The organism is Candidatus Pantoea communis (assembly GCF_011752685.1).
Classification (GTDB): domain Bacteria; phylum Pseudomonadota; class Gammaproteobacteria; order Enterobacterales; family Enterobacteriaceae; genus Pantoea; species Pantoea communis.
The window spans coordinates 115343-172490 of record NZ_VWXC01000006.1; the positions used below are offsets into that span (position 1 = coordinate 115343).

At 55.8% G+C, this 57148-nt stretch carries 55 protein-coding genes and 1 tRNA gene (2 of these 56 cut by a window edge); 39 read left to right on the forward strand and 17 right to left on the reverse strand.

Annotated features, from left to right (window positions below):
* Both sodA and F3J37_RS10270 read right to left on the reverse strand, forming a co-directional pair.
* Nucleotides 1-581 carry the 5' portion of a superoxide dismutase [Mn] gene (gene sodA, locus F3J37_RS10265; protein WP_034827730.1) on the reverse strand. Its footprint begins 37 nt before the window's first position, so the window shows 581 of its 618 coding nt (coding positions 1-581); its start codon is at nt 579-581; its stop codon lies beyond the left edge, outside the window.
* Between the two features lie 187 nt (nt 582-768).
* The gene (locus tag F3J37_RS10270; protein ID WP_166933285.1) at nt 769-1794 is read right to left on the reverse strand and encodes a LacI family DNA-binding transcriptional regulator; all 1026 of its coding nucleotides are present in this window, start codon (nt 1792-1794) and stop codon (nt 769-771) included.
* A 294-nt stretch (nt 1795-2088) separates the two neighbouring features.
* Between F3J37_RS10270 and F3J37_RS10275 the strand changes: the two genes are divergently transcribed.
* The 4 genes from F3J37_RS10275 to alsE are packed head-to-tail and all read left to right on the forward strand — an operon-like array spanning nt 2089 to nt 4838.
* The gene (locus F3J37_RS10275; RefSeq protein WP_166933287.1) at nt 2089-2529 is read left to right on the forward strand and encodes a PTS sugar transporter subunit IIA; all 441 of its coding nucleotides are present in this window, start codon (nt 2089-2091) and stop codon (nt 2527-2529) included.
* 18 nt (nt 2530-2547) lie between these two features.
* Complete coding sequence (locus tag F3J37_RS10280) at nt 2548-2814, forward strand: PTS sugar transporter subunit IIB (protein ID WP_034827725.1); 267 nt, start codon at nt 2548-2550, stop codon at nt 2812-2814.
* A 29-nt stretch (nt 2815-2843) separates the two neighbouring features.
* Nucleotides 2844-4106 (forward strand): PTS ascorbate transporter subunit IIC, encoded by a 1263-nt coding sequence (gene ulaA, locus F3J37_RS10285; protein ID WP_166933289.1) that lies wholly within the window; start codon nt 2844-2846, stop codon nt 4104-4106.
* Nucleotides 4107-4157: 51 nt separating this feature from the next.
* Complete coding sequence (gene alsE / locus F3J37_RS10290; protein WP_166933290.1) at nt 4158-4838, forward strand: D-allulose 6-phosphate 3-epimerase; 681 nt, start codon at nt 4158-4160, stop codon at nt 4836-4838.
* Between the two features lie 119 nt (nt 4839-4957).
* Here alsE and F3J37_RS10295 read toward each other — a convergent pair whose 3' ends face one another.
* Nucleotides 4958-6298, reverse strand: a complete 1341-nt coding sequence (locus F3J37_RS10295) for an aspartate aminotransferase family protein (RefSeq protein WP_166933292.1) — start codon at nt 6296-6298, stop codon at nt 4958-4960.
* A 172-nt stretch (nt 6299-6470) separates the two neighbouring features.
* On the opposite strand from F3J37_RS10295, the gene F3J37_RS10300 reads away from it, so the two are divergent.
* Nucleotides 6471-7247: a DeoR/GlpR family DNA-binding transcription regulator gene (locus tag F3J37_RS10300; protein WP_166933294.1), complete on the forward strand. Its 777-nt coding sequence runs from the start codon at nt 6471-6473 to the stop codon at nt 7245-7247.
* Here the strand turns inward: F3J37_RS10300 and fdhD are convergent.
* A complete protein-coding gene (gene fdhD / locus F3J37_RS10305) occupies nt 7244-8026 on the reverse strand; it encodes a formate dehydrogenase accessory sulfurtransferase FdhD (RefSeq protein WP_369410665.1) in 783 nt (260 codons plus the stop codon). The genes F3J37_RS10300 and fdhD overlap by 4 nt on opposite strands.
* 305 nt (nt 8027-8331) lie before the next feature.
* On the opposite strand from fdhD, the gene fdnG reads away from it, so the two are divergent.
* The 9 genes from fdnG to F3J37_RS10350 all read left to right on the forward strand — a co-directional run bounded on the left by fdnG (nt 8332) and on the right by F3J37_RS10350 (nt 18487).
* Nucleotides 8332-11379, forward strand: coding sequence for a formate dehydrogenase-N subunit alpha (gene fdnG, locus F3J37_RS10310; protein WP_166933297.1), 3048 nt, complete (start codon nt 8332-8334; stop codon nt 11377-11379).
* 10 nt (nt 11380-11389) lie between these two features.
* The gene (gene fdxH, locus F3J37_RS10315) at nt 11390-12289 is read left to right on the forward strand and encodes a formate dehydrogenase subunit beta (RefSeq protein WP_058961125.1); all 900 of its coding nucleotides are present in this window, start codon (nt 11390-11392) and stop codon (nt 12287-12289) included.
* Nucleotides 12289-12930: a formate dehydrogenase cytochrome b556 subunit gene (gene fdoI, locus F3J37_RS10320; protein ID WP_034827952.1), complete on the forward strand. Its 642-nt coding sequence runs from the start codon at nt 12289-12291 to the stop codon at nt 12928-12930. Before fdxH ends, fdoI begins: the two co-directional genes overlap by 1 nt.
* Nucleotides 12930-13856: a formate dehydrogenase accessory protein FdhE gene (gene fdhE, locus F3J37_RS10325; RefSeq protein WP_034827709.1), complete on the forward strand. Its 927-nt coding sequence runs from the start codon at nt 12930-12932 to the stop codon at nt 13854-13856. Before fdoI ends, fdhE begins: the two co-directional genes overlap by 1 nt.
* A 129-nt stretch (nt 13857-13985) precedes the next feature.
* Entirely contained in the window at nt 13986-14597 is a 612-nt protein-coding gene (locus tag F3J37_RS10330) for a glutathione S-transferase (protein WP_034827706.1), read from the forward strand.
* Nucleotides 14598-14610: 13 nt separating this feature from the next.
* Entirely contained in the window at nt 14611-15990 is a 1380-nt protein-coding gene (gene selA / locus F3J37_RS10335) for an L-seryl-tRNA(Sec) selenium transferase (protein WP_166933298.1), read from the forward strand.
* Complete coding sequence (selB, locus tag F3J37_RS10340) at nt 15987-17837, forward strand: selenocysteine-specific translation elongation factor (RefSeq protein WP_166933300.1); 1851 nt, start codon at nt 15987-15989, stop codon at nt 17835-17837. The genes selA and selB overlap by 4 nt, the downstream gene beginning before the upstream one ends.
* Nucleotides 17838-17946: 109 nt before the next feature.
* Nucleotides 17947-18231, forward strand: coding sequence for a type II toxin-antitoxin system ParD family antitoxin (locus tag F3J37_RS10345; RefSeq protein ID WP_058961180.1), 285 nt, complete (start codon nt 17947-17949; stop codon nt 18229-18231).
* Nucleotides 18197-18487, forward strand: a complete 291-nt coding sequence (locus F3J37_RS10350; RefSeq protein ID WP_160833336.1) for a type II toxin-antitoxin system RelE/ParE family toxin — start codon at nt 18197-18199, stop codon at nt 18485-18487. The genes F3J37_RS10345 and F3J37_RS10350 overlap by 35 nt, the downstream gene beginning before the upstream one ends.
* Before the next feature lie 51 nt (nt 18488-18538).
* Here F3J37_RS10350 and glyS read toward each other — a convergent pair whose 3' ends face one another.
* Complete coding sequence (gene glyS / locus F3J37_RS10355; RefSeq protein ID WP_166933301.1) at nt 18539-20608, reverse strand: glycine--tRNA ligase subunit beta; 2070 nt, start codon at nt 20606-20608, stop codon at nt 18539-18541.
* Between the two features lie 9 nt (nt 20609-20617).
* A complete protein-coding gene (gene glyQ / locus F3J37_RS10360) occupies nt 20618-21529 on the reverse strand; it encodes a glycine--tRNA ligase subunit alpha (protein WP_034827699.1) in 912 nt (303 codons plus the stop codon).
* Nucleotides 21530-21871: 342 nt separating this feature from the next.
* Here glyQ and F3J37_RS10365 point away from each other — a divergent pair, with 342 nt between their 5' ends.
* The 10 genes from F3J37_RS10365 (at nt 21872) to F3J37_RS10410 (ending at nt 32386) form a co-directional block, all read left to right on the forward strand.
* Nucleotides 21872-22264: a RidA family protein gene (locus tag F3J37_RS10365; protein WP_038643895.1), complete on the forward strand. Its 393-nt coding sequence runs from the start codon at nt 21872-21874 to the stop codon at nt 22262-22264.
* Nucleotides 22264-23235, forward strand: a complete 972-nt coding sequence (locus tag F3J37_RS10370; RefSeq protein ID WP_166933303.1) for a D-2-hydroxyacid dehydrogenase — start codon at nt 22264-22266, stop codon at nt 23233-23235. Before F3J37_RS10365 ends, F3J37_RS10370 begins: the two co-directional genes overlap by 1 nt.
* Before the next feature lie 86 nt (nt 23236-23321).
* On the forward strand, nt 23322-24218 hold the full coding sequence (locus F3J37_RS10375) for a transporter substrate-binding domain-containing protein (protein WP_034827693.1): 897 nt from the start codon (nt 23322-23324) through the stop codon (nt 24216-24218).
* Between the two features lie 76 nt (nt 24219-24294).
* The gene (locus F3J37_RS10380; protein ID WP_058961135.1) at nt 24295-25821 is read left to right on the forward strand and encodes an amino acid ABC transporter permease/ATP-binding protein; all 1527 of its coding nucleotides are present in this window, start codon (nt 24295-24297) and stop codon (nt 25819-25821) included.
* Entirely contained in the window at nt 25808-26848 is a 1041-nt protein-coding gene (locus F3J37_RS10385; protein WP_166933305.1) for an alpha-hydroxy acid oxidase, read from the forward strand. Before F3J37_RS10380 ends, F3J37_RS10385 begins: the two co-directional genes overlap by 14 nt.
* Nucleotides 26845-27771, forward strand: coding sequence for an ABC transporter substrate-binding protein (locus tag F3J37_RS10390; RefSeq protein WP_369410662.1), 927 nt, complete (start codon nt 26845-26847; stop codon nt 27769-27771). The genes F3J37_RS10385 and F3J37_RS10390 overlap by 4 nt, the downstream gene beginning before the upstream one ends.
* On the forward strand, nt 27771-29147 hold the full coding sequence (locus F3J37_RS10395) for a dihydroorotase (RefSeq protein WP_166933307.1): 1377 nt from the start codon (nt 27771-27773) through the stop codon (nt 29145-29147). The genes F3J37_RS10390 and F3J37_RS10395 overlap by 1 nt, the downstream gene beginning before the upstream one ends.
* 14 nt (nt 29148-29161) lie before the next feature.
* Entirely contained in the window at nt 29162-29923 is a 762-nt protein-coding gene (locus F3J37_RS10400) for a GntR family transcriptional regulator (protein ID WP_160868651.1), read from the forward strand.
* A 36-nt stretch (nt 29924-29959) separates the two neighbouring features.
* On the forward strand, nt 29960-31075 hold the full coding sequence (locus F3J37_RS10405) for a mandelate racemase/muconate lactonizing enzyme family protein (RefSeq protein ID WP_058961141.1): 1116 nt from the start codon (nt 29960-29962) through the stop codon (nt 31073-31075).
* 315 nt (nt 31076-31390) lie between these two features.
* Nucleotides 31391-32386, forward strand: coding sequence for an acyltransferase (locus tag F3J37_RS10410; RefSeq protein WP_166933308.1), 996 nt, complete (start codon nt 31391-31393; stop codon nt 32384-32386).
* On the opposite strand, the gene F3J37_RS10415 is transcribed toward F3J37_RS10410, so the two are convergent.
* Together F3J37_RS10415 and xylB are read right to left on the reverse strand one after the other, a co-directional pair.
* On the reverse strand, nt 32371-33303 hold the full coding sequence (locus F3J37_RS10415) for a GlxA family transcriptional regulator (RefSeq protein WP_160868648.1): 933 nt from the start codon (nt 33301-33303) through the stop codon (nt 32371-32373). The genes F3J37_RS10410 and F3J37_RS10415 overlap by 16 nt on opposite strands.
* A 228-nt stretch (nt 33304-33531) precedes the next feature.
* Nucleotides 33532-34974 (reverse strand): xylulokinase, encoded by a 1443-nt coding sequence (gene xylB, locus F3J37_RS10420; RefSeq protein WP_166933310.1) that lies wholly within the window; start codon nt 34972-34974, stop codon nt 33532-33534.
* A gap of 167 nt (nt 34975-35141) precedes the next feature.
* Between xylB and F3J37_RS10425 the strand changes: the two genes are divergently transcribed.
* Both F3J37_RS10425 and F3J37_RS10430 read left to right on the forward strand, forming a co-directional pair.
* Nucleotides 35142-35236 (forward strand) — tRNA-Sec (locus F3J37_RS10425).
* 263 nt (nt 35237-35499) lie between these two features.
* Nucleotides 35500-36351 carry a helix-turn-helix domain-containing protein gene (locus F3J37_RS10430; protein ID WP_166933312.1) on the forward strand — a complete coding sequence of 284 codons (852 nt, stop codon included), beginning with the start codon at nt 35500-35502 and terminating at the stop codon, nt 36349-36351.
* On the opposite strand, the gene F3J37_RS10435 is transcribed toward F3J37_RS10430, so the two are convergent.
* A complete protein-coding gene (locus F3J37_RS10435; RefSeq protein WP_166933314.1) occupies nt 36305-36703 on the reverse strand; it encodes a helix-turn-helix domain-containing protein in 399 nt (132 codons plus the stop codon). The genes F3J37_RS10430 and F3J37_RS10435 overlap by 47 nt on opposite strands.
* Before the next feature lie 192 nt (nt 36704-36895).
* On the opposite strand from F3J37_RS10435, the gene F3J37_RS10440 reads away from it, so the two are divergent.
* The gene (locus tag F3J37_RS10440; RefSeq protein WP_182056740.1) at nt 36896-37273 is read left to right on the forward strand and encodes a DUF1360 domain-containing protein; all 378 of its coding nucleotides are present in this window, start codon (nt 36896-36898) and stop codon (nt 37271-37273) included.
* A 2-nt stretch (nt 37274-37275) separates the two neighbouring features.
* On the opposite strand, the gene F3J37_RS10445 is transcribed toward F3J37_RS10440, so the two are convergent.
* Both F3J37_RS10445 and F3J37_RS10450 read right to left on the reverse strand, forming a co-directional pair.
* On the reverse strand, nt 37276-37740 hold the full coding sequence (locus F3J37_RS10445) for an Rrf2 family transcriptional regulator (protein ID WP_166933316.1): 465 nt from the start codon (nt 37738-37740) through the stop codon (nt 37276-37278).
* A 71-nt stretch (nt 37741-37811) separates the two neighbouring features.
* The gene (locus F3J37_RS10450) at nt 37812-38729 is read right to left on the reverse strand and encodes an alpha/beta hydrolase (protein WP_166933318.1); all 918 of its coding nucleotides are present in this window, start codon (nt 38727-38729) and stop codon (nt 37812-37814) included.
* A 249-nt stretch (nt 38730-38978) separates the two neighbouring features.
* Between F3J37_RS10450 and F3J37_RS10455 the strand changes: the two genes are divergently transcribed.
* Both F3J37_RS10455 and F3J37_RS10460 read left to right on the forward strand, forming a co-directional pair.
* Nucleotides 38979-40112 (forward strand): EpsG family protein, encoded by a 1134-nt coding sequence (locus tag F3J37_RS10455; RefSeq protein ID WP_166933320.1) that lies wholly within the window; start codon nt 38979-38981, stop codon nt 40110-40112.
* 238 nt (nt 40113-40350) lie between these two features.
* Complete coding sequence (locus F3J37_RS10460; RefSeq protein ID WP_166933322.1) at nt 40351-41391, forward strand: acyltransferase family protein; 1041 nt, start codon at nt 40351-40353, stop codon at nt 41389-41391.
* A 69-nt stretch (nt 41392-41460) separates the two neighbouring features.
* Here F3J37_RS10460 and F3J37_RS10465 read toward each other — a convergent pair whose 3' ends face one another.
* Nucleotides 41461-42453: a LacI family DNA-binding transcriptional regulator gene (locus F3J37_RS10465; RefSeq protein ID WP_034829964.1), complete on the reverse strand. Its 993-nt coding sequence runs from the start codon at nt 42451-42453 to the stop codon at nt 41461-41463.
* 403 nt (nt 42454-42856) lie between these two features.
* Here F3J37_RS10465 and F3J37_RS10470 point away from each other — a divergent pair, with 403 nt between their 5' ends.
* A complete protein-coding gene (locus F3J37_RS10470) occupies nt 42857-44320 on the forward strand; it encodes a sugar porter family MFS transporter (protein ID WP_166933324.1) in 1464 nt (487 codons plus the stop codon).
* A 15-nt stretch (nt 44321-44335) separates the two neighbouring features.
* On the opposite strand, the gene F3J37_RS10475 is transcribed toward F3J37_RS10470, so the two are convergent.
* The 4 genes from F3J37_RS10475 to F3J37_RS10490 all read right to left on the reverse strand — a co-directional run bounded on the left by F3J37_RS10475 (nt 44336) and on the right by F3J37_RS10490 (nt 47547).
* Nucleotides 44336-45469 carry an ROK family protein gene (locus tag F3J37_RS10475; RefSeq protein ID WP_166933326.1) on the reverse strand — a complete coding sequence of 378 codons (1134 nt, stop codon included), beginning with the start codon at nt 45467-45469 and terminating at the stop codon, nt 44336-44338.
* A gap of 16 nt (nt 45470-45485) precedes the next feature.
* Nucleotides 45486-46226 (reverse strand): replicative helicase loader DnaC, encoded by a 741-nt coding sequence (gene dnaC / locus F3J37_RS10480; protein ID WP_034829969.1) that lies wholly within the window; start codon nt 46224-46226, stop codon nt 45486-45488.
* Nucleotides 46226-46762 (reverse strand): primosomal protein DnaT, encoded by a 537-nt coding sequence (gene dnaT, locus F3J37_RS10485; RefSeq protein ID WP_166933328.1) that lies wholly within the window; start codon nt 46760-46762, stop codon nt 46226-46228. Before dnaT ends, dnaC begins: the two co-directional genes overlap by 1 nt.
* Before the next feature lie 92 nt (nt 46763-46854).
* Complete coding sequence (locus tag F3J37_RS10490; RefSeq protein ID WP_166933330.1) at nt 46855-47547, reverse strand: autotransporter domain-containing protein; 693 nt, start codon at nt 47545-47547, stop codon at nt 46855-46857.
* 142 nt (nt 47548-47689) lie between these two features.
* On the opposite strand from F3J37_RS10490, the gene F3J37_RS10495 reads away from it, so the two are divergent.
* From F3J37_RS10495 to F3J37_RS10535, 9 genes are all read left to right on the forward strand, one after another.
* Entirely contained in the window at nt 47690-48250 is a 561-nt protein-coding gene (locus F3J37_RS10495; protein WP_166933332.1) for a DNA-3-methyladenine glycosylase I, read from the forward strand.
* Nucleotides 48251-48360: 110 nt separating this feature from the next.
* The gene (locus tag F3J37_RS10500; protein ID WP_166933334.1) at nt 48361-49023 is read left to right on the forward strand and encodes an OmpA family lipoprotein; all 663 of its coding nucleotides are present in this window, start codon (nt 48361-48363) and stop codon (nt 49021-49023) included.
* A 161-nt stretch (nt 49024-49184) separates the two neighbouring features.
* Entirely contained in the window at nt 49185-50189 is a 1005-nt protein-coding gene (locus tag F3J37_RS10505; RefSeq protein WP_160833319.1) for a LacI family DNA-binding transcriptional regulator, read from the forward strand.
* A gap of 58 nt (nt 50190-50247) precedes the next feature.
* Nucleotides 50248-51273 (forward strand): LacI family DNA-binding transcriptional regulator, encoded by a 1026-nt coding sequence (locus F3J37_RS10510; RefSeq protein WP_058961163.1) that lies wholly within the window; start codon nt 50248-50250, stop codon nt 51271-51273.
* A 155-nt stretch (nt 51274-51428) separates the two neighbouring features.
* Nucleotides 51429-52178 (forward strand): sugar phosphate isomerase/epimerase family protein, encoded by a 750-nt coding sequence (locus F3J37_RS10515; protein ID WP_034829977.1) that lies wholly within the window; start codon nt 51429-51431, stop codon nt 52176-52178.
* Nucleotides 52179-52185: 7 nt separating this feature from the next.
* Entirely contained in the window at nt 52186-53127 is a 942-nt protein-coding gene (locus F3J37_RS10520) for a sugar kinase (protein ID WP_166933336.1), read from the forward strand.
* Between the two features lie 141 nt (nt 53128-53268).
* On the forward strand, nt 53269-54549 hold the full coding sequence (locus F3J37_RS10525) for an MFS transporter (protein WP_160833316.1): 1281 nt from the start codon (nt 53269-53271) through the stop codon (nt 54547-54549).
* Between the two features lie 66 nt (nt 54550-54615).
* Nucleotides 54616-55590, forward strand: coding sequence for a glyoxylate/hydroxypyruvate reductase GhrB (gene ghrB, locus F3J37_RS10530; protein ID WP_166933338.1), 975 nt, complete (start codon nt 54616-54618; stop codon nt 55588-55590).
* An 82-nt stretch (nt 55591-55672) separates the two neighbouring features.
* Complete coding sequence (locus tag F3J37_RS10535) at nt 55673-56923, forward strand: valine--pyruvate transaminase (protein ID WP_166933340.1); 1251 nt, start codon at nt 55673-55675, stop codon at nt 56921-56923.
* On the opposite strand, the gene F3J37_RS10540 is transcribed toward F3J37_RS10535, so the two are convergent.
* Nucleotides 56920-57148: the final stretch of an aminotransferase-like domain-containing protein gene (locus F3J37_RS10540; RefSeq protein ID WP_166933342.1), read on the reverse strand. The gene runs 1220 nt beyond the window's last position; only the last 229 of its 1449 coding nucleotides appear in the window; its start codon lies off the right edge, out of view — the gene reads right to left on this strand; the stop codon is at nt 56920-56922. The genes F3J37_RS10535 and F3J37_RS10540 overlap by 4 nt on opposite strands.

Consider the following 57148-nt stretch of genomic DNA (forward strand, 5'->3'; position numbering starts at 1 on the left):
CAGTTCACCACGTTCCAGAACGCTTTGATGTAGTCAGGACGTTTGTTCTGATACTTCAGGTAGTAAGCGTGTTCCCACACATCCAGACCAATGATTGGCTCACCGGATGCGCCAGAGATGGCTTCACCCATCAGCGGGCTATCCTGGTTAGCGGTTGAAACCACAGCCAGTTTATCGCCCTTTTTCACCAGCCACGCCCAGCCTGAACCGAAACGGGTGGTAGCGGCTTTCTCGAACTCAGCCTGGAAAGCTTCAACGCTGCCGAAATCTTTTTCGATAGCGGCTTTCAGTTCGCCTTGCAGGCTGGTGCCCAGTTTCAGGCCTTTCCAGAAGAAGCTGTGGTTAGCGTGGCCGCCTGCGTTGTTACGCAGTGGACCTTTTTTATCTGCTGGCAGCTGATCCAGTTTAGCGATCAATTCTTCAACCGGCAGGTTAGCGAATTCGGTACCTTCCAGCGCTGCATTCGCGTTGTTAACGTAAGCCTGGTGGTGTTTAGAGTGATGGATTTCCATCGTCTGCTTGTCGAAGTGTGGTTCCAGTGCGTCGTACGCGTAAGGCAGGGATGGCAGTGAATAACTCATGTTCTTCCTCTCCATTTAGTGTTTTGCAGCATCACCTTAGCAGGGTGCCGCGTAAGCAGTCGGATCATTATAGTTAAAATCATGATCGGTAAAAGGGTTATCAATGCCTTAGTAATGATAAGGATTTGATGAATCTGGGAAAAGCACCGCACGCAGAGTCACATCTCATGCACGCGATGCCGCAGGATTACATCTTGTGGGTGCTGGCACGCAGTTTGAGCTGTGCCGGCAGTTCGTTGATGGCAGGAGGCTCATCGCCTTTCAATGCGGAAAGTAAGCGCTTGCCCGCCATGCGCCCCATCTCTTCATAAGGCAGGACAACGCTGGTGAGCGGCGGTGAGCAGACTGCTGCCAATGGGCCGCCACCGATGCTGGCAATCGCCAGCTGGCTGGGAATGGAGATGCCTGCGGCGTGGCAAGCCATGATGGCACCGCACGCCACTTCATCGCTGGTACAAATCAGCACATCCAGTTCCGGCCAGGTAAGCCGGATCTCCGCCAGCAGGCTATGTCCAGCGGCAAAGGTCGGCATTTTCGGCGAGGTCACCACGCGGTGCGGCGCCTGATTTGATGCCAGCATGCCGCTGTGCCAGCCATTCAGCAGTTGGCGGAAAATCGTGGTATTGGTTTGCGTACACAACAAGCCGAGATGACGATAACCGCGTTCCACCAAACTCTGCACCAGCTGGCGAATCGCTTTAGCGTAATCGACACCAATGCTAATACCCGCAGATTCCTGATGCACCCCGCCGATATCCATCACCGGCAGGCCGGAATTACTCAGCAAACGATGAGCTTCAGCGGCATTGTCGAAGTTGAAATGCACCATCGCCGCCGGATTATACGAGAGCAGCATCTCGATCAACTCGCTCTCTTCCGCCGCCGAGTGGTTGGCTTCCGCCAGCATCATGTTGTAACCCTGCGGACGCAGAATCTCTTGCAGCGCTTCCGACACAATCGCGCTGCCCGGCGTGGCGAACGAAGGCACCACCATGGTGACTAGCTTCGACGATGCCGACGCCAGATTACGCGCCTGGATATTTGGCACGTAAGCCAGTTCGGCGACGGCCGCATCAATTTTGGCGCGGATTTCAGGCGAGACCTTTTCCGGCATGCGTAACGCACGTGATGCCGTCATGGTGCTCACGCCGACCAAACGGGCAACATCGGCCAGTGTGCTTTTGCCGGTACCGCGCCGTTTTTTCTCTGCCATGCCTTCTCCTAGCTGACTTACCACCATTACCCGCACGCAGCTTAAAACCAAATGCGCCAACGTGCCACGTTAATCACCACAGATTCGGGCACGCCTCACCTGCTGAGCATTTTCAGAATCTCCGAGCATGTCAGGTGCTTGCAACGATGACAAACGGGCTGCACAAAAATGTTAGCGATAACACATTTTTTAACAACACCTGTGTTAGCGCTAACTTTTGCGACAATCATCACAGAAAAGCGCTGAGAAAATCACCTAAAGTGCACTCCATCGACGAATAACCAGGAATTACTGATGCTCACTCAATGGCTGACACCGCAACATATCCGCATCGTAGATCAGGTCAGCAACTGGCAGGAGGCGGTGCGTTTATCCGCTGAGCCGCTGCTGGCTGAAGGCGCGATTACCCCAGCCTATCTTGATGCCATCTTCACTTCGCATGCCGAACTGGGGCCTTATTACGTACTGGCACCCGGCCTGGCGATGCCGCATGCCCGTCCGGAACAGGGCGCGCGTAAGAATGGCTTGTCGTTGCTGCATGTGAAGAACGGTGTGAGCTTTGAAGCGGATGAAAACGATCCGGTTTACGTCGTCATCATGCTGTGCGCGCTCTCCGGCGACGATCATATCCAGATGATCACAGCGTTAGCCGAAGTATTCAGCGACGAATCCCGCCTGCAGCAGTTGCTGTCGGCTGCGACCTTGCCAGCGATTGAAGCTGTTATTACAAATTAACCACCAGAGAATCCTATTATGAAAAAAGTCCTGATTGTGTGCGGTAATGGTTTAGGCAGCAGCTTTATTGTGGAAATGAACGTGAAGAAAATTGTGGCGGAATTAGGGAAAGAGGCCGAAGTGGGCCATACCGATTTAACCACGGCGAAATCTGAACAGGCCGACCTCATTATCAGCGCCAAAGATATTGCCGATCAGTTATCCGGGCATAGTGCGCAGGTATTTGGCCTGACGAATTTATTAGATAACGCCAAAATTAAAGAAATCCTGGCGGAAAATCTGTAATAGCCCGATTTTACTCACATGGAGTAATTATGCTGCAATTTATCATCAAGGATGTTCTCGGAACACCCGCAATACTTGTCGGCCTTTTTTCCCTGATTGGTTTATTACTGCAAAAGAAACCGGTGTCGGATGTGATTTCCGGCACGCTGAAAACCATCATGGGCTTTGTGATTCTTATCGCCGGGGCCAACCTGATTGCGGCGACACTGACCATTTTCAGCCAGCTGTTTGAGCACTCGTTTAATATTCAGGGTGTGGTGCCAAATACTGATGCAATGGCCGCGCTGGCGCAGAAGAGTTACGGTACTGAAACCGCGATGATCATGGTGTTCGGTATGCTGGTGAACATCCTGCTGGCGCGTATCACCCCGCTGAAGTACATCTTCCTGACCGGTCATCACACGCTGTATATGTCGGCGATGCTGGCGGTGATTCTTTCCGTCGGCGGTGTACATGGCTTCTGGCTGGTGCTAATCGGTTCACTGATTCTCGGCACCATGATGGTGGTGTGCCCGGCGATTCTGCAGCCGTTCACACGTAAAATCACCAATTCGGACGATCTGGCGCTCGGCCACTTCGGCTCAACCGGTTATCTGCTGTCTGCGCTGGTCGGTAAAGCAGTGGGCAAAGGCAGTCCATCCACCGAAGAGTTGAAGGTGCCGAAAACCCTCAACTTCCTGCGTGATTCCTCGGTCGCGATTTCGCTGACCATGATGATTCTGTTTATCGCGCTGGTGTTGGTGGCGGGTAAAGAGTTCACCGAAAGCCAGGTGAGCGGCGGTCAGAACTTCATCGTGTTCGCGATTATTCAGTCCATCACCTTTGCGGCGGGCGTTTATATCATCCTCGCCGGTGTGCGTATGGTGATTGCCGAGATCGTGCCGGCCTTTAAAGGCATCGCAGATAAGTTAGTACCGAACGCCAAACCGGCGCTGGACTGCCCAACCGTGTTCCCGTTCGCGCCGAATGCCGTGATCATCGGCTTCCTGTGCAGTTTCTCCGCCGGTCTGATCAGCATGTTCCTGTGCCCATTGTTTGGTCTGAGCGTGATTGTTCCTGGTCTGGTGCCCCACTTCTTCTGCGGTGCCACCGCGGGTGTATACGGCAACATCACGGGTGGACGTCGTGGCGCGGTAGTCGGCTCCTTTGTACAAGGGCTGCTGATCTCCTTCCTGCCGGCGATTCTGCTGCCGCTGATGGGCGACCTGGGCTTTGCCTCGACCACCTTCGGCGACGCGGACTTCGGTATTGTCGGCATCGTACTCGGCCACATTATTTCGTTCATCCATTGATGTCATAACACAGCGCCTGCGGGCGCTGTTTATGTAATGAGGAAAAAAACAATGAACGCTCAATTTTCACCGTCATTAATGTGTATGGATCTCACCCGCTTTCGTGAACAGATCGAAGCGATGAATACTACTGCGGCTTTTTATCATGTCGATATTATGGATGGCAGCTACGTTAAAAATATTACGTTATCGCCGTTCTTTATTGAGAACCTGAGTAAAATTACCGATGTGCCAATTGATGTGCATTTAATGGTCAATCACCCGGAAGATATTATTCCGATGTGCATTGAAGCGGGGGCGGATATTATTAGCTTCCATCCCGAAACCGCGAATAACAAAATATTCCGCCTGCTGACTCAAATCAAAGAAGCGGGCCGTCGCTGCGGCGTGGTATTAAACCCGGCGACACCTGCCGAGAGCATTCGTGAGTATGCACATCTGCTGGATAAGGTTACGGTGATGTCGGTGGATCCTGGCTTTGCGGGGCAGAAATTTATTCCGGAGACGCTGAACAAGATTCGCCAGCTGATTGCCCTGCGCGAAGAGCACGGTTATCACTATCTGACCGAGATTGATGGTTCCTGCAATGCGCGCACCTTTAAGCAGATCGCGGCTTCTGGTGTGGATGTGTTTATCGTTGGCACGTCAGGTTTATTCAATCTGGATGACGATGTGGCGCAGGCGTGGCAGAAGATGGAAAGCATTTTTGCCGAGGAAACGGCAGCCGCGTAATCCTTTCCAGGTACGCATCCACGTGCATATTGAGTGAAACGTGCAGATTCTCAGCCGGGTCGCCAGGAATGGCGACCCGCTTCATCATCCTGATACTGCTTTGGGGCAACCTTAGCCTTTTACCGACCCAGCTCGGTCAGTGACTTATCCAGCGCACCCACCAGCCAATCAATATCCGATTCCTGGAACGCCAATGGTGGACGCAGCTTCAGTACGTTGCCATGCGGCCCGGCCACCGACGTCAGCACATGGTGATCGCGCAGCTTCTCGGTGAGATCCAGCGCCAGCGCTTTATCCGGCGTTTTGCTGGTGCGGTCCTGCACCAGTTCGAAGCCGATAAACAGCCCCGCTCCGCGCACATCGCCAATGCTTTCATGGCGATCCATTAACTTCTGCAACTCGGCAAGCAGTTTGGCACCCACCACCCGGCTGTGCTCTTGCAAGCCCTCTTCTTTAATCACCGTCAGGACCGCCTGTGCCGCCGCCATGGCAACCGGGTTACCGCCAAAGGTGTTGAAGTAAGGGATATCGTCACTAAACGCCGCCAGCACATCGCTCTTCGCCAGCAGGCCGGAAACCGGAATGCCGTTACCCATCGGCTTACCCGTGGTGACCACATCCGGCACCACGCCATGACGCGCAAAGCCCCAGAACGCATCGCCAGTACGACCAAAGCCAGGCTGCACTTCATCGGCAATGAAAATACCGCCGTTGGCGTGCACCACATCCACCGCCTTTTGCAGGAAACCGCGTGGATTCGGTAACACACCATCGGAAGAGAAGATCGAATCCGCGAGGAAGCCAGCAAATTTAATGCCGTGTGCTTTCATGTCATCGATCTGTTTCTGTATTTCGTTGGCAAACCATTCGCCGAGATCCGGTGCGTTGACGCGGTAAGCATCGGGTGGCGAAACCAAACGCGTGGTGGCCGCCAGTGGCTGACCGCTGCCCAGTGCCGGGGAGACGCCAGACGTGAGATCGCTGGTGCCGTGATAGGCCTCCTGCGACACGATAATGCCCGTGCCGCCGCTGAAAGCACGCGCCACGCGGATCGCCAAATCGTTAGCTTCCGACCCGGTGCACATATACATGGCACGGTCGATAGCATCGGGCGTGGTTGCCAGCAGCTCTTCGGTGTAATCGAGAATGCGTTCGTGCAGATAACGGGTGTGGGTATTCAGCATCTTCATCTGCTGGTTTACCGCTTCGATCACCGCCGGATGGCAGTGGCCAATACTGGCCACGTTGTTGTACACATCGAGATATTTGTTACCTGCAGCATCCCACAGATACTGCCCTTCACCGCGCACCAGATGCACCGGCTTGCGATAAAACAGGCGATACGACTCGCCCAACACTTTGCTGCGCTTGTCCGTCAGCTGGCGGGTTGCTGCATCCAGACCGTCGGCGTGCTCAGCACGAAAACTGTTGGTGTCCATGATGGTGGAACGTGTAGCCATGGTAACTCCCGTTGCGAAGGTGAAAGGGGTGCATGATGTGTGACCGTTGTCACCATCATGCCTGCTTTAACGAGAAATGCAACCAAATACACAAATACAACCAAATACACATGACGCCGTAATGACACTCAGGTAAGCTTAGGCCCAGATTATTACGCTACAGGGAAAAGTCATGCTGCAGGAAACCCGCTTACACCGCATTCGAGCCCTGCTGACCACGCAGCAGCAGGTCAGCACCGAGCGCATTATCAATGAGCTGGGTATTTCACGGGAAACGGCACGGCGAGATATTATTGAGCTGGAAGCGCAGGGTTTAGCACGACGGGTGCACGGCGGTTTAGTCGCGGTAGATAGCCAGCCGGAAGCACCGCTGCAAGTGCGCCGCAGTGCTCAGGCCAAAGAGAAACGTGCGATTGCCGTGGCGGCCGCACAGCACTTGCAGCCGGGCCAGACGCTGTTTCTGGATGCCGGCACCACCACCACCATGCTGGCGGAGCAGCTGCGCAGCATGGCCGGCTTAACCATTATCACTAACAGTTTGCAGGCTGCACTGGCGCTAAGCGCCGCCGAAGAACATGAAACGCTGAATAATCAGGTGATTTTGCTCGGTGGGATGATGATGGCAGGTGCACAGCAGACGCGCGGCGAAATCACGGTCAGCGAGATTTACCGCTATCGCGCCGACGTTGCCCTGCTGTCACCGGTTGGCATTGATGCTAAAAACGGCGCCAGCAGTTTCCATCCACACGAAGCGGCGATTGCCCGTGCCATGGTGCAGCAGGCTTCGCGCACCTTTTTACTGGCGGATCACAGCAAGCTGGGGGTGATCAGTCGCACGGTATATGCGCCGATTGGAGAGGTGGATTTGCTGATCTGCGACAGCGGCTCCGCCAAACCAGGCGCATTAGCCGCGCTCCAACAGGCGCTGCCACAGGTACAGGTGGTTTAAATCAGGCGCTGTGGATGGCTATACACCGTAGCGCGTCCCGGTTTACTAAACCCTATCAGCGTTAAATGACAACGCTCGGCGACCTCAACGGCAAGTTGAGTCGCCGCAGATACCGCAAATAATATCTCCACGCCGCACATCGCTGATTTCTGCACCATCTCATAACTGGCGCGGCTGGAGACTAACACTGCACCCTGTTGCCACGGCTGCTGGCTGCGATGCCCCAGCAGTTTATCCAGCGCCACATGGCGGCCCACGTCTTCGCAGCCACCGAGCAATTCCCCCTGCGGCGACATCCATGCCGCCGCGTGCGTGCATCCGGTGAGATTGCCGATGGGTTGGTAATTGCGCAGTTGCGCCAGCCCGCTATCGAGGTTTGCCAGATCGAAGGTTTGGGTAAACGGCAACGGTTGCAGCGGTTTACCAATCTGGTCGAGTTGTTCCACGCCGCACACGCCACAGCCGGTTCTGCCCGCCATGGCACGGCGCTGCTCTTTCAGCGCCATAAAGCGGCGGCTGGAGAGTTCGATCTGCACTTCAATGCCGTTGCAGCCGGGCACCACATCCATGCCGAAGATCTCATCCGGTTTATCGATGATGCCTTCCGAGAGCGAGAATCCGAGCGCAAACGCCTCGAGATCGTTGGGCGTGGCCATCATCACCACATGGGAAATGCCGTTATACACCAGCGCGATCGGCACCTCTTGTGCCAGCCAGTCGGTTTCCGCCGTGCGGATATCACGCCGCTGACGTACCGGCGCCTGCACTGCGCCTGAGATCTCAATCACACTCTGATGACTTTCCTGTGCTTTAACTTTCACTTTGCTCGCCTCGGACAACAACCCTATTAAAGCAGTGGTATTATTCTACTGCTATTCTCACACTGTTAGTTGGGTCATTGTGAATCTCGGCCCAACGCTTCACAAAAAAATTTTTGCCCGTCATGCGGATGGTGACAAGGCAGCAAGCCCCTTCAAACCGGGAGCTTACACCCGTAAGCGACAGAAACGAATGGGTGAAGGTCATGTAGCGACCATTTGAACGACGCAGGCAAATTGTAGCAATGTCGACTCAAGGATTATTCATGAACGTCAGCCGAAGAAAATTCTTCAAAATCTGTGCTGGCGGTATGGCAGGGACATCGGCAGCACTCCTCGGCTTTACGCCAGAGGTGGCGCTGGCGGAAACGCGACAGTACAAGCTGCTGCGTGCCCGCGAAACCCGCAACACCTGCACTTACTGCTCAGTGGGCTGTGGCTTGTTAATGTACAGCCTCGGTGACGGCGCGAAAAACGCCAAAGAGACCATTTTTCACATTGAAGGCGATCCGGATCATCCGGTGAGTCGTGGTGCATTGTGCCCCAAAGGCGCTGGCCTGCTGGATTTTGTCCACAGTGAAAGCCGCCTGCACTACCCCGAATACCGCGCGCCAGGCTCCGATAAATGGCAGCGCATCAGCTGGGACGATGCCTTTGACCGTATCGCGAAACTGCTGAAAGCCGACCGTGACGCCAACTTTATCGCGCAGAACGCCGCAGGTGTTACCGTCAACCGCTGGCTGTCATCAGGCATGCTGTGTGCTTCTGCCTCCAGCAATGAAACTGGCTACTTAACCCAGAAATTTACCCGATCGCTCGGCATGTTAGCGGTCGACAACCAGGCACGCGTTTGACACGGACCAACGGTAGCAAGTCTTGCTCCAACATTTGGTCGCGGTGCGATGACCAACCACTGGGTCGACATCCGTAATGCCAATCTGATCGTTGTGATGGGTGGCAACGCCGCTGAAGCGCATCCTGTGGGATTCCGCTGGGCGATGGAAGCCAAGATTCACAATAAAGCCAAATTGATTGTTATCGATCCGCGCTTCACGCGTACGGCATCGGTGGCAGACTTTTACACGCCGATTCGTTCCGGCACCGACATTGCTTTCCTGTCGGGCGTGCTGCTGTGGCTGCTGCAAAATGACAAAATCCAGCATGAATATGTGCAGGCGTACACCAACGCCAGCCTGATAGTGCGCGAAGACTATCATTTTGATGACGGTCTGTTCAGCGGCTACGACGAAGCCAATCGCAAGTATGACAAAACCAGCTGGAACTATGAGCTGGGCGATGACGGCTTTGCCAAACGTGATGACAGCCTGCAACATCCACGCTGTGTGTGGAATCTGCTGAAACAGCACGTCAGCCGCTACACGCCAGAAATGGTGTCACGCATCTGTGGCACGCCGAAAGAGGACTTCCTGCACGTCTGCGAGCTGATCGGTGAGACCAGCGCGCGCGATCGCACCACCTCATTCCTGTATGCGCTGGGCTGGACGCAACACTCGGTCGGTGCGCAAAATATCCGCACCATGGCGATGATCCAGCTGTTGCTCGGCAACATGGGCATGGCGGGCGGCGGGGTTAACGCCCTGCGCGGTCACTCCAACATTCAGGGGCTCACCGATCTCGGCCTGCTGTCGCAAAGTTTGCCAGGTTATATGACATTGCCGTCGGAGAAACAGACCGATCTGCAAACCTACCTCGCAGCCAACACGCCGAAACCGACGCTACCCGGCCAGGTGAACTACTGGGGTAACTACCCGAAATTCTTTGTCAGCATGATGAAGGCCTTCTTTGGCGACAAAGCGCAGGCCGAGAACAGCTGGGGATTCGACTGGTTACCGAAGTGGGACAAAGGCTACGACGTTTTGCAGTACTTCGAGATGATGTCGCAGGGCAAAGTGAATGGCTATCTTTGCCAGGGCTTTAACCCGGTGGCCTCATTCCCGAACAAACGCAAAGTGATCGATTCACTGTCGAAGCTGAAGTTCCTGGTGACCATCGACCCGCTCAACACCGAAACCTCGACCTTCTGGCAAAACCACGGTGAGTTTAACGATGTCGATCCGGCGAAGATTCAGACCGAAGTGTTCCGCCTGCCCTCCACCTGCTTCGCGGAAGAGAATGGCTCCATCGTTAACTCCGGTCGCTGGCTGCAGTGGCACTTCAAAGGTCAGGATGCGCCAGGCGAAGCACTGAACGATGGCGAAATTCTCTCCGGTATCTACAGCCGTCTGCGCAAAATGTACGCCAGTGAGGGCGGTGCCTTGCCCGAACAGGTGCTGAACATGACCTGGAACTATCAGACGCCTGATAACCCGGCTTCGGAAGAAGTGGCGATGGAGAGCAACGGCAAAGCGCTGGCGGATGTGTTCGATGACAAAGGCACGTTGCTGGTGAAAAAAGGCCAGCAGATCAGTAGCTTTGCGCAGTTGAAAGATGACGGCAGCACCAGCAGCGGCTGCTGGATTTTTGCGGGCAGCTGGACGCCAGATGGCAACCAGATGGCGCGGCGTGATAACACCGATCCGAGTGGATTGGGCAATACGCTGAACTGGAGTTGGGCATGGCCGCTCAATCGTCGCATCCTCTACAACCGTGCATCGGCCGATCCACAGGGCAATCCGTGGGATCCGAAACGGCAAATCCTCAAGTGGGATGGCAGTAAATGGGGCGGCATGGATATTCCGGACTACAGCGCCGCCGCACCGGGTAGCAATGTGGGGCCGTTTATCATGCAGCCAGAAGGCATGGGCCGCCTGTTCGCGCTCGACAAAATGGCTGAAGGTCCGTTCCCGGAACACTACGAGCCATTTGAAACGCCACTCGGCACGAATCCACTGCATCCGAACGTCATTTCGAACCCGGCAGCACGCGTGTTCAAAGACGATCTGGCGGCGATGGGTAAAGCCGAGCACTTCCCGTATGTCGGCACCACGTATCGTCTCACCGAGCATTTCCACTACTGGACCAAACACGCGTTACTCAATGCCATCGCGCAGCCGGAGCAGTTTGTGGAGATTGGTGAGAAGCTGGCCAACAAGCTGGGCATCGTGCAGGGCGATACGGTGAAAGTGAGCTCCAATCGCGGTTACATCAAAGCCAAAGCGGTGGTCACCAAACGCCTGCGCCCACTTGATGTGGATGGCAAAACCGTCGATACCGTCGGCATTCCGATTCACTGGGGCTATCAGGGCATTGCGAAGAAAGGCTTTATCGCCAATACCCTGACGCCGTTTGTCGGTGATGCCAACACGCAAACGCCCGAGTTTAAGGCGTTCCTGGTTAACGTTGAGAAGGTGTAGGAGAACGTAGATGGCTTATCAATCACAAGACATTATCCGCCGCTCCGCCACCAATGGTTTCACGCCTGCCCCGCAGGCGCGTAATCATCAGCAGGAGGTGGCGAAGCTGATCGACGTGACCACCTGCATCGGTTGCAAAGCCTGCCAGGTGGCGTGTTCAGAGTGGAACGACATCCGCGATGAGGTTGGGCATAACGTTGGGGTGTATGACAACCCAGCGGATCTGACCGCCAAATCCTGGACGGTGATGCGCTTCTCAGAAGTGGAGGAGAATGGCAAGTTAGAGTGGCTTATCCGCAAGGATGGGTGCATGCACTGTGCCGATCCTGGCTGCCTGAAAGCCTGTCCGTCCGAAGGTGCGATTATTCAGTACGCCAACGGCATCGTCGATTTTCAGTCCGAACAGTGCATTGGCTGCGGCTACTGTATTGCCGGCTGTCCGTTCGACGTGCCGCGCCTGAATAAAGACGACAACCGCGTGTATAAATGCACGCTGTGCGTCGATCGTGTCAATGTCGGTCAGGAACCCGCCTGTGTGAAAACCTGCCCGACCGGCGCGATTCATTTCGGCAGTAAAACCGATATGCAGGCGCTGGCGGCAGAACGCGTGGCGGAGCTGAATACGCGCGGCTATGAGAATGCGGGCTTGTACGATCCGGAAGGCGTCGGCGGCACGCATGTCATGTACGTGCTGCATCATGCTGATAAACCGCAGCTGTATCACGGTTTGCCAGAAAACCCGAGCATCAGTCCGGCGGTCACCTTCTGGAAAGGTATCTGGAAACCGCTGGCGGCCATCGGTTTCGCCGCCACCTTCGCTGCCTCGGTATTCCACTATGTCGGCGTCGGGCCGAACCGGGTGGAAGAGGATGAGGACGAGAACCTGCACGAAAAAGAGGAGCGCGAATGATGAAAAAGCGCGATCGTCTGGTGCGCTACAGCGCACCGGAACGCATCAATCATTGGATTGTGGCGTTCTGTTTTGTTCTGGCAGCCCTGAGCGGGCTGGGTTTCTTCTTTCCCTCCTTTAACTGGCTGATGCACGTTTTGGGCACGCCACAACTGGCGCGCATCCTGCATCCCTTTGTCGGCGTGGTAATGTTTGCTGCTTTTCTGATCATGTTTTTGCGCTACTGGAAACAGAATCTGATCAATCGCGAAGACCTGATCTGGGCGAAAAACATCAATAAAATCGTACGCAATGAAGAGGTGGGTGATACCGGCAAATACAACTTCGGGCAGAAGTGTGTGTTCTGGGCTGCTATCATCAGCTTAGTCTTGCTGCTGGCGAGCGGAGTGGTTATCTGGCGTCCTTACTTTGCAGGCGCCTTTGCGATTCCGCTGATTCGCGCCGCTTTGGTGGTGCATTCGGTCTCAGCTGTGGCATTGATCGTGGTGATTATGGTGCATATCTACGCGGCCCTGTGGGTCAAAGGTACCATTACTGCCATGGTTGAGGGCTGGGTGCCGGCCGCGTGGGCAAAGAAACATCATCCACGCTGGTATCGTGAGCAGCGCCAACGCCAAACACAACAGGAAAAACGTCCCTGATGAGTATTCGCATTATCCCGCAGGACCAGCTGGAGAAAGGCGAAAAAAACACGGCGGAACAGGTTCCGCCGCTGCTTTTCCCTCGGCTGAAAAATCTGTACAGCCGCCGTGCAGCGCGTTTACGTGAGCTGGCCGCGAAGAATCCGCTGGGCGATTATCTGCGCTTTGCTGCCGTGATCGCGCAGGCGCAAGACATCGTGCTGTACGATCATCCGCTGCAACTCGATTTGCGCCAGCGTTTGGCCGAAAGCGCCGAACAGGGCAAGCCGCCGCTCGATATTCACACCTATCCCCGCGATGCCCACTGGCAGCGTCTGCTGCATTCGCTGATTGCCGAGCTGAAGCCCGAGATGAGCGGCCAGGCATTGGCGGTGCTGGAGAACCTGGAAAAAGCCTCTTCTTCCGAGCTGGAAGGCCTGGCCAGTGCGCTACTGGAGGGTGATTTTGCGCAGGTCAGCAGCGATAAAGCCCCGTTTATTTGGGCAGCGCTTTCGATCTATTGGGCGCAAATGGCAGCGCTGATCCCTGGCAAAGCCCGCGCAGAATACGGCGAGCATCGCCAGTTCTGCCCGGTGTGCGCCAGCGTGCCGGTGACCAGCGTGGTGCATATGGATGTAGGCCAGCAGGGGCTGCGTTATCTACACTGTAATCTGTGTGAAAGTGAATGGTATGTGGTGCGCAGCAAGTGCTCCAACTGCGAGCAAACGCGCGACCTGCACTATTGGTCACTCGACAGCGAAAGAGCCGCAGTGAAAGCCGAAAGCTGTGGTGATTGCGGCACCTATCTGAAGATGTTGTATCAGGAGAAGGATCCGGCGGTGGAACCGGTGGCCGATGACTTGGCCTCGCTGGTACTGGATGCGCGTATGGAGCAGGAAGGCTTTGCGCGCAGCAGCCTGAATCCGTTTATGTTTCCTGGGGATTGAGCAAATTGCCGCTTTCCTACGAACTGTCGCGGCACGATTTATCGCGCTGTTTTTGAGCCAGACAACAACGTGCAATAAATCGCGCCGCTACAATTTGTGTACCTATCTCTGTCGCAAAGGAAACACCTGATGAAACTGATTGGCAGCTACACCAGCCCTTTTGTCCGCAAAATTTCAGTGATCCTGTTGGAAAAAGGCCTGGTGTTCGAATTTGTTAACCAGTCGCCTTGGGTGGAAGACAGCCACGTGCCGCACTATAACCCGCTGGGCAAAGTGCCTGCACTGGTAGACGATAACCATCTCACCTGGTTTGATTCTTCGATTATCGCCCAGGTCATTGAGCTACGCGGTGATGCCCCTGCTCTGTTGCCGGATGACGCCCTGCTCGCTCTGCAGGTACGTCAGCTGGAAAAGCTCGCCGATGGCATCAACGATGCCGCCGTGATGATTGTGCGCGAACAGATGCGCCCCGGCGATCAGCAATCCGAAGAAGTGCTAATGCGTAATCGCGAGAAAATTTTGCGTGGGTTGGATGCGCTGGAAACGGCGGCGGCCCAGGGTGAACTCTTGAACAGCGGTACGCTCAATCTGGCCGACATCGCCACTGGCTGCATGATTGGTTATCTCAACTTCCGCCGGGTGCTGCCTAACTGGTGCGTGAACCGCCCGGCATTGATCAAGCTGGCCGATACGTTGTTTGCGCGGGAGAGTTTTGCCCGCACCGTTCCGCCTTCCAGCTAAGCTAAGCCACCCGATGAAAACACTGTATTCACAACTGCCTGCTATCGACAGCCTGCTGCGCGATCCCGCGATGCAGCCGCTGCTGCTGCAGACGGGCACCGCGTTTACCACCCGTCAGCTGCGCGCCATGCAGCAAGAAGCACGCATGCACATTCAACAGCATCAAACTTTACCCGGCTGGCATCTTAACTGGCCAGAGGAAGCGCAGCGCCGCGCGCAACAGCAGCAACAAAGCGCGCTGCGTCCGGTGTTCAATCTCACCGGCACGGTGCTGCACACCAACCTAGGCCGTGCGCAGTTAAGCGATAGCGCAATTGAGGCGGTCACAGCCTGTTTGCGCCAGCCGGTCACGCTGGAATATGCGCTGGATGATGCGTCACGTGGCCATCGCGATCGTGCGGTAAGTGCGCTGCTGTGTGAACTGACGGGGGCTGAAGCGGCCTGTATCGTGAATAACAATGCCGCCGCCGTGTTGCTGATGCTGGCAGCACTGGCGCCAGGTCGCGAAGTGATTGTCTCACGCGGTGAGCTGGTCGAAATCGGCGGCGCATTCCGCATCCCCGATGTGATGCGCCAGGCGGGCTGCCAGCTGGTTGAAGTCGGCACCACTAATCGTACCCATCTGAAAGATTATCGTGCTGGCATCAGCGACAACACCGGTTTGTTGATGAAGGTGCATACCAGCAACTACCAGATTCAGGGCTTCACCCATGCGGTAGCGGAAGCCGAGCTGGTGGCGTTAGCGGCGCAACATCAGCTGCCGGTGATCACTGATTTAGGCAGCGGTTCGCTCATCGACATGACCGCTTTTAATTTGCCCGCCGAGCCGATGCCGCAACAGCTGATTGCCGCCGGTGTGGATCTGGTGAGTTTTTCCGGCGATAAACTGCTGGGCGGCCCGCAAGCAGGGATTATCGTCGGCAAACAGGCGCTTATCGATCGGCTGCAACAGCATCCGCTCAAGCGTGCTTTGCGCGTGGATAAAATGACGCTGGCCGCGCTGGAAGCCACTTTGCAGCTTTATCGCCAACCGGAAACGTTGCGCGAAGCGCTGCCCACCCTGCGCTTGTTGACGCGATCGTCACACGAGATTTTGCAGCAGGCCGAACGGCTGATGCCTGCGCTGGAACACGCCTATGGCGCTGATTTTTCCCTTAATATCGCCGCCTGTTCGTCGCAAATCGGCAGCGGTTCATTACCCGTTGAGCGCTTACCGAGTTTTGCCATCACGTTTAGCCCACGTGAATCTCACGGCAGCTCGCTGGATGCACTGGCGCAGCGCTGGCGTGCATTATCACAACCGGTGATTGGCCGCATCCAGGAAGGAAGACTGTGGCTGGATTTACGCTGCCTTGAAGATGAAGCGGCGCTGATACGGACCTTAACCACATGATTATCGCCACCGCTGGACACGTCGATCACGGTAAAACCGCACTGCTACAGGCGTTAACCGGTGTCGATGCCGATCGCCTGCCTGAGGAGAAACGGCGCGGCATGACCATCGATCTTGGCTATGCCTACTGGCCGCAACCGGATGGCCGCGTTGTGGGCTTTATCGATGTACCAGGACACGAGAAATTCCTCGCCAATATGCTGGCGGGCATCGGCGGTATTCATCATGCACTGCTGGTGGTAGCGTGCGACGACGGTGTGATGCCGCAAACGCGTGAGCATCTGCAACTACTAAGCCTGGTCGGGCAACCCCCGCTTAGCGTGGCGTTGACCAAAGCGGATCGCGTCGACGCCGTCCGTATCGCTGAAGTGCAGCATCAGGTGGCGGAGTTGACGCAGCAACTGGGCTGGCTGGCAGTACCGCAATTTGTCACCAGCAGTACCACCCAGCAAGGCATCGACGCGCTGCGCCAGCACTTGAGTGAACTACGCGCACCGGATGTCGATATGGGTCGCCGCTTCCGCCTCGCCATTGATCGCGCGTTTACCCTCAAAGGCAGCGGATTAGTGGTTACCGGCACCGCTCTTTCGGGTGAAGTCAGCGTGGGCGATACCTTGTGGCTCAGCCGCCTCAATCTACCCGTACGCGTGCGTTCGCTGCATGCGCAGAATCAGTCGGTGACGCGTGCGCAGGCTGGAGAACGTATCGCGCTGAATATCGTCGGCGATGTGGAGAAAGACCAGATTGCGCGCGGTGACTGGCTGCTGGCACAACCGCAACCCTCGGGCACCCAGCGACTGATCGTGGCGCTGCGTTTGCTACAGCCGTTAAGAAATCCCTCCCAGCCAGTACATCTTCACCATGCCGCCAGTCATGTGACTGGCCGACTTAACCTGATTGCGGGCGAACTGGCGGAGTTGGTGCTCAACGAGCCGCTGTGGCTGGCGGAAAACGATCGGCTGATTATCCGCGACAGCAATGCACAGCTCACGCTCGGTGGCGGACGGGTGCTGCTGCTGAACAGCAAGAAACGTGGCAAGCGCCATCCTGATTATCTTGACTGGCTGCTACAGCTGGCGGCGGCGGAAGCCGATGAGGAGAGTCTGCAGGCGCACCTGGCACAGCAACCCGTCGAGATGGCCGAGCTGAGTTGGGCACGCCAGCTGAGTGACGATGCACTCAACAACCTGCTGGACAAGGTGGCGCCCGTGCGACTCGGCAGCGCCATCATGGCTGTGGAACAGGCCAATGACTGGCAGCAGCGACTGCTGGAAGCGCTCACCGCGTTTCATCAGCAGCACCCTGAAGTGCCGGGCATTGGTCGCGATCGCTTGCGTCGCGTGGCTCTCCCCCACCAGCCGCCGGAACAGGTTATCGCATTGATCGATCGGCTGCTTTCACAAGGCCAGTTGCAGCACCGGCAAGGCTGGTTGCATTTGCCTGATTTCGAACCGCGCTTCAATCCCCAGGAAGAAGCGCTGTGGCAGCAGGTCGGCCCACTGTTCAGTGACCAGCCGCTATGGGTACGCGACATCGCACTGGCCACCCAGCAAGATGAAGAAACCATTCGCAGCCTGCTGCTCTCCGCCGCGCGCCTCGGTCATATCACGGCGATCGTGCGCGATCGCTATTACCGCAGCGACCAGATCCAGATCTTCGCCGATCTGATTCGCCAGCGTGACGCCAACGGTGGCAGCACCAGCGCCGCCGATTTCCGCAATCAGCTCGGTACCGGGCGTAAAATCGCGGTACAGATTCTGGAATTCTTCGACCGCAGCGGTTTCACCCGCCGTCGTGGCAACGATCACCTGTTGCGCGATGCCCGCCTGTTCGACACCAGCGCTTAATCCTTCGCGTTGCTTCGCAGTTGTCGCTGTAACTGCGCTGCAACGCCGATTCCGCATTGCTCAAAAATGTGCCAGGATGTAAGAATATTTCTTACATTGGGGCACAATGATGGCACGTACCATGACAATCGATTTAGGTGATGAACTGCGCGAGTTTGTTGAATCTCTGGTGGCGTCCGGTGACTACCGTACTCAAAGCGAGGTGGTGCGAGACTCGCTGCGTTTACTGCGTGAGAAGCAGGCGGCGTCGAAGCTGGAGGCGCTAAAAGAATTGGTAAGACAAGGATTCGAGAGCGGTCCTGGTAAAGAGTGGGACCATGAAGATTTTCTGAGACGAGCAAAAGCCAGGGTGGGCATTTATGAAAAGGAAGATCACGATAAAACCGGAAGCTGATGCCGATCTGATGAAAATCTGGATTTACGGATACTGGAATTTTGGGGAGCAACTCGCAGACGCTTACAACCTTAAATTTTCCCAGCTCTTCGATAAAATTGCCCTGTTCGACTTAGGGCGAAAACGGCCTGATTTAGGCTATCAAATCTATTCACTTTCCTTCGGTCAGCACATTGTGATTTACCGTGCTGAGGTTGATGAGATCTTTATTGGGCGCATCTTGCACCACTCCCAGGAAGTCAGCGCCGAATTTTAAAATACAAAAAGGGACGATTTCTCGTCCCTTCGGTTCACTTCAACACATCGCTTACTGCAGCAGTGAAATATCCGCTACCTGCAGGAACAGCGCGCGCAGTTGCGCCAGCAGCGTCAGGCGGTTAATACGCACTTCCGCTTCATCAGCGTTAACCATCACGTTGTCGAAGAAGTTATCGACCGCTTCGCGCAGCTGCGCCAGTTCCACCAGCGCATCCTGATAACGGCCTTCCGCGAAGTACGGCTGCAGCTTGTCGCCTAGTGCCGTCACGAAAGTCGCCAGCTGGATCTCAGCGTTCTCTTTCAACAGCGATGCCTGCACACTGTCGTTCAGGGTTTCGGTGGCTTTCGCCAGGATGTTGGACACACGCTTGTTGGCCGCAGCCAGCGACGATGCCGCTTCCAGCGTACGGAAGTGGGAAACCGCTTTCATGCGCGCATCGAAGTCCGCCGGGCGGGTTGGACGACGTGCCAGCACGGCCTGAATGGTGTCGACGCTGTGGCCCTCTTCCTGATACCAGGTACGGAAACGACCCAGCATGAAGTCGATCACTTCATCCACCACTTTGCCGTTGCTCAGCTTGCTGCCGTAGAGACGCACCGCTTCTTCGGTCAGCGTTTGCAGATCGAGTGGCAGGTTCTTCTCAACGATAATACGCAGCACGCCCAGCGCAGCACGGCGCAGTGCGAACGGGTCTTTATCGCCTTTTGGATGCTGACCAATGCCGAAGATGCCCGCAAGGGTATCCATTTTGTCGGCAATCGCGACAGCACAAGCCACGAGGTTCGATGGCAGTGCATCACCGGCAAAGCGCGGCTGATACTGCTCGTTCAGCGCCACCGCGACATCTTCGGCTTCGCCATCATGACGTGCATAGTGCATGCCCATCACGCCCTGCGTATCGGTGAACTCGAAGACCATGTTGGTCATCAGGTCACACTTCGACAGCAGGCCCGCGCGGGTGGCGTGGTTCACATCGGCACCAATCTGAGCGGCAATCCAGCCCGCCAGCGCCTGAATGCGGTCCGTTTTATCACGCAGCGTACCCAGCTCTTTCTGGAACAGTACGGTCTCGAGACGCGGCAGGTTATCTTCAAGACGCTTTTTACGGTCAGTGTTGAAGAAGAACTCGGCATCGGCCAGACGCGGGCGCACGACCTTTTCGTTACCGGAGATGATTTGCTGCGGGTCTTTGGATTCGATGTTGGTGACGAAGATAAAGTTTGGCAGCAATTTACCGTCAGCGGAGTACACCGGGAAGTACTTCTGGTCGCCCTTCATGGTGTAAACCAGCGCTTCAGCAGGCACCGCGAGGAACTTCTCTTCGAATTTCGCGGTGAGCACCACTGGCCACTCCACCAGCGAGGCCACTTCTTCCAGCAAGCTGTCGCTCAGATCGGCGATACCGCCCAACTGCTGCGCCGCCGCTTCCGCATCCGCTTTGATTTTTGCTTTACGGGTCGCGAAATCAGCCACCACTTTGCCGCGTTCCAGCAGCAGTTGTGGATACTGATCGGCGTTGTCGAGGGTGAACTCTGGCTCACCCATAAAGCGATGGCCGCGAATCACGCGATCGGACTGAATACCGAGAATCGTCGCCGGGATCAGCTCATCGCCCAACAGCAGCGTCACAGTATGTACCGGACGGACAAACTGCACGTCGCTTGCGCCCCAGCGCATCAGTTTTGGAATCGGCAGCTTGCTTAGTGCGGTTGCCACCATCGCGGGCAGCAGTGCCTGAGCACTCTCGCCTTTCACCGAGGCGCGATGCACCAGCCATTCGCCTTTATCCGTGCTCAGACGCTCAGCCTGATCCACGGTGATGCCGTTACCGCGCGCCCAACCTTCGGCTGCTTTGGTGGCATTGCCATCGGCATCAAACGCAGCAGCAATCGCTGGGCCACGTTTTTCCACTTCACGATCGGCCTGCGCTGTGGCCAATTGGGCGACTTTCAGCGCCAGACGGCGTGGAGAGGCAAACCAGTTCACTTCACCGTGCGCCAAACCGGCGCTGTCCAGTTCTGCGGTAAAGTGCGCAGCAAAGGCTTCTGCCAGGCTACGCAGGGCTTTCGGAGGCAACTCTTCGGTGCCAATTTCCACCAGGAAAGTTTTATCGGTCATGGCTGCCTCTTACTTGTTTTTATTGCACATGGGGAAACCGAGCGCCTCACGAGACGCGTAATAGGCTTCCGCCACGGCTTTCGTCAGGGTGCGGATACGCAGGATATAGCGCTGACGCTCGGTTACCGAGATCGCCTTGCGTGCATCCAGCAGGTTAAAGCTGTGTGCCGCTTTCAGGATGCGCTCATAAGCTGGCAACGGCAGGGGTTTTTCCAGCGCCAGCAGCTGCTGCGCTTCTTTCTCGTACTGCTCGAAGCAGGAGAACAGGAAGTCCACATCCGCGTATTCAAAGTTGTAGGTCGACTGTTCAACTTCGTTCTGATGGAACACTTCACCGTAGGTGGTTTGGCCAAATGGGCCGTCGCTCCACACCAGATCGTAAACACTGTCGACGCCCTGGATATACATTGCCAGGCGCTCAAGTCCGTAAGTGATCTCACCCGTCACTGGCTTACACTCCATGCCGCCCACCTGCTGGAAGTAAGTGAACTGCGTCACTTCCATGCCGTTGAGCCACACTTCCCAACCCAGTCCCCAGGCACCCAGCGTTGGGTTTTCCCAGTTATCTTCCACGAAGCGAATATCGTGTACGGTCGGATCCAGGCCCAGCTCTTGCAGTGAACCCAGGTACAGCTCCTGCAGATTGTCCGGGTTAGGTTTGATCATCACCTGGAACTGATAGTAGTGCTGTAAACGGTTCGGGTTTTCACCGTAGCGACCATCGGTAGGACGGCGTGAAGGCTGCACATAGGCGGTAGCCATCGGCTCTGGGCCAATGGCGCGCAGGCAGGTCATTGGGTGTGAAGTGCCAGCGCCCACTTCCATGTCCAGCGGCTGGACGATGGTGCAGCCCTGACGCGCCCAGTAATCCTGCAAGGTCAGGATCAGGCCCTGAAAGGTCTTGGTATCAAACTTTTGCATGTTGAGTACGCGATAAGGGTCGATTAAAAAAGAGTGCGACAGTATACCCTTTGACCGCGGATTGTGCAGCCGGAAATCCTGGCGCGCCGGGCAGTGGTTTTGCCACGGTTTAACCGGCTAAAACCTTGAGATAAGAAAATCGTATACGATTCTACCCAACACCTCCGCGAACGCGTCACACCCTAATTTAAAACTTAATTTTCATAATATTAACCACTATATAATCAAATCCTATTACGTGACACGCATCACCTTTTCGACCCAATGGTCAAAAATCGCACATTGACACTTGTATAATCGTATACGAAATTGCGGTGAAACAGTTTTGCTTGGAATTTCACCATGAAGACCGCAATTGCTTATCCAGGAATGAACGCCAGTGACCGTCCAATGGGACCGGCTCCGCTTTCCGCCGCCGTACTGCACGAACCGATGCTGTTTATCTCCGGCCAGGTGGCGATTGACCCCTACAGCGGTGAAATCAAGGGCAATGACATCGCCAGCCAGACGCGTCAGGTGTTGAAAAACGTCGGCGATCTATTGAGCGAAGCGCAGATGACCTTCGATAACGTGGTGCGCGTGACGATCTATCTCACCGACCTCAGCACCTTCAGTGAGATGAACGCGGCGTATAGCGAGTTCTTCCAGTTCCCCTTCCCGGCGCGCGCCACCGTCGGTATTCAACTCAACCATCCTGACCTGCTGGTCGAGATGGAAGTCACGGCGATGCGCTGATGCATATTCATATCGAAAACGACGCCAGCGCCCCGCAGGCATTACATCTGACCCCGCAGCACCTGCAACAGCTGTTGGATGCCCATCCGCAACTGCGCGGTCACTTTACCCTGAGCGAAAACAGCCAAGCCGCGCATACCGCAGATTTCCTCGCCACCAGCGACATTTTGTGGAGCGGACGCAAGCTGGCGCTCGATACCTTTAGCGCACCACGTCTCGGCTGGGTGCAGGTGATGTCCGCCGGCGTCGAGCAGTGGCTGGCACATCTGCCGGAGGGCGTGACGCTGACCAATGCGTCCGGCGTGCACGGCGATAAAGGCGCCGAGTTCATTCTGATGGCGGCGTTGATGTTCAACTTTGGCATTCCGGGTTTTCTGCAGGATCAGGCTCAGCGCCTGTGGCGCCCCACCTTCGGCGGCTGCGCGCGTGGCAAAACGGTCTTGCTGCTCGGCGTCGGCGGTATCGGTGCCGCGGCGGCGAAACTGCTGACCGCGCAGGGCTACCGCGTGATTGGTGTGACGCGCAGCGGCCAGTGTGATGCCGACGTAGCGCGTTGTATTCGCATTGATGCGATGGACGATGTTCTGCCGCAGGTGGATGTCCTGGTCTCAACGCTGCCGCTCACGCCCCAGACAGACAGGTTGTTTGACCGTCGCCGTCTCGATCTGCTGCCTGCCCGCGCCGGCATCGTGATTGTCGGCCGTGCCGCCGTGTTCGACTACACCGCGATGCGCGAAAAACTGTGCGCCGGTGAACTGGCCGGTGCGGTTCTGGATGTTTATCCGCAAGAGCCGCTGCCAGTAGACGATGCGCTGTGGAGCACGCCGGGCGTGGTGATGACACCGCACTGCAGTCTGGACGATCACAGTGCCTACCTTGAGGGCTGCCTTGAGGTGTTTATCGATAACCTGGTGCGTTTCCGCAGTGGCCATCCGCTGCGCAACCAGGTTGATGTTGCAAGAGGTTATTGAAGTCGCAGTACCGATAAAAGCCGTAAGACGTTCATAAAACACAAGGTCATCGCTTACACATTCACCAGCACCAGGGGAACCTTATTATGAAATTTGCACGCATCGCATTACTGATCTCTGGCATCACCGGCACGCTGTTAGCGGGCCTCTCCAGCGCCCATGCCGCCAGCACCGACCCGATTACGCCAACCGCCAGCGATTTTGCGGCGATGGCGCAGTGCAAGGCGCTGCAGACCAAATACCCGTCACTCAAAGGCAAAGATCTGGTGGTAGGCTTGGGTGGCTACACCAAAGGCTTCGAAGCCCCTTCCGAAAAAGACCCAAGCATTATTGAAGGTCTCGATCCTTCGCTGTTCGAACGTATCAGCAGCTGCCTTGGGGCAAAACACAGTTATCAGACCGGTTCGTTCAACGTGCTGCTGACCTCCATCTCCAGCGGTCGTGCCGATATCGGTCCGATGCTGTATGTCACCGATGAACGTCTGAAGCAGATCGCTTTTGTCGCCTCAATGCAGGTGCAGGATGGCTCGATTCTGGCGAAGGGCAATCCAAAGAAAATCACCACCGTTGATGACCTGTGCGGCAAAACCGTGGCCGCCGCTGCCGGTTCTTACGAAGCCAACAAGTTAGTGCCCGAGCAGAGCGCCAAATGCACCGCCGCTGGTAAGCCAGAAGTCAGCATGCTGATGGTGCAGAACACTGACAACAGTATTCAGGCGGTGAAAAGCGGTCGCGCAGATATCTATCTGACCGAAGCCGGTTCCGCCATCGCTATCGCTAAAGCCGACAAAACGCTGGAGAGCGGATTCACCGTTGACCTGCCGATCATGGTCGGCTTCCCCATCGCCAAAGACAACACCACACTACGCAGTGCGGTGATGGATGCAATGAAGGTGATTCAGGAGAGCGGTGCGCAGAAGAAATTGCTGGATTACTGGGGTCAGGGCAGCGCGGCTGAACGCCCGGTTGTTGCACGTGGTTAATGCATAAACTCAGTCGGATCAATTGGGTTGCTGCTTCACGGGCAACCCAAGCGATCGCATTGAGGGAGATAACGCCTTGGATGATTTTCTTAAGTACCTGACCTTCCCTTACCTGTGGGAAGGGGCCGTCATCGCTGTTCAGCTGCTGGTAGGCGCATTAGCGGGCGGCATCCTGATTGGCTTTTTCCTGGCGTTGGCCAGCACCTCAAAGCACTGGTTTATCCGTGTGCCGGTGAAAACGTACATCTATCTGCTGCGCGGCACGCCGGTGCTGCTGCAACTGATTCTGCTCTACAACGTACTGCCAGAGTTTGGCCTGCGTTTCAGCCCGTTCACCAGCGCCCTGTTGGCGTTGATGATCAACGAAACCGCCTTCTGCGCCGAGATTATTCGCGGCGGCATTATGGCCACCGATCGCGATCAGAGCATGGCAGCGCAGGCCTTTGGCTATTCGCGCACCAAAGAGATGATCCACGTGGTGATTCCGCAGGCACTGCGCGCCATTCTGCCGACCATGGGCAATGAAACCGTCGGCCTGCTGAAATCTACCTCGCTGGCATCGGTCGTAGGCGTGAATGAGCTAACAATGCGCGGCCAGGCCATCGTGTCGCAGAACTTCCTGTTCATTCCGGTGCTGGTGGCTTCGGGCGGTATTTACCTGATTCTCTCTACGCTGCTGGCGGGTGGCCAGTGGTGGCTGGAGAAGTTCTATAACCTTGATGAGCGTGCACGCCGTGCCCGTGCGCGTCTGGCAAAACTGCCGCCAGAAGCGGACGTGATGTCGATGCAGTTGCCGAAACGTCGCTGGGATACGCAAACCGCCGCGCCGGTGCTGGAAGTGGACAACCTGTGCGTCGAATACGCCGGTAAAGCGGTACTGAAATCCCTGTCGCTGACTGTACGCCGTGGCGAAGTGGTGGTGCTGCTCGGTCGTTCCGGCTCCGGTAAAAGTACCCTACTGAAATCGATTCTGGCGCTGACGCCACGCAGTAGCGGCACCATTCAGACCGAAGGCCACTTTATGGGCAGCGATGAAAACGGCCGCCCACTGGCTGCCCGCCATCTGCCGGCTAACCGCGCCAAATCCGGCATCGGTATCGTGTTCCAGCACTTCGCGCTGTTCGATCACCTCACCGCGCTGGAAAACGTGATGAGCATTCTGCTGCGCGTGCAGGGTGCTCAACCCGAAATCGCCCGCGCCAAAGCGATGCGCGCCCTGAAGATGGTCGGATTGCAGGACTTCGCCGCTTCACTGCCGCATGAGCTGTCCGGCGGCCAGAAACAGCGTGTCGGCATCGCCCGTGCGTTAGCCGCCGAACCGCAAATCCTGCTGTTCGATGAGCCGACCTCGGCGCTCGACCCTGAGCTGGTGCGTGAAGTGAACCAGACCATGCGCAGCCTGGCGCAAACCGGCATCACCATGATTATCAGTACCCATGACATTGCCTTCGCGGCGGGCGTGGCCGATCGCGTGGTGTTCCTGCAGAACGGGGCGCTGATTGAAGAAGGGCCACCGGCGATTTTGCAGAATCCCAAAACGCCGGCTTTTGCCACCTTCCTCGAACATGAAAATGCCACGGAGGCCCAGCATGCCAATGCATGATCTTGCGGCGCGTGAACGTCTTGGCGATGCGCTGTTCCGCTATATGCAGGGGCAGCCCGCCGATGCGCTCGCTGACGAACCGGATGCTAACCAGCAGGCGCTGCGCCGTTTTCGCTTGCTGCCGCGTGTACTGCAGGGCAATGAGGCGATCAGCACCCAGACCACCATCCTCAATCAAAGCTGGTCTGCTCCGCTCGGCGTCGGTGCCTTTGCGGGTGATCGCATCTTCCATGAAGAGGGATTGCTGCCGATTGCCCGCGCCTGTAAACGTCTGCAACTGCCGCTGGTGATCTCCGAAGAGACGGTCACGCCGCTGGAACAGATTGGCGCGGAGTACGACCGCTGCTGGCTTCAGCTACGCGCGGCAGGTGATGTTGGGCGTATCAAAGATTTGATCGATCAGGCTGCACAAGCCGGATTCAAAAATATCGTTCTCACCGTGCTGGCACCGGTGCATCCGGTGCCGGGATTACAGCCAGGCGGCTTCTCAATTGGTGAAGCGCTCAAACAGCGCGGCTGGCACACCGTCGGCGGCACGCAACCGGGCGTTGAAACCTTGCCGGCCTTTCCGGTGTGGCGCTGGCAGGAAATTGACGAGGTGGCCGCACACTGCGCTGCGCGTCAACTGCCGCTGTGGCTAAAAGGCATTTTGCATCATGACGATGCGGCACCGGCGGCACAGCACGGTGTGAGCGGCATCATCGCCTCGAATATTGGCCTGCGCCAAAGCGCGCGCTGGGCAACACCGGTCGATCAGCTCGCCGATTTACAGGCGGTCACTCGTCTGCCGCTGCTGCTGGATGGCGGCGTGCGCTGCGGCAGCGATGCTGTGGTGGCACGTTGCCTCGGCGCCTCGCTGTCACTCAGCGTGCGACCGATCATCAGCGCCCTGGTAGCAGGTGGCGAAAGCGCGGTGTTCGATCTGCTCTCCGGCTGGATCAATGAAATCACCGCCATTAGCCACTGGTGCGGCGTCAGCGACATGGCTGCGCTCAACGGCAGTTTTGTTGCGGAGGTGCGCGGATGATGCACAGGTTAATCTTCAATCAGGGCGACGCCAGCGAATCCCGCATCTATTACTGCGCCCACTATTTGGCCGACAGCCTCGGCTTGTTCGCCGCCGAGCAGTTGCAGGTCACCTTCACCACCAGCGCATCGGGCGGGCACACCGTGCAGGGCGGACAAGTGCCGGCTGTGTTGAGCCGCGAAGCGGATCTCACGCTGGGCGGGCCGATGGTGGTGATGAAGCATTACCAGCAGCACGGCGCTGAGTTGCAGTGCTTTTGCGCCTCGGTTGCCGCTAATCCGTGGTTTCTGGCGGCAGTGCAGGCTCAGCCCGATTTTCAGCTCAGTGATTTGCGCGGTAAACGCGTGCTGGATGTCGGTAATGTCGGCACCGCTACGCTGACCTTCCGCTGGCTGCTGTCCCAGCATGATTTGTTGGATCAGGTGGAGCTGATTGCCGGTAGTGGCGATCAGGCACGGGATTTCGCGGCCGTAGCAAGGGGTGAAGCGGACTATGCGCTGCACGCCATGCATATGCTGGCACCGGCGATTGCCGCCGGGCAATTAAGCAGCATCAGCAGCCTCGCCTCACTGTGTGGCAATGTGCCGTGGAGCGCCTATATTGCACGCGCCGATGTCCTCACGGAGAAAGCCGCTGCGTTTGCTGCCTTCTCACGCGCCATCGAACAGGCACTGGCGTGGCTCGCCACCCATGACGCCGAAACACTGGCCGCACAGGTGCAGCACTGTTATCCCGATTATCCGCTTGATGCGCTGATCACCGGTTTAGCCGCGTATCAGCAAGCGCACGTCTTCGCGCCCAGCGGCCTGATTCCAGCCAATGAATTTGACCACTTCAGTCAGTTGCTGAGCGCTATCGGCTGGCTGGATCCTTCTCAACCCGTGCCCTATGGCGCACTGGTGACGCAAGCAGGAGCAGAGTGATGAAACAATTAATTATCAACGGCCTGGTAGTGACAGAAACCCGCGCCGCGCCCGCCGATGTGCTGATTGAGAATGGCAAAATCAGCGGCCTGCTGATGCCGGGTGCCCTCGCTGACGGCGTCGATGAGATCATTGATGCGCAGGGGCTAATCATCGTACCCGGCGCGATTGATGTGCATACCCATTTCACCGGCTCGCACGATTTCCCTGAACAGGAGCTGCGCGAAGGCACGCGTGGTGCGGCTGCGCACGGCGTCACCACCATCGTTGAGATGCCGCACTCACTGCCGCCCGCCACCAGCCTCGCTAACTTCACCGCCAAGCAGCGCTGGCTGGCGGACAACTGCTCGGTGGATTACGCCATGTGGGCCGGACTGGATGGCCGCAACGTGCACGAGTTAGCGGCGCTGGATCAGGCGGGCGCACTGGCGTTCAAAGCTTTCCTGTGCAGCGGCGCGCCGAACGGTGAAGCCACTGACGAGAAAGGCTTACCGCGCCTCGACGATGATGGCTTGCTGCGCGCGATGCGTGAACTGGCCACCTTTGACGGTTTGATTGGCGTCCACGCCGAGAATCACGACATCCTGATCGGTGCCGGCAGCGAACTGCGCCGCGCCGGACGTAAAGATACCCGCGCGCATGCGCTGGCCGGGCCTGAAATTGCTGAAATCGAAGCCGTGGGTCGTGTATTGGCGGTGGCGGAAGAGACCGGCGCACGCTGCCACATCGTGCACGTCAGCTCCGCTCGCGCCGCCGAAGCCATCGTCGCTGCCAAAAGCAAAGTGCGCGCCAGCTTCGAAACCTGTCCGCACTATCTGATTCTTGATGTAGACGACCTGGTGCGCATCGGACCGAATGCGCGCTGTGGCCCACCGATCCGCCCACGCCCGGTGGTCGATGCGCTGTGGCAGGTGCTGCTGCGCGGCGATGTCGACATGATCGCCTCTGACCACTGTCCGTACACCCCGGCGCAGAAACAAGCCGGTGAAGCCAGTATTTGGGACGCAGGCATGGGATTAACCGGCGTCGAAACCTTGAGCCCGATGTTCTTCAGCGCGGCACATATCGATCGCGGCCTGGCCCTCACCGAGTTTGCGCGCATGACCGCCAGCGGTCCGGCCAAAGCCTTCCAGCTGTGGGGCAAAAAAGGCGCGATCGCACCTGGCTTCGATGCCGATTTGGTGTTTATCGATGCGCATCAGAGCTGGATCGTGGAGGGGGAAAAATTCCAGGGACTCGGCAGGTGGAGCGCATTTGAAGGCATGCGCTGTCAGGGTAAAGTGGTGCGCACACTTATTCGTGGTGTCACGGTATTCCAGGATGACCAGATGCAGGTTGAACCCGGCTTTGGTCAGTTCGTGACCCGGCAGGTATAAACAGGACAATCACCATGGCAGGAAAATCATCCACCCCAAGCCGTAAAAGCAGCGCACCGCTGGCGCAGGAAGCCGCTTCAGACGGCAACTGGCAAGCTGCGCGTCCGCGCACGCTGGTCGATCACGCCGTCGATGCGATTCTCAGCGCCGCCTCGCGCGGATTGATTTTACCCGGCGACCGTATTGCCGAACCGGATCTGGTGGCAAAACTCGGCATGAGCCGCGTGCCGATCCGTGAAGCGCTGCGCATTCTTGAAAGCCAGGGCATCGTCACCAGCGAGCCGTATAAAGGCATCCGTTTGATGGAGATTTCCCATCAGCGGCTGGAGCAGATTATTGATGTGCGCATCCCACTGGAAACATTGGCCTGTCGCCGCGCGATTGAAGCCGGACGCAATGGCGCCGAGCAACTTAATCAGCTGTATCAGGGCGTGGCACAGATGCAAACCATGATGCAAAACGATGATGTGTATGGCTTTGCCTCGGCGGACACTGATTTCCATCGCACGCTGTGCAGCTTCGCCCACAACCCGGTATTGAGCAATTTGTGGGAGTCAATTGCGCGCCAGCTGACGGTGATTTTTGGCCTCTCCACCATGGGCAAATCGATGAGCGACATCATTGAAGAGCACCAGCGACTGATCAACGTGTTCGCCGAGGGCGATATCGCGCAGATGACCGATGAAATTGAAAACCACATCCGCATTCAGGCACTGGATGTGGATTACGAGACCTTGATTACGCAGCGCCGACAGCAGCGTTCCGCTGTGGGCTGATGCTTTATTGATTGCCTTTACACCAGGAAAACCACGATGAAGATCACCAACGTTGAAGCGTTTTATCTGCGTCTGCCGGTTATTGAGCAGCGCACCGATAGCTCGCAGGATGCACTGCTTATCAAAATCACCACCGATGCGGGCATCACCGGTTGGGGTGAAGTGGATGGCAGCCCGTATGTCACCAAAGCCATTATCGAAGCACCCTATTCGCACACCATGGTCACCGGACTGAAATCGCTGCTGATCGGCGAGAACCCGCTGGAGACCGGCCGTTTGTGGAAGAAGATGCACAAAGCCACCATCTATTACGGACGCAGCGGTGCCGTGCTGCAGGCGATGGCGGGCATTGATATCGCCCTGTGGGACATCAAAGGCAAAGCGCTGGGCAAACCGATTGTTGAACTGCTGGGCGGGGCGATGCGCGACAAGATGCGCGTTTACTCCTCCAACATGTTCCAGTACAGCGTCGAAGAGACGGTGGCGCGCGCGCAGCACGCCATCGATACTGGCCACACTGGCGTGAAGTTTGGCTGGGAGCCGTTTGGCACCGATGAAGCGCTGGATCTGCGCTATCTGGAAGCGCTGCGCACCGCGATGGGTGACAGCGTGGATCTGATGCTGGATGTCGGCCACGTCTGGGATGCGAAGACCACCGTGCGCCGCAGCCAGCGCTATGAACATCTCAACCTGTTCTGGATCGAAGAGCCGCTGCACCCGGATAACTACGCCGGTTACGGCCAGGTATCTGCCGCCTGCCAGCAGCACATCGCCGCCGGTGAGCAAGAGTGTTCGGTGGTTGGCTTCCAGCGCCTGATTGATGAAGGCGGCATCGACATCGTGCAGATCGATCTGACACGTACCGGCTTTACCCAGGCGATGGAGATCGCCAGCTACGCGCACAGCCGTGGCCGTAAAGTCTGTAACCATAACTTCACCACCGACATCAACACCGCCGCCTCGCTGCATTTCCTGTGTGCGATTGAGAACGCGCTGGTGATGGAATATTGCGTTGAGCCAGGCGAAATCAGCCGCTCGCTGGCGAAAAATCCGGTGCGCATTGCAGATGGCTATGCGTGGTTGCCGAGCGAGCCAGGTCTGGGCGTTGAGCCGAACGAAGCGGTGATCGAGAAGTTCCTCGTCCGCGATTAAGTCACCGCCAGGCAAACAACGGATGCGTGATTAATCCATTGTTCAGCACACACTCGGTTGCGGCGCGATTTATCGCCTGAGGCTCATCCGTTTTATTCGCCAAAGCGGCCACGGTGAAACGTGGTCGCTTTATTCGTTTGGGTGAGAATGCCTGCGTGCAGGCCAGAGCACCACGGCTATTGCCGGGCTGTCCTCACGCTGCGACCAGGCAGTGTCACCCGTAACAGAGTGATCCGAATTTCAGTCCCAAAGGTTGTTGACGCATCACGCTGTGACTACCCTTCTTCGAACGGACGTATTGCCGACGAGGAAGCCATGTCGCAAAAAATACACTGGATCGACAACTTACGTGCGGTTGCCTGCCTGATGGTGATCGTCATTCACACCACCACCTGGTATATCACCGGCCCGATGGCCGTCACAGGTATTAGCTGGGATGTGGCGAACCTGCTCAACTCCGCATCGCGCGTCTGTGTGCCGTTGTTCTTTATGATTTCGGGCTATCTGTTCTTTGGCGAACGCAGCGCGCAAGGGCGACATCTGCTGCGCATCGTGCTGTGTTTACTGTTCTACAGCGCGGTGGCGCTGGCCTACATCACCTGGCTGACGCCGATCAGCGAAGGCCGCTCGCTGCTGAAGCTGCTGCAAAAACCGGTGTTCTATCACCTGTGGTTTTTCTTCGCCATTATCGGCATCTACCTGCTGTCGCCATTGATTCAGGTGAAAAGCGTGCAGCCGCGCTACGTCGCATTGCTGGTCGTGGTGCTGGCGGTGCTGGCCAATCCCAACACCGTGAGCCAGTCGCTGGGGCCGTTTCATTGGTTGCCGGTGAATCTTTACGTCAGCGGCGACAGCATTTACTACCTGCTGTACGCGCTGCTGGGGCGAGCAATTGGCTGCATGGACACCGAGAAGCGCGGCATCAGCTGGCTGGCGGGATTGGGCTTTATCGCCTGCTGGATTGGCATTACGCTCGGCACCAAACAGATGCTGAAAATCAACGGCGCATTCAACGACACCTGGTATCTTTACTGCGGCCCGCTGGTGTTTATCGCCGCTATCAGCTTGCTGGTGCTGTTCAAGAATGTGCTGAACAGCCGCACACTGCCGATACTGGCGACGATTTCGCGCTATTCACTGCCGATATATGGCTTTCACGCGCTGTTTATCCACTATCTGCGCACCAACCATTACGACGATATGTCACGTCCGTGGCTCGATCTGCCGTGGGTATTTGGCATCACGCTGATCGGCAGTTTGCTGCTAGCTATGCTGCTCAAACGCGTGGATAAACATCATCTGGTGAGCTGATCGTCCCAGCGCTGATGCGCCCGACGCAGCTGGCGTGCTGAAGAGAATCCAGCCGCCAGCGCGGCTTTCTCTGCCGCTTCGCCCTGTTGCTGGCGCTGACGCGCAATTACCAAACGCAGCTGTTCATGGTATTCGCGCACGCTAATGCCGAGATGCTGGCGGAACAGGCGCGTGAGATGACGCTCGCTGACATGCGCGCGCTCGGCCAGCGCGGTCAGTGACCAGTCATGCTCGGGATGGGCGATCATCACGTCCTGCGCCCGGTGAATCGCCGGATGCAGGTGATTGCGATAGCGCAGCCACGGCGAGAGCTGGGGATCGTCACCCGAACGCCGGAACCACACCACCATTTCCCGCGCCACCTTCAGCGCCTGCGGTGCGCCGCAAAGCCGGTTGATCAGATGCAGCGCCAGATCGATGCCCGCCGTGATACCCGCACTGGTCCAGATGCCATGATCTTCCACGAACACGCGGTTATCCTTCACTAACGCTTCCGGTGCGGCGGCTTTCAGGCGCGGTAACACATCGTGGTGAGTGGTGCATTGCACGCCATTCAGCAATCCCGCCTGCGCCGAGAGCAGTGCACCGGAACAGATGCAGACTAATGTGATGCGTTTAGAGTGGATGGCGGACTGCTGCGAGCGTAACCAGTCGCGGGCAGCGGCAGCGGGTGCCGTATCGAACCAGACTTTGGAGTCATACACGCCGGGCACCACCAGCAGGCTGTTATCGGGTAGCTGCTCAGGAAGTGGCGCAATATCCGCGATCGTCATGCCGGTGGAGCAGCGCACGCTGGCTTGCGGGCCAATGTAGTGCAGAGCAAAAAAGCCATCCGCCAGTTGCAGCGTTTCCGCCGGACCAGTGAGATCGAGCGCCATCACGCCAGGAAGAACCAGAAAATAGACGGGCTGCGGCATTAAAGGCTCCAGGGTAGGTGATGTGTTTTTCCCTCAGCCTCTGCGTGGCAGAGAACTGTTCGAGGGTTAACGTAACATTGCTGCTGCCTCAGCCTCTCTGGATGTCTTTCCCTCCGGTAAAGGGAGCGTGCTAAGGACAATTCAGGCCATAAGGAACTAACCTGATTTGCCCATCATAGCGGAATAAATATAAAAACCACGACCCAATCCGGCCATCACTTAACCGAATCAGGACATCAGCGGTTTGAGATGCTGATACAACTGCGCAAACTTCTCACGCTGCGGCTGATAAGCCTGATGATGAGCCGCATCGGGCTGATGCCGCTGCACCAACTCTGGCGCGGGCCACTCGCTCTGCGGATCAATCGCCCATTGCGCCAGACGTGCAGCACCAAGAGCTGGCCCTACCTCACCGCCGTGGCAATAATCCAGCGTTAATCCGCTGATATCCGCCAGCATTTGCCGCCAGTACGCACTGCGCGCGCCGCCGCCGATCAGCATCACGGTTTGCGGCTGCACCCCGCACTCATGCACCGCGTCCATGCCTTCTGCCAGCGCAAAGCCCACCCCTTCCAGCACCGCGCGCGCCAGTTCAGGACGGCCATGCTGATGGGTCAAACCAAAAAATACGCCTTGTGCCTGTGGATTGTTGTGCGGGGTGCGCTCACCGGACAGATAGGGCAAAAATAAAATCGGTGCGGCTTCACTGCTGGCTTTTTCCGCTTCCTCCAGCAGCTCAGGCACGTCTTTACAGCCGGTTAATGTGGCTGCCCAGTCAAGGCAGGATGCGGCACTCAGCATCACCGACATCAAATGCCAGCGGTTGGGTAACGCATGGCAAAAACTGTGTACCGCTTGCTGCGGGTTGCTGAGATAGCCGTCGCTGACCAGGAAGTAAACGCCTGATGTGCCAAGCGACAACATTCCCTGACCCGGCGCCACCATGCCGACACCCACCGCACCCGCCGCGTTATCTCCGCCGCCCGCCACGATCGGCACCGCGTTCATCTTCCAGCGTGCGGCAACGTCAGGCGACAAAGTGCCAGTGATCTGATCGCCTTCATAAAGCGCGGGCATCTGGCTGCGGTTGAGATCGCAGGCGCTGAGCAGGGCATCACTCCAGTCACGCTGTGCCACATCCAGCCACATCGTGCCGGCTGCATCGGACATGTCGCTGGCGAAGTCACCGCTCATCCGCCAGCGCAGGTAATCTTTGGGCAGCAGGACTTTCGCCACTCGTTTAAACACACCGGGTTCATTCTGCTGCACCCATAACAATTTGGGTGCAGTGAAACCGGGCATCATCAGGTTGCCGGTAATCTGGCGCGAATCGGGCACGCGCTGCTCCAGTTCCCGACACTGCTCACTGCTGCGCCCGTCGTTCCACAGAATCGCCGGACGCAGTATCTGGTGCTCAGCGTCCAATAGCGTGGCGCCGTGCATCTGACCGCTCAGACCAATGGCCTTCACGCCGTTGAGATCGTGCTGCTGCGCCAGCGCCTGCATCGCCTTGTCCGTGGCACTCCACCAGCTTTCGGGATCCTGCTCACTCCACAACGGCTGTGGACGCGATACCTGCAATGGCGCGCTCTCCACGGCAATCACCTGCCCTTGCGCATCCAGCAACACCACTTTGACGCCAGAGGTGCCTAAATCAATCCCGATAACCATGTTCAGCTCCTGATGCAGTGAGAAATCATAACTGTAGCCTTAGGTGGAGAATTTAATCACCTCTGCGCGGCGACGCTTCATATCAGAGCGTGAGAACGTGCTGTAGCGCACGGCTAAGATCAAGATTTCGCGCTGGGTTGTCGCTATAATTGCGCGGCATCTTCAAAGGAAGATCGTCGTCTCCGGTGAGGCGGCCGGATTTCAAATCCGGTTGGGGCCGCCAGCGGTCCCGGGCAGGTTCGACTCCTGTGATCTTCCGCCACCTTCCTCTTACTGTTACTCATTTCTAAATGATTGGCTTAGGCAACCTGTAAGTCATCATTACAAGTTGGAAAATTTCAGCCTGAGGATGTAGAGCAAGGTTGGCACTTTACTTCTGCACTATCCTCCGCCACTTGTTCCAATCTCTTTACCTCGCCTGCACAATGCAGTTATTCGGTAAAACCGAACAACTGAGCTCTGTTTAAAAATCAGCTTGTTCATGATTCTATACTGTCTTTCACGCTGGCTATTGCGGAATCACCCATGCTCATCCATCCCACCGACAACCTCACCTTCTCTGGCGATCCGCGTGCGGATGAGCTGCGCAAAAAACTGCTGCAACCCAATGCACCCAAAGTGATTGCGGCGTCATTATCGAAACAGCTTGATCGAGAAAGCCGCACCCACAGACATGCCGCCGGACAACTTTACTGCCTGAAGCAAGGGATGATGACGGTCAACACGCCCTCGGGCATCTTCGCCAATCCGCCGCGCCTGGTCGGGTGGATTCCGCCGCACTTCGAACACGCGATTATCGGGCCAGGTCGCGTGCTCGGCTGGACGGTGTTGGTGGATGAAGCGCTGACGGCACCGCTGCCAAAACATCCGGTGCTACTCTCCTGCCCTTCGGTGCTGGAACCGCTGGCTGAGCGGCTGGCAAGTTTGTCGCCGGATAGCTGGGGCAGCGATCGTTACAACCGATTATGCGATGTGTTTCTTGATGAGCTGTATGAATCCACCGAGCATGCGCTGACGCTGCCACTCCCCGAAGAGCCACGCCTGCGGCAGATTGCGCGCTTGTTGATGGATAATCCGGCGGATACCCGCACTGGCCCCGAGCTGGCACAGTGGGCGGGGTTGAGTCCACGTAGCCTGAGCCGTCACTGGGCCAGTGCGGTGGGCATGAGCCTCTCGCGCTATCGCCAGGTGTCGCGACTGTTGAAATCACTGGAAGGACTGGCCGACGGAAAAAGTGTGCAGCAGGTAGCGTGGCAGGTCGGCTTTGATAGCGTGAGCAGTTACATCAACGCGTTTCGCAGCGCCTTTGGTTCCACGCCCGGCAAATACTTTACGCCGCCTGACGCGTCTGCGGTTGCAGCATCAGAAGACTCGTAGGTCCATCGATCGCTGGCAGGCTGTGATGATATTTGCGACGAAACGCACCGGGCGGCAGATCGTACATGCGGCGGAAGGTGCGGCACCATGTCTGCTGCGACTCAAAGCCATACTTAATCGCAATCTCCATCAACGGCATGTGACCGTTCATCAGCGCAATCGCCGATGCCGTGAGTTTACGCTCGCGAATATAGCTGCCCAGCGCGATACCAGTATGGTGGCGGAACATGCGTTGCAGATGCCACTGCGAATAGCCCGCACGACGCGCCACCGTCTCCAGCGTCAGTCGCTGTTCAATATTGTCTTCGATCCAGAGCATCAGTTGATGCATACAAGCTGCCTGAATATCCATCTTTCCTCCTGATGGCGGATTAAAAAGTCAGCAGCATTATAAAAAAGCTTCAGTTGGCTATGTTTAGCGTTAAAGCCAATAAATAACGATATCTCGCCAAACTTTCATGGCTGTCGTTCTGACCCGACGCTTGCAGCTTACACCATCATGTAATATTGTAAGTTACATGACAAATGCCTGACAGGAGAATGTATGAATAGTTGGATGACTTCAGACGTGGGAACTTGTGTCGCGATAGCTCTGGCAGCGGCCAGTATCGCGATGACCCTCACGCAAACCGAGTTGTTTGCTGGCTTACGCGCGTGGGCCGCCAAAAAGCACGCGCTGCTCGGCCATCTGTTCCACTGCTTTTACTGCATGAGCCATTGGACGGTGCTCGCGGGCATGGTGATTTATCGCCCTGCGCTATTGCACAGCGAGATGGCACTCGTTGATTGGGTGATGACCGCGTTCATTACCTTAACCCTGACCACCTTTATCAACGGGTTGATGTTCAAAGTGTTCCAGGCAGCGGTCACCACGCATGTGATGAAGCACAATGCGCAGATCACTTTGCAGAAGCAGGATTGAGGTTATTCACTGCACAGCGGATGGGGCTCAGATTCCAGCCCCAGTTTTGCCATTTTCTTGAGGTAATCATCGGCAATATCAGCCACGGTGATGTGGCTAAAGCGTTGAAGCAGCAGCACTTCCGCTTCATGGAGCGCCTGATCCAGACGCTCATCGACCGCATGTTCAACTAAACACGGCGAAGGATCGGCAGCAGGCCCGATACTGAACAGCGCAGGCGACCCAATCGCCTGATACACATCCAGTAGCGTAATCGCGCTGAGTTCCACCCGCAGCTCCCAACCGCCGCCGTGCCCCTTCTCCGAGACCACATAGCCTTTTTCGCGCAGGCCAGACATCATGCGGCGTACCACCACCGGATTGGTGCCCAACATCTTCGCCATCGCTTCCGAGGTGGCGCGTTTAACGTGCCGATCAAGATGAATTAAGGAGTGCAGTGAGCGGGACATTCGGTTGTCGCGGGGCATGGATCATTCCTCTAAAGTTCACGACACTGTAGCAAAGCCGCCCGGTAGCAACAATTTATCCCGCCTTTTTGCTATGGCTTCACCAGACTCGCCTGCCAGTCACTGAACAGGGTCAGCCAGTTTTTGGCGGGGATATTCTTTTTCTCGCCGGTACCAAAACCATGGCCGCCCTGCTGGAAAAGATGCATCTCGACCTTCACCTTGTTTTTACGTAGCGCGTCGAACATCAGTAAGGAGTTTCTGGGGGAGGCGGTGCCATCATCCAGCGCCTGTGCCAGGAAGGTCGGGGGAGTTTTGTCGCTGACGCGGTTTTCCTGTGAATTCTGATCGATCACCGCCTCGCTGATATCCTTGCCGTACATCGCCGTGCGGGTACCGACATGCGTCACGCCATCTTTTAACGACAGCACCGGATAGATCAGGGCGCTAAAATCTGGTCGTGCCGGAATCTGATCCAGCTTATCTACTGCGGAATAATTGGTGGCATCCGCATTGTTGCTGAGGTTGGCAGCAAGGAAGGCACCAGCTGAAAAGCCCATCACGCCAATCTGATCAGCGGCGATATGATAATTCGCCGCATTGCCGCGAATCATGCGCATGGCTCGTTGTGCATCAGAAAATGCATTATTGCGGTTAACCTCTGAACCACCGTGCGGCATTCGATAAATTAAAACAAATGAGGAATAACCTTTCTGGCTCAACACTTTTGCGACATCCAGCCCTTCAGCATCCTGCATTATATAAGAAAAACCCCCACCAGGAATGATTAACACAGCAGAGTGATTATTCTTTCCCGCTGGAGGAACATACATCATTTCTGGAGAATCGACATTTGTGACAGCACGATTATTGATGGCCGGGTTTTTACTGAAATTAATAAATTTATTATTTACTGACACTTCATTTGGCCAGATAGGAATTTCCTTATTGGCAAACGCAGCCGGAAGATACAGAAGAAAAAGAAGAGCAGTTAATTGAGGTGTTTTCATCTCGATGGCTCCAAATCCTGAATAAAAACAGTGACAAATGGCAAAGCCGATTGAAAACCTCAAGCTTTGCAGCGCAACACTTACCCCAGAGAGAACCAAATTAAATGAACAGCCTGAGTAAAGTAACAAATAATATCCCCTGCCTGCATTCAGTATAATACCGGACCAGAAAAAATTAGACTTTTCTCATGTTTACGGCAACAAGGCCATATGTTATAAGTAAATTTTAAACTATAAGAATCTGTGACCATGGGAATTTACTGGATCATAAGTCTTAGCCTGACTTTTGTCGCTCTCGTCGAAGTCATGTTAAGTAAAAATGAAAACACAGCACAAATCAGATCATACGTTTATTTTGTTGCCGTTGTAGTGCTTTTTACTTTCGGCGGCATTCGTGGTCTGGGTACGGGACTCGATGATTTCCAGTATCGTGATTTCTTTGTTCATTTCGTCGATAAAATTACTATTGAAGGATTCTGGCGCACCGCGGATGAATTCCGTTACGAACCGGCGATATATGCGATTGCGGGATTAACGCGTATATTTACTGTTAACCCCGATATCTTTATGTATGTCTTTACTGTGATTGCCGTGTGCGTTAACGCATGGTATTTCCGTAAACTGACACCGTTGCCAATTGTCGCCTTAGCAGTCTACTCCGCGCACTTATTTATCAACAAAGACATGAACCAGATTCGATTTGGCTTATGTTCCGCCTTCTTAATGGGCTTTGTTTATCACATGTCCCGTCGTAGTAAATCCGGGATGATAACCACCTTTATTCTTTCCTTCATCAGTCACGCCACAGGGATTGTTGCTCTCCTGATTCCGATGGCGATGATTGTCAGGAAAAACAAATACATTCCTATTATCATTGTCGTCGCCAGTTTACCTCTCGCCTTTATGGGGAGTTCAGCGCTGATCGCACTGCTGTCCAGTCATCTGGGCGGATTAGGTGACAGGGCCATGGGCTATGCTAATCAGGAATCAACGCAGGATCAGGGGATTTTTACCCTATCAAACCTGAAGAATATTGGCTTTGTGTTTATCTTCAGCTTTTTGCTGCTGAGTGACCGAATCAAAAACTTCGATCCGGTAAAGTTTAATACTTATTACATCCTGGTCATTACCTTCGCGCTTGGTGCGGGACTGAGGATGGCGCTGCAGGATTATGCATCAGGCGGTCGTTTAGCGAACTTCCTGCTGCAAGTTGAACCGGTGCTTATTTCCCTGTGTATCTGGGAAACCAAAAAATTGAAAAAACTGCTCGCTGTTGGCGTGACGGTGTTAATGGTGCTCTATTATCTATACTACAATACCATCTCAAGCAAACAGTCGATTACCGGTTATGAAGTTTCGCAAACCTTTAAGATATTCCGCTAAGCCGCCAAAACGCTAACCTCTGGTTAGCGTTTTTTCTTTTAATCTCAGATAAAACTGATGGACGCATAAGGAAAGTCTGAATGTTTTTATGGCCCTGGTCATTGCTTGCTTTTTGATTTTTTTAAACCTCTAATAGGCTCATATCTGCGCCAGCAGAGTTCGGAGTTTTCTTATTAGAGCGATACCTGTTTTCCCCTGATTTTTCTGGCGCGACGTCACTCAATGAAAGAACGCAAATATGAACGAAAAAAACAATTTTGACATCGTCCGATTCTCTCTCGCTTTTATCGTGATGCTGGTGCATAGCGCAGAAGTAACCAGAAACGTCGACATTCGTTTTCTCGATCACTTCCTAAATAGTGACTTTGCAGTAAAAGGGTTTTTCGCAATAAGTGGTTTTCTTATTGCAAAAAGTTACTTAAGAAGCAAATCACTCACGTCCTATTTTATTAAGCGTGCGCAACGTATCTTGCCGGCTTATATATTTGTCATCATTCTGTGCTTTGTGATTGGGATGTGCCTTACGACGCTACCGCTGATGGATTTCCTGAAAAATAAAGAAACTATCAAGTATCTCGTCGCTAACTTCTCTTTCCTAAACTTCATTCAGGCGTCGTTGCCCGGCGTGTTCACCAACAACCCGAATCAGCCGATGGATGGATCGCTGTGGACCATCAAAGCTGAGTTGACGCTGTATGTCCTGCTGCCATTGATTGTTCCGATGATGAAGAAAAACCCTCTTAAAGTGTGGGGCGCGATCTTCGTTATCTCATGCGCCTGGTTCTTCTACTTCACTTCGGTGTACACCGGTCCGAAAGCCGATACTTTAGCGAAGCAGTTTGTCGCACTCTCATCTTACTTCTTCTTTGGTAGCCTGTTGGCGGTGCACCAACCGACCTTTGATCGCCTGAAAGAGATTACGATTATTTCTCTGGTGGTGTTCCTGCTGTTTAAGTCGACCGATTATGCCTTTATTGTCGAGCCAGTAGCGTTCTCTTCCGTGGTGATTCTGTTCTGCACCAATCTGTGCAAAGAGATCAAAATCAGTCAGTACGGCGATCTTTCCTATGGCATGTATCTTTACCACTGGCCGATCATGCAGGTCCTGCAACATTTCGGCGTGTTCGATACCAATGCCTTCCTGGGGCTGGGATTGACCATCGTGATTACGCTCGCGCTGGCTTACACCTCGTGGAATTTGCTGGAGAGTCGTTTCCTGAAACGAGCGCATCACGCTCAGCCATCGATTACGCCACCAACCACCACCGCGCGTGATTGACCCGTTTGACTGAATAGTCAGGCCATTAAAAAACCCCCATCCGGGCAACCTGAAGGGGGTTTGTCGTAATTAGATAGTCGCTCCCATCGAGAGTCGATAATGCAGATTGACCTGTTCAATAGTCGGCTGCTGGTTAATCTTCTTCAGCACAATCTCGGTGGCGACTTTACCCATCTCAAAACGTGGCGTGATCACGCTGGCTAAACGCGGCGTGGTGGCCTGGCCAATCTCCAGCCCGTGAAAACCGGCAATCGCCATCGTCTGCGGCACGGCAATTCCGGCTGCCTGACACTCCTGCAATACGCCGACAGCTAAATCATCATTGGTGCAGAGAATCGCGTCCATTTCCGGATAGAGCTGGCGTGCCAGCGTCATCATGCCCGTACCAATCGATACTGAAGAGACCTTGTTCGGCACAATTCTTCCCGCCGGGAAGCCCGCCGCTTCTACCGCATCACGATAACCCGCATAGCGCTGCTCATCGCGGCGATCGGACATCGAACCAAAATAGATGACGCGCTGTTTGCCGCTGGCCAGCAGCATCGAGGTCATATCGTAACCGGCGCGATAGTTATCAAAACCGACGTTGATCCGCCCGCTGGCTTCCGTCAGCCCCATCACTTCCGCCACCGGAATATTGGCGGCATTGAGGTATTTCTCGGCGCGCACCGTGTGCACGGATTCGGTGAGGATCAGCCCTTTGATATTAAACGCCAGCACGGTGGCGATCTGCTCCTCTTCACGCTGGGCGTTGTAGTCGTAATTGACCACCAGCGTCTGATAGCCGTGCGCACTGGTGACCGACTCAATGCCCGCCAGCAGATCGGCAAAGATTTGGTTGTTAAACGAAGGAACCAGCACGCCGATGCGTGGCTGACTCTGTTTGGTTGCGGTGGTGTTGTCGCTATCGGGGACGTAGCCGATTTCAGCCATGACGCTGGCGATTTTCTCCGCCGTTTCCGTTTTAACCTTTTCCGGGGTACGTAAATAACGGCTTACCGTCATTTTGGTGACGCCCGCCAGGGTAGCAATATCGTCCAGAGTGATGCGCTGCGTTTTCATTGCGACGTCCGCAAAGATGGCCTGTCAATCAACGTATTATGCCCGTTGCCCGGCAAAAAATGAAACCTACGCTTAACCTCCCTCAAGGAGAGAAATCAGCGTCACATTACAGAATAAAAATTTCACACCGTTGCAAGAAAAAACAAGAATAGTCATATCATGCCTCTCGCCTCTGATAAAAAACCTATCATTTCAGCCAAATATGGCCCTACCGTGAATATTGCCATCAGCAATTTTCGCAACGTCGTTCACACTTTCTGGAAAAAATGATCCAAAAACCATCATTTAGAACATATATTCCAACATGATGACCTTGAGTGAAAAACGCTGAACATCGATAACCTACACCACTCCTCTTTCTGAACACGTAACGTTCAGGCCGTAGAGACAAGGGGCTATAACAATGGATACCAGGCAAAAACGCTACAACATGAAGTACGTCATACTCTGCTGTACCGTCGCGGCATTTGGCGGACTGCTAATGGGCTATGACTCTTCAATTATCTCCGGTGCAATCGAACCTTTAAGTGAATATTTCCAGTTAACCCCCGCAGAAACCGGCTGGGCTGTTTCCAACATTCTGCTGGGTAGCTTAGTGGGCTGCTTTATTGCCCCGCGACTGAGCGACAAACTCGGACGCAAAAAATCGCTCGCCATTACCGCACTGCTGTTCACCGTTTCGGTGATCGGCACCGCCATCGCCCACAACTTCACGGTGTTTGTGCTGTTCCGCATCATTGGTGGGCTGGCGATTGGCCTCGCCTCGGTGATTTCGCCGATTTACCTCGCGGAACTGTCGCCCTCGAAGTTTCGCGGCCGTACCACTGCACTCTATGCGGTATGCTGTGTCGGTGGACAATCGGTGGTGTTACTGACCAACTACTTCATCACCAAATCGACGCTGCCCGAGGTGATGATCAACATGGGCTGGCGTTATATTCTGGCCACTGCGCTGGTGCCTTGCGCGCTGTTCATCTTCTTCATCGCCTTTATCCCGGAATCTCCGCGCTGGAATGTGCTCAAGGGCAAATACGATGAAGCGCTGGATACGCTGACCAAAATTTCCAACCGCGAGCATGCCGAGAGCGTGTTCAATGAAATCAAACACTCGTTCTCAGACAAAACCGCGCATCAACATAAATCGCGCCTGCGCCTGGATAAAACCACCATTCCGCTGTTGATCATCGGTATCGGTCTGGCGGTCGGTAACCAGATCAGCGGCATTAACGTCATTCAGTACTTCGGTCCGACATTGCTGAAGAACGTGGCGGGCAGCACCGATTCGGCGTTGCTGCAGACCTTCTGGCTGTCGATTTGTCAGTTTATTGGCGTGCTGGCGGGCATGATGGTGATTGATAAAATTGGCCGCCGTAAGCTGCTGCTGCTGGGGGCCATCACCTCCTGCATCTGCCTCGCTTACTCGTTCATCGCGTTCTATTATCACCTGCCGGGTATGCTGGCGGTGGTGGGTCTGTTTGCCTATATGATTTTCTTTGGCATGACCTGGGGCCAGATTGTCTGGACCGTGCTGGGCGAAATCTTCCCTACCGAAATTCGTTCGATCTGCGTCGGGATTTCCATCTGTGCCATGTCGCTGGCGAACTTTGTGATCAGCAGTACTTTTCCGATCATGAACAGCAGCCCGATGCTGCTGGATCTGTTCCACGGTGGTTTCCCTCTGCTGCTGTTCGCGATTTTCTCTCTGGGAATGTACTTCTTTACCTTCCGCTACCTGCCAGAGACCTCGGGCGTGTCGCTGGAGAAAATTCATGGGCTGGTGCTGGAGAAGTTTAACGTCGAAGCGGAACTGCCGCAGAGCACCTCGCCGGCCAAACCCAGCGAGTCATTTGATATTCCACGGCATTAATGTGATGAAGCGCGCCTAAGAGATGGCGCGCTCATATTGCTCAATCACCGCCAGCGCCAAACCGTTGGCAGGATCAATACGCTGCGGCAGGAAATGCAGCTGCGTGTGGGAGAAGGTAAAGGCCAGCGTGCTGGCCTGCGCCGTTTCTTCAACCGCCTGGATAAAGGCAGGATGCGTATTCCACGGCCCATCAATAATGATGCTCGCCGGGTTCACCAGCTGCATCACATGGCTCAGGGCGTGGCCCAAATGTTGACCGGTTAACGCCATCACTTCACTCACGATCTGCGGTTCACTGGCGGCATTCTGCCAGCGCAGTCCTGTTTTACGCTGCCCCAACTGCTGTTGAATTGCGGGCTGACTGATCAGCGTTTCCAGGCAGCCTGAACGTCCACAGCTACAACGCAACCCTTTCGGTTGCACCTGCAAATGACCAATCTCCCCGGCGGTCCAGCTGCTGCCGACAAACACTTCGCCCTGTTCCACCAGCGCACCGCCAACCCCTTCACCGATACGCAGATAAAAATGGCTTTGTGCTCTATCCAGATCGAGTTGCTCCACCGAGAGCAGCGCAGCGGCTTTGACGTTATGCATAATGCGCAGCGGCAAACGGCAGGCGCTGACCAGCGGCGTCAAAACATCGACATCCTGCCAGCCAAGATGGGCGGAAAAGTGCACCCGGCCACGCTGTGGATCGATGATGCCGGGAAAGCCTACGGCGATGCCCAGCAGTTCAGGATGCGCGGCGTGCAAGGTCTGGCACACTTCCTCCAGCTCACGCAGCAGCTGCTCAGGATCGGCGGTCGCCGTTTGCCAGGTCTGTTCCGCAATCACCTGCGAGAAATAATCACAGACGCGCCAGTGAATGGCGTTGCGCTCCACCATGATGCCGGCGCTTTTTAGCTTTTCCGCGCGTAGCGAAATTTCGATTTTTGGGCGTCCAGCCGCTGCCACGCTCACCGGGCCGAGTTCGTGAATCAGGCCCTGCGCCAGCAAATCATCCACAATCAGGGATACGGTGTTTTTACTCAGCTGCAGCGCCAGCGCGATATCCTGGCGGGAAGTAATACGTGTGCTACGCAGTTGCGTCATCACGCGCTTAAGGTTGTTTAATCGAAGTAATGCGGGGCCTTTACCGGCTACTTTCATCGCGCGCCCACCTGACTCAATACTCATCACCGCGTACACGGCTGCGATAGCTTTCCCAATCGAAACGCACCCATAAACTGGTGCCGAGACGCATACGATCCATCACGCGCTCACCTAATAAGCCGTTCATTCCCGCCGGGTCCAGATTCGACAACATGCCGGTTGGGCGTTTTGACGATGAGCGACGATCGACAATCTGATTGATGATCACTTTTTCGTAGCGGGATTCGCTCTGCATGCCGATCTCATCGATCACCAGCAGATCCACATGGCTGAGATCCTGCAGCAAGCGCTCTTCGGTGATGTCGCTGCCACCGCTAAAGGTGCCTTTCATGCTCGACATCAAATCCGCCACGGTGACAATCAATACGCTTTTGCCACGCAGAATAAGGTCGTTACCAATGGCGGCGGCCAGATGGTTTTTCCCGGTGCCAGGGCGGCCAGAAAACACGAAGCTGGCGATGCTGTTGTCAAACCCGGCAGCATACTCACGCGCCAGCGCGAGTGCTTTGCGCTGACCATCATTCTCGACACGATAGTTATCAAACGAGCAGTTCATGTGCAGCTCACGGATACCGGAACGCCCCATGATACGCTGCATTTTCATGGCGCGGTTTTCGCGCACGATGGCTTCAGAGCGCAGACGGCCCTGCTCCTGATTCCACGCCAGCAGCTCTTCACCGTTTTTAAATTTCGGCTGCACATCCGCAGGCATAAATTTTTTCAGGCGACTGAAAAGATCGTTCGGCGTTTTCATCACTCACCTCGGAATCCATCGGGAATATCATATTGAGTATTGCTGATCTGGGTGATATCGCGCTTGGGCTGACCGCCATTAGCAGCGCGGTTCATTTGTACGCTGCGCGCCAGTTTCTGCTGCCACTGCACATGATGGAACAGTCGGCCTTCGGCCTGCCAGTAAGCCACAAAGGTAGCCAGTTCGGCTGCGGTGACCGGTTCATTCAGCGCCACACCCCAGATGGCGGCCTGCCGCTGAAAATCGTGATCCGGCTGCCAGCCCGCGTACATGGCAAACTTGCCTACCGGTGTGGCAATCGGTGCCGCATCGCTATGGAACAGGCTGTCATCCAGCGTGACATCATTTGGCTGCTGCGCTGCGGCTTCCAGCGCCAGCAACTGTGCCAGACGCTGCGGTGTCAGCGCATAAAAAGCGGGCGCATTGTTGTGCAGCACCGCCAGCACGCCGTTATCGGCCTGCTGCAACACGGCAAGCGGATCCTGGCAAAAGCCATCCAGCCCCACCAGCGTTGAAGATAAGATTTTAACTGACATGAAGAAACCTGACGTTGACCAACCCGGAGCGCCGATAGATTCAGCGCTAAGCGGTCAGTGTACCTGTTTTAACGCGATGGATCGCGCAGGATTTAGAAGCTGGCGCTGACGCCAAGGCTGTAAATAAACTGCTCACCGCTGACCACCGCCCCGGTTTGCGAGAAGGAGGCGAAAGCCGCCATATTTTGCCCAAACGGCACATTGGCCCCCACGCTGACATCCACCCAGTTGCTTTCATGGCCGATCTCCTCGGGGCGATCGCGCAGCGATGACGCATTTTCATCACTCAATTGATGGCTGTAGCTAACCTGTGCCCAGGGTGAAATCCAGTCAAGGGTGGAATCAACGCGCCAGCCCAGTGAGGCAATATGTCCGGCGTGATTGCCATCGACAAATTCACACTTCGGGCAACTCACTCGCGAATCATCCACCGCGAATTGCGCCACCGGACCGGTGCGCAGCGTCGCACTCATCGGCATCTGCCAGCCTGCCGAATAGCGGTTAGCAAAGGGGGCATTCCCCACGCTGGCTTTTTCACTGTGCAGCACCATCGCGCTCTCATCCGGTGAATTAAGCGCGGCATCCATCAGGCTGATGTCACGATCTTCTGTCAACATCAGGTGATGACTGGAAATCTTTTCAGCAAGTATCGCATTGTAATCCGGCACATAATCCGCGCCCGATTCATCCCAGGCGTAAGCCGGCAGCGCCGCAAATAACAGCCACACACTGCCAAAAGCCAGCATGAGATTGTGCTGGCCTGTCCACTCACTTTTCTGCAACATGAAAGACTCCTGACGAGCCAGAAAGGAAACGGGCGTTAAGATTCAGGTTTATTGATTATCGGCACCCATTGATTAACTATTAATCGATTCTGTAATACGTCAAGGGATTAACTGTATTTTCCTCATGCTTAGGGAGAGTAATATGCAACGTTGTGGCTGGGTAACACAGGATCCACTCTATCTGGCGTACCACGATAATGAGTGGGGTGTGCCGCAAACTGATAAGCGGGCCTTATTTGAAATGATCTGCCTTGAGGGACAACAGGCGGGTTTGTCGTGGATCACCGTGCTCAAGAAACGTGAGAACTATCGTCGCGCGTTCCACGAATTTGATCCTCAGGCCGTGGCGTTGATGGATGAGGCCGACATGCTGCGCTTGCTGCAAGACAGCGGATTAATTCGTCATCGCGGCAAGCTGGAGGCGATCATCAATAACGCCAAAGCCATGCTGGCGCTGGAAGCGGAAGGCGAAGACTTTTCACGCTTTATCTGGTCATTTGTCGATAATCAGCCGATTTTGCACCGTTTCGCCGATTACAAGCTGGCACCCACCACCTCCGAGCCTGCCATCGCGCTCTCTAAGGCGTTAAAGAAGCGTGGTTTTAAATTCGTCGGTCCAACAACATGCCATTCATTTTTGCAGGCGTGCGGGCTGATTAACGATCATCAAACCAGCTGTTTCTGCCATCCCGATAATCTTTAACGCAAAACTTTACACTTTAAGACTGACCCTCACGCATTTCCCCATTATTGAACGGCATAATAGTGCCGTTTTGGGGCATTTTCCCCGTGTGACTTTGTGAGGGATTTTCAATGAAAAAGCGTAGTTTGACGCTGGCCTTGTTACTCAGCGGCAGCGTTGTGCTGTCCGGTTGTACCACCAATCCTTATACCGGCGAATCGCAGGCCGGGAAATCCGGCATCGGCGCGGGCTTAGGTGCCGTGCTGGGTGCAGGCGTAGGCGTGTTGTCATCATCCAAGAAAGATCGCGGCAAAGGCGCGCTGATTGGTGCCGCATCCGGTGCGGCGCTGGGCGGTGGCGTCGGCTATTACATGGATGTGCAGGAAGCGAAGCTGCGCGACAAAATGCGCGGTACTGGCGTCAGCGTGACGCGTCAGGGCGATAACATCGTGCTGAATATGCCGAATAACGTCACTTTTGACTCCAACAGCAGCAACCTGAAACCCGCAGGTGCAAACACCTTAACGGGTGTCGCAATGGTGCTGAAAGAGTATCCTAAAACCGCCGTCAATGTGGTGGGCTTCACCGACAGCACCGGTACGCGCGCGCTGAATATGCGCCTGTCGCAACAGCGTGCGGAGAGTGTGGCCAGCGGCCTGATTCTGCAAGGCGTGGCGCAGAACCGTCTGCGCACACAGGGCATGGGCCCGGATAATCCGGTGGCCAGCAACAGCACCGAAGCGGGTAAAGCACTAAACCGCCGCGTCGAGATCACGCTGAGCCCACTGGGTTAATCCCCTTCGCCGGTCTGCTTCTGCAGATCGGCGTTTCCGCACGTTTTTACACCGCATTAGACGCTTTTTGTATCAGATAACGCTCTATAATCGTCAACCAATAGAGCCGTAAAATACTTTATGCTAGCGTGATCAAAATTTGATCAGTGGAAAACGTCATCATGTCGCTCAAAGCCATTGCCGCTGCCCTCGGCCTCTCTGTTACCACCGTGAGTCGTGCGCTAAATGGCTATGACGATGTTGCGGCCGCCACGCGTAAACGTATTGAAGAAGAAGCCACTTCCCGCGGCTATCGTCCGAATGATGCCGCTCGCCGTCTGAAGACCGGCCGCGCCAATGCCGTCGGGCTGGTTTTCCCGGTCAGCACCGCCTCTTTGAATGACAGCTATTACAGTGAAATGCTGTTGACGCTGGATCAACGCCTTGCTCAGCACGACATTGATCTGATGATCCTGCCGGATAAACCGCAGGATAAGCACCGCACGTTGATGCGCCTGTTGCGCAGTGGCGCGCTGGATGCACTGATTCTGACGCATACCCAACCGCATGATATCCGTCTGCAGCGTTTGCAGCAGAAAGGCTATCGCTTTCTCACGCTGGGCCGCAGCCAGCTGCCGCAACCTTATGCCTGGTTTGATTACGATAATCATGCAGGCACCTTGCTGGCCGCTGAACACTGCCTGCAACAAGGGCTGACAAGGCTTGCCTATCTTGGCGGCAACGAGCCCTGCACGTATATCCTCGATCGTCGCCACGGCTTTATCGATGCCCTCACACAGCATCAACCACCTATCGCGCCAACGATGCTGGCCGCGCTGCCGGTAACACGTCGTGCCGGTTACCAGCAAACACAGCGCTGGCTGGCGCAGGATATCGCGCCTCAAGCCATCATCACGGATTGTGCGCCGCTGGGTGAAGGCGCGGCCATCGCGTTGCAGCAGGCCGACCGTTTAAGCGGCGCGCGGGCGATCCCACTTTATGTCTATGATGGCTTGCCGCATGACTCCATTATCGATCATCCGGTGAACGCGATTCTGCAACTGTCGCAGCAGCGCATCGGCGAACGCGTGGCCGAAATGGTGCTGCAACTGCTGGAAGGTGCACCGCTTGAGGAGCTCCAGACGCTGTGGCAACCGATGTTGCGCCTCACTTCTGATGCACAATGATTGCGTGCGCGCCGCGCTGTGATAGTCTTCGCCTGATTTTATTATTCAGGTGTACGCGATGAAGACCAGGCCGCCACGAGCCACAATCAGTGACGTTGCCCGCACGGCAAAAACCGGTAAAACCAGCGTTTCCCGCTATCTTAATGGCGAAGTGAATCTGCTCTCGCCCGATCTCAAAGCCCGTATTGAACAGGCGATTGCCGACCTCGATTATCGTCCCAGCCAGATGGCGCGCGGACTAAAGCGTGGCCGCACGCGGCTAATTGGCCTGATTATCGCGGATATTACCAATCCCTATTCCGTGGATGTGCTGAGCGGTATCGAAGCGGCCTGCCGTGCGCAGGGCTTTACGCTGCTGATGTGTAACACCAACAACGAAGTCGATCGCGAGCAGTATTATCTGCAACTGCTGAGCAGCTATCAGGTTGAGGGCATCGTGGTGAACGCGGTCGGGATGCACGAAGAGGTGCTGAAGCGCCTGCAGCAGTCGATGCTGCCGATGGTGCTGATCGACCGCAAAATCCCTGACTTCGCCTGTGATGTGGTCGGCCTGAATAACCCCGAAGCCGCGCAAATTGCCACCCAGCATCTGCTGGACAACGGTTACGATGCCCTGCTGTTCCTCAGCGAACCCTTAGGTAGCGTCAACACCCGCCGTGAACGCCTTGGCGCATTCTATGATACCAGCAAAGCCCACGCCGGCGTGATGGCGGAAAACGCCGAAGTCCCCCTGCATCAGCCTGAACAGCTGGAGCAGGTGCTGCGGACATTCCAGCAACGCCACAGTGACAAACGCTGCGCGGTGATGGCCGCTAACGGTGCGCTGACCTTACAGGTGGCGCGCGCCTTGCAGCGTCTCGAACAGCGCTGGGGTGAAACCATTGGCCTGCTTGGTTTTGATGAGCTGGAGTGGGCTGCACTGGCAGGCGTGGGCATCACCACCCTGAAACAGCCCACCTGGCAAATTGGCTATGCGGCGCTGGAACAGGTGATCTCACGTATTGACGGTAATGAGCAGCCGATCAATGAGCAGGTTTTCCCCGGTGAGCTCATTGTGCGCGGCTCCAGCCAGCCGCTGCGCTAATCCCCTTTTCTCTGGCTCACTTCGTGAGCAGGATCATAATTCCACACTCTCTTCCTTTCATTTGGAACCGGTTCCATTTAGGTTTTTTTTAAGACATCGATTTAAAACAATGGGCGGCTCAGACCGCATCCTTCCGAGTTCAAAGGAGAGACAACATGGCACATCCGGAAATCATCGTGGTCACCGCCGCCTACGGCACGCACAAAGTCGCTGAGTTAGGTGGTCAAACCGCCCTGCTGCCGCTGATCAAAGCCGCTGGCGCGGATGGCGTAGAAATCCGTCGTGAGCTATTCAGCGAGGACGATCTGCTGAGACTGCACTCGCTCAACGAGGCAATTGCTCAACAACAGCTGAGTGCCAGCTACTCGGTGCCAGAAGCGTTGTGGCTGGAAGATGGCTCGCTCAACCCTCGTCTGGGGCAGTTCCTGCTGGAAGCCGAACAGATTGGTGCTAAGCGTTTGAAAATCGCCCTCGGCCATTTTGTCGATCTCTCCGACGCTGCGCTGGTTGAGGTACTCGCCGCATCGCCGGTAACCGTGGTGGTGGAAAACGATCAAACGCCAGACAGCAAACTGGCCCCGATGCAGACCTTCTTCCATCGTGCCTGCGATGCCGCCCTGCCGCTGGATATGACCTTCGACATGGGCAACTGGCAGTGGACCGGCGAAGACGCTTTGCAGGCCGCAGCGCAGCTCAGCCGTTACGTCAGCTACATTCACGTGAAAGCCGCGGTGCCACATGGCGAGAGCTTCCGTGCGGTGGCGCTGGACGAAACCGACGGCAGCTGGCGTGCATTGCTGAACGCACTGCCAGCTGATGCGCCGCGCGGCATTGAGTTCCCGCTCGAAGGCGAAGATCTACTGGCCGTGACACGCCATTACGTTGAATTGCTGCGTGCGCTATAAGGAGTCGATGATGAAGCAACTGGATGTGGTCACGATTGGCGAAGCGATGGCGATGTTTATCGCTCAGCAAAGCGGGGATCTCGCCGCCGCAGAAGGCTTCGTCAAACGTATTGCCGGTGCCGAACTGAATGTAGCCATCGGCCTGGCGCGCCTTGGTTTACAGGTCGGCTGGGTCAGCCGCGTCGGCGATGACAGTTTCGGCCGTTTTACGCTGCAACAGCTGGCGAAAGAGAAGGTCGATCATCACTGTGTGACCACCGATACCCGCTATCGCACCGGTTTTCAGCTCAAGTCGCGCGTCGATGACGGTTCCGATCCTGAAGTGGAATATTTCCGCGCCGGCTCCGCCGCCAGCCATCTGTCACCAGACGATTTTAATGCGGATTATTTTGGTGGCGCGCGTCACCTGCACCTGAGCGGTGTGGCGGCGGCGATCTCTGACAGCTCGCTTGAGTTGACCAAACATGCGGCCAAAGAGATGCGTTCACGCGGCAAAACCATCTCCTTCGATCCCAACCTACGTCCGGTGCTGTGGCGCAGTGAAGATGAGATGCGTAAGCAGTTGAATCTGCTGGCAGAGTACGCAGATTGGGTGCTGCCGGGTGAGAAAGAAGGTTTTACTCTCACCGGTTATCGCCAGCCGGAAGCCATCGCCGATTTCTATCTGGATAAAGGTGTACGGGCTGTGGTGATCAAAACCGGCTGCGACGGCGCCTGGTACAAAACTGCCGACGGTGAAAAGGGCAATGTCGCACCGATTCTCGTCGATAACGTGGTGGATACCGTAGGCGCGGGCGATGGTTTTGCCGTGGGCCTGATCAGCGCACTGCTGGAAGGCAAATCGCTGCCACAGGCGATTCTGCGCGGTAACAAGATTGGTTCGCTGGCGATTCAGGTCGCCGGCGACAGTGAAGGCCTGCCGACGCGCGCGGCACTGGGCGATTTTTAATCAAGCGGTTGCCTTCATTGGCAACCCTGCAGGTCGGGTACGCATTAACGCGTACCTGGTGAAACAGTCTGTCTCTACACAACCCGATTATTTCGAGGCGCATCCATTGAATGTGCCCGCCTCAAAACAGAGGAGTCACCCATGAAATCGCAGACAATCGCGCCAAAACGCTGGTGGTTTATCATGCCCATCGTGTTTATCACCTACAGTCTGGCGTATCTGGACCGGGCGAACTTTAGCTTCGCCTCTGCCGCAGGGATTAATGACGATCTCGGCATCACCAAAGGCATGTCATCGCTGTTGGGTGCCCTGTTCTTCCTTGGCTATTTCTTCTTCCAGATCCCCGGCGCGGTGTATGCCGAACGCCGCAGCGTGAAGAAGCTGATTTTCTGGTGCCTGATTCTGTGGGGCGGCTGTGCCTCATTAACCGGCGTGGTAAGCAACATTCCGATGCTGGCAGCGATTCGTTTCGTGCTCGGCGTGGTGGAAGCGGCGGTGATGCCGGCGATGCTGATTTACATCAGTAACTGGTTCACTAAGTCGGAACGTTCGCGCGCCAATACTTTCCTGATCCTCGGCAATCCGGTCACGGTGCTGTGGATGTCGGTGGTGTCCGGCTATCTGATTAATGCTTTCGGCTGGCGTGAAATGTTTATCTTTGAAGGCATCCCGGCGGTGATCTGGGCCGTGGCCTGGTGGTTCCTGGTGCAGGACAAGCCAGCACAAGCCAAATGGATGAGCGACGAAGAGAAATCAGCACTGCAGGCGCAGTTGCAGAAAGAGCAGGAAGGCATCAAAGCGGTGCGTAACTATGGCGAAGCCTTCCGCAATCGCAATGTGATCATTCTGTGCATGCAATATTTTGCCTGGAGCATTGGCGTGTACGGTTTCGTACTGTGGCTGCCTTCGATTCTGCGTAACGGCACACAGATGGGTATGGTCGAGGCGGGTTGGCTTTCAGCAGTGCCTTATCTGGTGGCGACCATTGCGATGGTCGTGGTGTCATGGGCGTCTGACAAAAAGCAAAACCGTAAGCTGTTTGTCTGGCCACTGCTGCTGATTGGGGCACTGGCGTTCCTTGGCTCCTATCTGGTCGGTTCCAGCCACTTCTGGCTGTCGTATGCGCTGCTGGTGATTGCTGGTGGCGCGATGTATGCCCCTTACGGCCCGTTCTTTGCCCTGATTACTGAGATGCTGCCACGCAACGTTGCTGGCGGTGCCATGGCGCTGATTAACAGCATGGGCGCACTCGGTTCCTTCATCGGATCGTGGATTGTAGGCTATCTTAATGGCGCAACCGGCAGTCCTGCTGCCTCTTATATCTTTATGGGTGCCGCGCTGCTGGTCTCGGTGTGGCTGACGTTAATCGTCAAGCCCGCGGAGAACAAGACAGCACCGATTCATGGGGCGAAGCACGCCTGAAAGCGTAAGAAATGACTTTCCCGGGCGGCTCAGGTCGCCCGTCACACGTTCTACAGGGAGCAAATGATGAAACCTGCTGTGATTCTTTATAAGAGCCTGCCAGACGATCTGCGCGCTAAACTGGATGCCCATTTTACCGTCACCGAAGTGCATGACGTCTCCCCCGAAACCGTGCAACAGCATGCCGCACAGTTTGCGCAAGCCGAGGGTTTGCTCGGCTCAGGCGGTAAAGTAAATGGTGATCTGCTGGCGAAGATGCCCGCCTTACGCGCTTGTTCTACCGTGTCTGTGGGTTACGACAACTTTGATGTCGAAGCCTTAAATCAGCGCAATGTACTGCTGATGCACACGCCAACCGTTTTGACCGAAACCGTGGCCGATACCATGATGGCGCTGGTGCTGAGCACCGCCCGTCGCGTCACCGAGTTGGATCAATGGGTTAAAGGTGGTGAGTGGAAGAAAAGCATCGGACCAGAACATTTCGGCATCGACGTGCATCATAAAACGCTGGGGATTCTCGGCATGGGCCGTATCGGCCTGGCGCTGGCGCAGCGTGCGCACTTCGGCTTCGGCATGAATATTCTTTATAACGCACGCCGTCAGCATGAAGAGGCGGAAACCCGCTTCGGTGCGCGTGCTTGTGACCTTGAAACGCTGCTGAAAGAGAGTGATTTTGTTTGCATCAGCCTGCCATTGACTGAGCAGACACATCATATGATTGGCGCTGCACAGCTCAAGATGATGAAACCCAGCGCCATCCTGATAAATGCAGGTCGCGGCCCGGTGGTTGATGAGCAAGCGCTGACGGCGGCATTGAAGGACGGCACGATTCACGCAGCCGGTCTGGATGTGTTTGAAGTGGAGCCGGTGCCTGCCGATGCGGAGATCCTTAAGTTGCCGAACGTGGTAGCGCTGCCGCACATCGGCTCAGCCACCCATGAAACGCGTTACGGTATGGCACGTGATGCGGTGGATAACCTGATTGCTGCGCTGAGCGGCAAAGTCGAGAAAAACTGCGTTAACCCGCAAATCCAGGCCTAAGCTTGCTGCTTTAGCCATTGCGCCTGCCCGTGGCGGGCGCTATGGTGGTTGCCCATTCCCGATTACAATGTTTTAACTTCCTATGTCCTTTTCTCAGTTCGGCGACAAATTTACTCAACATTCCGGCATCTCACGTCTGATGGAAGACATGGGTGAAGGTCTGCGCACGCCCGGCACCATTATGCTTGGCGGCGGCAACCCGGCGCAGATCCCGGCCATTAATGACTACTTCAACCAGCTACTGCTGCAGATGCATCAGGACGGCAAACTGAGCGAAGCGCTGTGCAACTACGACGGTCCGCGTGGCAAAACGCTGCTACTGGATGCGCTGGCGAAAATGCTGCGTGACGAGCTGGGCTGGCCGATTACCGCACAGAACATTGCGCTGACCAACGGTAGCCAGAGCGCGTTCTTCTATCTGTTCAACCTGTTCGCTGGCCGTCGCGCCGATGGCAGTAAAAAGCGCGTGCTGTTCCCGCTGGCGCCGGAGTACCTCGGTTACGCCGATGCCGGACTGGAAGAAGATCTGTTTGTTTCCGCCAGGCCGAACATTGAGCTGCTGCCAGAGGGGCAGTTCAAATATCACGTCGATTTCGACCATCTGCCGCTGAATGAGGACGTGGGCCTGATTTGTGTGTCGCGCCCGACCAACCCGACCGGCAACGTGATCACCGATGACGAGCTGATGCAGCTGGATGCGCTGGCACAACAGCATGGCGTGCCATTACTGATCGATAACGCCTACGGTGTGCCCTTCCCTGGCATTATCTTCAGCGAAGCCCGTCCGTTGTGGAACCCGAATACTATTCTGTGCATGAGCCTGTCGAAACTCGGCCTGCCGGGTGCACGTTGCGGCATTATCGTTGCCGATGAGAGCACGATCAGCGCGATTGGCAACATGAATGGGATTATTAGTTTAGCGCCAGGCAGCATCGGTCCGGCGATTGCCACAGAGATGATTGTGCGCGGCGATTTACTGCGTCTGTCGGAAGAGGTGATCAAGCCGTTTTATCAGGCCAAGGTGAGCGAGACGATTGCCATTCTGCGCCGCTATCTGCCGGAAGATCGCTGTCTGATTCACAAACCCGAAGGAGCAATTTTCCTCTGGCTGTGGTTCCGCGATCTGCCAATCAGCACCGAAGCGCTCTATCAGCGCCTGAAAGCCCGTGGCGTGCTGATGGTGCCCGGCCACTTCTTCTTCCCAGGTCTGGAACAAGAATGGCCGCATACACATCAATGTATGCGCATGAACTATGTACCGGATGCGGAGAAGATTGAACGCGCGGTGCAGATTCTGGCGGAAGAACTGGAGAAGATTGGCAACGAGGCTTAATCCGCCGTTAATGACAGCTGGCACCACGCTGCCAGCTGTTTGATCGCCTCCTCCACTTCCGCATTCCAGCCAAAACCGGCGTTCAGTCGGAAACAGTGGTCGTAGCGATGATCGGTGGCGAAGATGTGGCCCGGCGCGATGCCGATGCCCGCGTTGCGCGCTTTAAGAAACAGCGCGCGCACGTTTAACGCCTGTACAGGCATTTCCACCCACAACACATAGCCG

Excerpts from the sequence above, each read along its gene's own strand:
- F3J37_RS10270 (WP_166933285.1), bottom strand. The coding sequence starts at position 1,794 with ATGGCAGAGAAAAAACGGCGCGGTACCGGCAAAAGCACACTGGCCGAT.
- F3J37_RS10275 (WP_166933287.1), top strand. The coding sequence starts at position 2,089 with ATGCTCACTCAATGGCTGACACCGCAACATATCCGCATCGTAGATCAG.
- F3J37_RS10280 (WP_034827725.1), top strand. The coding sequence starts at position 2,548 with ATGAAAAAAGTCCTGATTGTGTGCGGTAATGGTTTAGGCAGCAGCTTT.
- ulaA (WP_166933289.1), top strand. The coding sequence starts at position 2,844 with ATGCTGCAATTTATCATCAAGGATGTTCTCGGAACACCCGCAATACTT.
- alsE (WP_166933290.1), top strand. The coding sequence starts at position 4,158 with ATGAACGCTCAATTTTCACCGTCATTAATGTGTATGGATCTCACCCGC.
- F3J37_RS10295 (WP_166933292.1), bottom strand. The coding sequence starts at position 6,298 with ATGGCTACACGTTCCACCATCATGGACACCAACAGTTTTCGTGCTGAG.
- F3J37_RS10300 (WP_166933294.1), top strand. The coding sequence starts at position 6,471 with ATGCTGCAGGAAACCCGCTTACACCGCATTCGAGCCCTGCTGACCACG.
- fdxH (WP_058961125.1), top strand. The coding sequence starts at position 11,390 with ATGGCTTATCAATCACAAGACATTATCCGCCGCTCCGCCACCAATGGT.
- fdoI (WP_034827952.1), top strand. The coding sequence starts at position 12,289 with ATGAAAAAGCGCGATCGTCTGGTGCGCTACAGCGCACCGGAACGCATC.
- fdhE (WP_034827709.1), top strand. The coding sequence starts at position 12,930 with ATGAGTATTCGCATTATCCCGCAGGACCAGCTGGAGAAAGGCGAAAAA.
- F3J37_RS10330 (WP_034827706.1), top strand. The coding sequence starts at position 13,986 with ATGAAACTGATTGGCAGCTACACCAGCCCTTTTGTCCGCAAAATTTCA.
- selA (WP_166933298.1), top strand. The coding sequence starts at position 14,611 with ATGAAAACACTGTATTCACAACTGCCTGCTATCGACAGCCTGCTGCGC.
- selB (WP_166933300.1), top strand. The coding sequence starts at position 15,987 with ATGATTATCGCCACCGCTGGACACGTCGATCACGGTAAAACCGCACTG.
- F3J37_RS10345 (WP_058961180.1), top strand. The coding sequence starts at position 17,947 with ATGGCACGTACCATGACAATCGATTTAGGTGATGAACTGCGCGAGTTT.
- F3J37_RS10350 (WP_160833336.1), top strand. The coding sequence starts at position 18,197 with ATGAAAAGGAAGATCACGATAAAACCGGAAGCTGATGCCGATCTGATG.
- glyS (WP_166933301.1), bottom strand. The coding sequence starts at position 20,608 with ATGACCGATAAAACTTTCCTGGTGGAAATTGGCACCGAAGAGTTGCCT.
- glyQ (WP_034827699.1), bottom strand. The coding sequence starts at position 21,529 with ATGCAAAAGTTTGATACCAAGACCTTTCAGGGCCTGATCCTGACCTTG.
- F3J37_RS10365 (WP_038643895.1), top strand. The coding sequence starts at position 21,872 with ATGAAGACCGCAATTGCTTATCCAGGAATGAACGCCAGTGACCGTCCA.
- F3J37_RS10370 (WP_166933303.1), top strand. The coding sequence starts at position 22,264 with ATGCATATTCATATCGAAAACGACGCCAGCGCCCCGCAGGCATTACAT.
- F3J37_RS10375 (WP_034827693.1), top strand. The coding sequence starts at position 23,322 with ATGAAATTTGCACGCATCGCATTACTGATCTCTGGCATCACCGGCACG.
- F3J37_RS10385 (WP_166933305.1), top strand. The coding sequence starts at position 25,808 with ATGCCAATGCATGATCTTGCGGCGCGTGAACGTCTTGGCGATGCGCTG.
- F3J37_RS10390 (WP_369410662.1), top strand. The coding sequence starts at position 26,845 with ATGATGCACAGGTTAATCTTCAATCAGGGCGACGCCAGCGAATCCCGC.
- F3J37_RS10395 (WP_166933307.1), top strand. The coding sequence starts at position 27,771 with ATGAAACAATTAATTATCAACGGCCTGGTAGTGACAGAAACCCGCGCC.
- F3J37_RS10400 (WP_160868651.1), top strand. The coding sequence starts at position 29,162 with ATGGCAGGAAAATCATCCACCCCAAGCCGTAAAAGCAGCGCACCGCTG.
- F3J37_RS10405 (WP_058961141.1), top strand. The coding sequence starts at position 29,960 with ATGAAGATCACCAACGTTGAAGCGTTTTATCTGCGTCTGCCGGTTATT.
- F3J37_RS10410 (WP_166933308.1), top strand. The coding sequence starts at position 31,391 with ATGTCGCAAAAAATACACTGGATCGACAACTTACGTGCGGTTGCCTGC.
- F3J37_RS10415 (WP_160868648.1), bottom strand. The coding sequence starts at position 33,303 with ATGCCGCAGCCCGTCTATTTTCTGGTTCTTCCTGGCGTGATGGCGCTC.
- xylB (WP_166933310.1), bottom strand. The coding sequence starts at position 34,974 with ATGGTTATCGGGATTGATTTAGGCACCTCTGGCGTCAAAGTGGTGTTG.
- F3J37_RS10430 (WP_166933312.1), top strand. The coding sequence starts at position 35,500 with ATGCTCATCCATCCCACCGACAACCTCACCTTCTCTGGCGATCCGCGT.
- F3J37_RS10435 (WP_166933314.1), bottom strand. The coding sequence starts at position 36,703 with ATGGATATTCAGGCAGCTTGTATGCATCAACTGATGCTCTGGATCGAA.
- F3J37_RS10440 (WP_182056740.1), top strand. The coding sequence starts at position 36,896 with ATGAATAGTTGGATGACTTCAGACGTGGGAACTTGTGTCGCGATAGCT.
- F3J37_RS10445 (WP_166933316.1), bottom strand. The coding sequence starts at position 37,740 with ATGCCCCGCGACAACCGAATGTCCCGCTCACTGCACTCCTTAATTCAT.
- F3J37_RS10450 (WP_166933318.1), bottom strand. The coding sequence starts at position 38,729 with ATGAAAACACCTCAATTAACTGCTCTTCTTTTTCTTCTGTATCTTCCG.
- F3J37_RS10455 (WP_166933320.1), top strand. The coding sequence starts at position 38,979 with ATGGGAATTTACTGGATCATAAGTCTTAGCCTGACTTTTGTCGCTCTC.
- F3J37_RS10460 (WP_166933322.1), top strand. The coding sequence starts at position 40,351 with ATGAACGAAAAAAACAATTTTGACATCGTCCGATTCTCTCTCGCTTTT.
- F3J37_RS10465 (WP_034829964.1), bottom strand. The coding sequence starts at position 42,453 with ATGAAAACGCAGCGCATCACTCTGGACGATATTGCTACCCTGGCGGGC.
- F3J37_RS10470 (WP_166933324.1), top strand. The coding sequence starts at position 42,857 with ATGGATACCAGGCAAAAACGCTACAACATGAAGTACGTCATACTCTGC.
- F3J37_RS10475 (WP_166933326.1), bottom strand. The coding sequence starts at position 45,469 with ATGAAAGTAGCCGGTAAAGGCCCCGCATTACTTCGATTAAACAACCTT.
- dnaC (WP_034829969.1), bottom strand. The coding sequence starts at position 46,226 with ATGAAAACGCCGAACGATCTTTTCAGTCGCCTGAAAAAATTTATGCCT.
- dnaT (WP_166933328.1), bottom strand. The coding sequence starts at position 46,762 with ATGTCAGTTAAAATCTTATCTTCAACGCTGGTGGGGCTGGATGGCTTT.
- F3J37_RS10490 (WP_166933330.1), bottom strand. The coding sequence starts at position 47,547 with ATGTTGCAGAAAAGTGAGTGGACAGGCCAGCACAATCTCATGCTGGCT.
- F3J37_RS10495 (WP_166933332.1), top strand. The coding sequence starts at position 47,690 with ATGCAACGTTGTGGCTGGGTAACACAGGATCCACTCTATCTGGCGTAC.
- F3J37_RS10500 (WP_166933334.1), top strand. The coding sequence starts at position 48,361 with ATGAAAAAGCGTAGTTTGACGCTGGCCTTGTTACTCAGCGGCAGCGTT.
- F3J37_RS10505 (WP_160833319.1), top strand. The coding sequence starts at position 49,185 with ATGTCGCTCAAAGCCATTGCCGCTGCCCTCGGCCTCTCTGTTACCACC.
- F3J37_RS10510 (WP_058961163.1), top strand. The coding sequence starts at position 50,248 with ATGAAGACCAGGCCGCCACGAGCCACAATCAGTGACGTTGCCCGCACG.
- F3J37_RS10515 (WP_034829977.1), top strand. The coding sequence starts at position 51,429 with ATGGCACATCCGGAAATCATCGTGGTCACCGCCGCCTACGGCACGCAC.
- F3J37_RS10520 (WP_166933336.1), top strand. The coding sequence starts at position 52,186 with ATGATGAAGCAACTGGATGTGGTCACGATTGGCGAAGCGATGGCGATG.
- F3J37_RS10525 (WP_160833316.1), top strand. The coding sequence starts at position 53,269 with ATGAAATCGCAGACAATCGCGCCAAAACGCTGGTGGTTTATCATGCCC.
- ghrB (WP_166933338.1), top strand. The coding sequence starts at position 54,616 with ATGAAACCTGCTGTGATTCTTTATAAGAGCCTGCCAGACGATCTGCGC.
- F3J37_RS10535 (WP_166933340.1), top strand. The coding sequence starts at position 55,673 with ATGTCCTTTTCTCAGTTCGGCGACAAATTTACTCAACATTCCGGCATC.